This window comes from Bifidobacterium saguinibicoloris, assembly GCF_019331725.1.
GTDB classification, from domain to species: domain Bacteria; phylum Actinomycetota; class Actinomycetes; order Actinomycetales; family Bifidobacteriaceae; genus Bifidobacterium; species Bifidobacterium saguinibicoloris.
Genome location: NZ_JAHBBF010000017.1, coordinates 1 through 55,192, shown reverse-complemented (window position 1 = coordinate 55,192; position 55,192 = coordinate 1). Strand labels below are relative to the sequence as shown.

General features: G+C 66.7%; 36 protein-coding genes, 1 tRNA gene and 1 pseudogene. 10 read left to right on the top strand and 28 right to left on the bottom strand.

Going from position 1 to position 55,192, the window contains the following annotated elements; translation table 11 throughout:
• Both KIH78_RS09390 and valS read left to right on the top strand, forming a co-directional pair.
• The coding region (locus KIH78_RS09390) for an ABC transporter substrate-binding protein (RefSeq protein WP_219132140.1) at positions 1-1,556 on the top strand (1,556 nt) is incomplete at its 5' end.
• 176 nt (positions 1,557-1,732) lie between these two features.
• Positions 1,733-4,513 carry a valine--tRNA ligase gene (gene valS / locus KIH78_RS09385; RefSeq protein WP_219132139.1) on the top strand — a complete coding sequence of 927 codons (2,781 nt, stop codon included), beginning with the start codon at positions 1,733-1,735 and terminating at the stop codon, positions 4,511-4,513.
• Positions 4,514-4,946: 433 nt separating this feature from the next.
• Here valS and KIH78_RS09380 read toward each other — a convergent pair whose 3' ends face one another.
• The 4 genes from KIH78_RS09380 to KIH78_RS09365 form a co-directional block, all read right to left on the bottom strand.
• Positions 4,947-6,404 carry a sugar porter family MFS transporter gene (locus tag KIH78_RS09380; RefSeq protein WP_338024139.1) on the bottom strand — a complete coding sequence of 486 codons (1,458 nt, stop codon included), beginning with the start codon at positions 6,402-6,404 and terminating at the stop codon, positions 4,947-4,949.
• A 253-nt stretch (positions 6,405-6,657) separates the two neighbouring features.
• On the bottom strand, positions 6,658-8,796 hold the full coding sequence (locus KIH78_RS09375) for a hypothetical protein (protein WP_219132138.1): 2,139 nt from the start codon (positions 8,794-8,796) through the stop codon (positions 6,658-6,660).
• Between the two features lie 55 nt (positions 8,797-8,851).
• The gene (locus tag KIH78_RS09370; RefSeq protein ID WP_236034556.1) at positions 8,852-9,298 is read right to left on the bottom strand and encodes a chorismate mutase; all 447 of its coding nucleotides are present in this window, start codon (positions 9,296-9,298) and stop codon (positions 8,852-8,854) included.
• A gap of 67 nt (positions 9,299-9,365) precedes the next feature.
• Positions 9,366-10,313 (bottom strand): aminodeoxychorismate lyase, encoded by a 948-nt coding sequence (locus tag KIH78_RS09365; protein WP_219132137.1) that lies wholly within the window; start codon positions 10,311-10,313, stop codon positions 9,366-9,368.
• Between the two features lie 284 nt (positions 10,314-10,597).
• Between KIH78_RS09365 and KIH78_RS09360 the strand changes: the two genes are divergently transcribed.
• The 5 genes from KIH78_RS09360 to KIH78_RS09340 all read left to right on the top strand — a co-directional run bounded on the left by KIH78_RS09360 (position 10,598) and on the right by KIH78_RS09340 (position 17,695).
• A complete protein-coding gene (locus KIH78_RS09360) occupies positions 10,598-11,494 on the top strand; it encodes a putative hydro-lyase (RefSeq protein ID WP_219132136.1) in 897 nt (298 codons plus the stop codon).
• Positions 11,495-11,563: 69 nt separating this feature from the next.
• Entirely contained in the window at positions 11,564-12,331 is a 768-nt protein-coding gene (locus tag KIH78_RS09355; RefSeq protein ID WP_219132135.1) for a LamB/YcsF family protein, read from the top strand.
• Between the two features lie 121 nt (positions 12,332-12,452).
• A complete protein-coding gene (locus KIH78_RS09350) occupies positions 12,453-14,684 on the top strand; it encodes a 5-oxoprolinase subunit B/C family protein (protein ID WP_236034555.1) in 2,232 nt (743 codons plus the stop codon).
• Positions 14,685-14,758: 74 nt separating this feature from the next.
• The gene (locus KIH78_RS09345; protein WP_236034561.1) at positions 14,759-16,573 is read left to right on the top strand and encodes an acetyl/propionyl/methylcrotonyl-CoA carboxylase subunit alpha; all 1,815 of its coding nucleotides are present in this window, start codon (positions 14,759-14,761) and stop codon (positions 16,571-16,573) included.
• Between the two features lie 195 nt (positions 16,574-16,768).
• The gene (locus tag KIH78_RS09340; RefSeq protein ID WP_214314509.1) at positions 16,769-17,695 is read left to right on the top strand and encodes a DUF4392 domain-containing protein; all 927 of its coding nucleotides are present in this window, start codon (positions 16,769-16,771) and stop codon (positions 17,693-17,695) included.
• A 246-nt stretch (positions 17,696-17,941) separates the two neighbouring features.
• Here the strand turns inward: KIH78_RS09340 and KIH78_RS09335 are convergent, their stop codons facing one another.
• From KIH78_RS09335 to gatC, 10 genes are all read right to left on the bottom strand, one after another.
• On the bottom strand, positions 17,942-19,201 hold the full coding sequence (locus KIH78_RS09335; RefSeq protein ID WP_219132134.1) for an ABC transporter substrate-binding protein: 1,260 nt from the start codon (positions 19,199-19,201) through the stop codon (positions 17,942-17,944).
• Between the two features lie 219 nt (positions 19,202-19,420).
• The gene (locus KIH78_RS09330) at positions 19,421-19,966 is read right to left on the bottom strand and encodes a hypothetical protein (RefSeq protein ID WP_219132133.1); all 546 of its coding nucleotides are present in this window, start codon (positions 19,964-19,966) and stop codon (positions 19,421-19,423) included.
• A gap of 214 nt (positions 19,967-20,180) precedes the next feature.
• Positions 20,181-21,806 (bottom strand): SpaA isopeptide-forming pilin-related protein, encoded by a 1,626-nt coding sequence (locus KIH78_RS09325; protein WP_219132132.1) that lies wholly within the window; start codon positions 21,804-21,806, stop codon positions 20,181-20,183.
• A gap of 314 nt (positions 21,807-22,120) precedes the next feature.
• Positions 22,121-24,286, bottom strand: coding sequence for a transcription termination factor Rho (rho, locus tag KIH78_RS09320; protein WP_219132131.1), 2,166 nt, complete (start codon positions 24,284-24,286; stop codon positions 22,121-22,123).
• A gap of 355 nt (positions 24,287-24,641) precedes the next feature.
• Positions 24,642-26,246 carry an NAD(P)/FAD-dependent oxidoreductase gene (locus KIH78_RS09315; protein WP_219132130.1) on the bottom strand — a complete coding sequence of 535 codons (1,605 nt, stop codon included), beginning with the start codon at positions 26,244-26,246 and terminating at the stop codon, positions 24,642-24,644.
• 294 nt (positions 26,247-26,540) lie between these two features.
• On the bottom strand, positions 26,541-26,855 hold the full coding sequence (locus KIH78_RS09310; RefSeq protein WP_163196996.1) for a DUF2469 domain-containing protein: 315 nt from the start codon (positions 26,853-26,855) through the stop codon (positions 26,541-26,543).
• A 165-nt stretch (positions 26,856-27,020) separates the two neighbouring features.
• A complete protein-coding gene (locus KIH78_RS09305; RefSeq protein ID WP_219132129.1) occupies positions 27,021-28,139 on the bottom strand; it encodes a GNAT family N-acetyltransferase in 1,119 nt (372 codons plus the stop codon).
• 281 nt (positions 28,140-28,420) lie between these two features.
• On the bottom strand, positions 28,421-29,917 hold the full coding sequence (gatB, locus tag KIH78_RS09300) for an Asp-tRNA(Asn)/Glu-tRNA(Gln) amidotransferase subunit GatB (RefSeq protein ID WP_219132128.1): 1,497 nt from the start codon (positions 29,915-29,917) through the stop codon (positions 28,421-28,423).
• Positions 29,918-29,950: 33 nt separating this feature from the next.
• A complete protein-coding gene (gene gatA / locus KIH78_RS09295; RefSeq protein WP_219132127.1) occupies positions 29,951-31,492 on the bottom strand; it encodes an Asp-tRNA(Asn)/Glu-tRNA(Gln) amidotransferase subunit GatA in 1,542 nt (513 codons plus the stop codon).
• Between the two features lie 8 nt (positions 31,493-31,500).
• Entirely contained in the window at positions 31,501-31,800 is a 300-nt protein-coding gene (gene gatC / locus KIH78_RS09290; protein ID WP_214314532.1) for an Asp-tRNA(Asn)/Glu-tRNA(Gln) amidotransferase subunit GatC, read from the bottom strand.
• Positions 31,801-32,237: 437 nt separating this feature from the next.
• On the opposite strand from gatC, the gene KIH78_RS09285 reads away from it, so the two are divergent.
• Positions 32,238-33,203 carry a colicin transporter gene (locus tag KIH78_RS09285; protein ID WP_219132126.1) on the top strand — a complete coding sequence of 322 codons (966 nt, stop codon included), beginning with the start codon at positions 32,238-32,240 and terminating at the stop codon, positions 33,201-33,203.
• Between the two features lie 1,589 nt (positions 33,204-34,792).
• Here the strand turns inward: KIH78_RS09285 and KIH78_RS09280 are convergent.
• The 7 genes from KIH78_RS09280 to KIH78_RS09250 all read right to left on the bottom strand — a co-directional run bounded on the left by KIH78_RS09280 (position 34,793) and on the right by KIH78_RS09250 (position 43,607).
• A complete protein-coding gene (locus KIH78_RS09280; protein ID WP_219132125.1) occupies positions 34,793-35,782 on the bottom strand; it encodes a hypothetical protein in 990 nt (329 codons plus the stop codon).
• A 101-nt stretch (positions 35,783-35,883) separates the two neighbouring features.
• The gene (locus KIH78_RS09275; protein WP_219132124.1) at positions 35,884-36,987 is read right to left on the bottom strand and encodes an ATP-binding cassette domain-containing protein; all 1,104 of its coding nucleotides are present in this window, start codon (positions 36,985-36,987) and stop codon (positions 35,884-35,886) included.
• 484 nt (positions 36,988-37,471) lie between these two features.
• Positions 37,472-39,733 (bottom strand): hypothetical protein, encoded by a 2,262-nt coding sequence (locus tag KIH78_RS09270; protein ID WP_219132123.1) that lies wholly within the window; start codon positions 39,731-39,733, stop codon positions 37,472-37,474.
• A 219-nt stretch (positions 39,734-39,952) separates the two neighbouring features.
• Positions 39,953-40,954: a TrmH family RNA methyltransferase gene (locus KIH78_RS09265; RefSeq protein ID WP_219132122.1), complete on the bottom strand. Its 1,002-nt coding sequence runs from the start codon at positions 40,952-40,954 to the stop codon at positions 39,953-39,955.
• A gap of 4 nt (positions 40,955-40,958) precedes the next feature.
• Positions 40,959-41,660 (bottom strand): type I phosphoribosyltransferase, encoded by a 702-nt coding sequence (locus KIH78_RS09260; RefSeq protein WP_219132121.1) that lies wholly within the window; start codon positions 41,658-41,660, stop codon positions 40,959-40,961.
• A gap of 44 nt (positions 41,661-41,704) precedes the next feature.
• A complete protein-coding gene (locus KIH78_RS09255) occupies positions 41,705-43,201 on the bottom strand; it encodes a DNA recombination protein RmuC (protein ID WP_219132120.1) in 1,497 nt (498 codons plus the stop codon).
• Positions 43,202-43,325: 124 nt separating this feature from the next.
• On the bottom strand, positions 43,326-43,607 hold the full coding sequence (locus KIH78_RS09250; protein WP_214314548.1) for a metal-sensitive transcriptional regulator: 282 nt from the start codon (positions 43,605-43,607) through the stop codon (positions 43,326-43,328).
• A 220-nt stretch (positions 43,608-43,827) separates the two neighbouring features.
• Here KIH78_RS09250 and KIH78_RS09245 point away from each other — a divergent pair, with 220 nt between their 5' ends.
• Complete coding sequence (locus tag KIH78_RS09245) at positions 43,828-46,710, top strand: HAD-IC family P-type ATPase (RefSeq protein WP_219132119.1); 2,883 nt, start codon at positions 43,828-43,830, stop codon at positions 46,708-46,710.
• A 933-nt stretch (positions 46,711-47,643) separates the two neighbouring features.
• On the opposite strand, the gene KIH78_RS09240 is transcribed toward KIH78_RS09245, so the two are convergent.
• The 7 genes from KIH78_RS09240 to rpsF all read right to left on the bottom strand — a co-directional run bounded on the left by KIH78_RS09240 (position 47,644) and on the right by rpsF (position 52,874).
• A complete protein-coding gene (locus tag KIH78_RS09240; protein ID WP_219132118.1) occupies positions 47,644-48,585 on the bottom strand; it encodes a DUF3152 domain-containing protein in 942 nt (313 codons plus the stop codon).
• A 297-nt stretch (positions 48,586-48,882) separates the two neighbouring features.
• Positions 48,883-49,617, bottom strand: a complete 735-nt coding sequence (locus KIH78_RS09235) for an MIP/aquaporin family protein (RefSeq protein ID WP_219132117.1) — start codon at positions 49,615-49,617, stop codon at positions 48,883-48,885.
• A gap of 277 nt (positions 49,618-49,894) precedes the next feature.
• A tRNA-Lys gene (locus KIH78_RS09230) sits at positions 49,895-49,968 on the bottom strand.
• A gap of 987 nt (positions 49,969-50,955) precedes the next feature.
• Positions 50,956-51,402, bottom strand: coding sequence for a 50S ribosomal protein L9 (rplI, locus tag KIH78_RS09225; RefSeq protein WP_214314556.1), 447 nt, complete (start codon positions 51,400-51,402; stop codon positions 50,956-50,958).
• A gap of 19 nt (positions 51,403-51,421) precedes the next feature.
• Positions 51,422-51,670, bottom strand: coding sequence for a 30S ribosomal protein S18 (rpsR, locus tag KIH78_RS09220; protein ID WP_093961239.1), 249 nt, complete (start codon positions 51,668-51,670; stop codon positions 51,422-51,424).
• A 164-nt stretch (positions 51,671-51,834) separates the two neighbouring features.
• A complete protein-coding gene (locus tag KIH78_RS09215; RefSeq protein ID WP_214314558.1) occupies positions 51,835-52,524 on the bottom strand; it encodes a single-stranded DNA-binding protein in 690 nt (229 codons plus the stop codon).
• 53 nt (positions 52,525-52,577) lie between these two features.
• Entirely contained in the window at positions 52,578-52,874 is a 297-nt protein-coding gene (rpsF, locus tag KIH78_RS09210; RefSeq protein ID WP_214314560.1) for a 30S ribosomal protein S6, read from the bottom strand.
• A 426-nt stretch (positions 52,875-53,300) separates the two neighbouring features.
• Between rpsF and KIH78_RS09205 the strand changes: the two are divergent.
• Positions 53,301-55,192, top strand: a pseudogene (locus KIH78_RS09205) (hypothetical protein); the annotation flags it as partial.

The window sequence follows — 55,192 nt, the reverse complement described above, 5'->3', positions numbered from 1 at the left end:
CCTCCCCACCCGCCCTCGGTAGACTGGAGGGCATGCATAGGGATAGCAGGCAGGGCCTGGTCAGTTGGCTGATCTTCATCGTGGTGGCGGCGGCGTTGGGCGCGCTCGTCTGGACCGGATGGTCGCTCATGCAACGGCACGTCATCGCCCTGCCGGGCGAAGGCACGGTGAAATCGGACTCGGCCGTCACCGTCGGGCTCGTCGGGGCACCGGAATCGCTGGACGTCCGCACGTCGACGGACGGCGCCGCCACCCGCGCGCTCGTCGGCAACGTGTACGAGACGCTCATCTCACGCGACGCGAAGAACCAACTCACCGCCGGCGTCGCCTCATCGTGGAAAACGTCACAGGACGGCAAGACCCTCACCCTCACCCTGAACAACGGACGGACGTTCTCCAACGGACACACGCTCGACTCGTCCGACGTGGTCTGGTCGCTCCAGCAGGCCGTCCAAGGCAACTGGCCGGACGCGGACACCAAACTCGCCGCGCTCGAATCGGTGACCAACCCGAACCCCACCACCGTGAAGATCGCCCTGAAGGAGCCGGACGCCACCCTGCCGCGCACCCTCGCCGGACATCTCGGCATCGTGTACGACAGCGAGGCGAAGATCAACTACGCCAAGGAGGCGGTGGGCTCCGGACCGTTCACCGTGGCCGGATTCCAGGACGGCGTCCTCACGTTCCAGGCGCGCAAGGACGGCGACGCGAAGACCAACGTCGTCAAGCTCAAATACTTCGCCGACGACGGCGCGCTCGTCAAGGCCGCCGAATACGGCGGCATCGACGTGGCCATCCCCAGCGACCCGGCCAACGCGGACAAACTCAAGGACGACCCCTCGTTCACGGTCAAGGACGGGACCAGCACCCGCAAGATGGTGCTCCTGTACAACAACGACACCGAATCGATCCTGTCCATCCCGCGCGTGCGCCAGGCCGTCACCATGCTCATCGACAAGCAGGCGCTCACGCAGGGCCGCGCCGACGTGGCGCAACTGCTCGGCGGACCCATCGGACCGCTCGAACCCGGCTACGAGGACCTCACGTCCGTGAACGCGTACGACAAGACGAAGGCGCAGCAGATGCTCACCTACTTCTCCTCCCGCTACCTCGGCACGTTCCAGTTCATCACCACGGCCGAGATGCAGCCGCTCGCGCAGGGCATCGCCGACCAGCTCACGTCCGCCGGACTCAAGGTGAACGTGGAGACGTTGGACGCCGACCAGATCAAGCAGCGCGTGGACGCCCGCACGTTCAACCTCATGCTCGCCACGTTGGACGGCACGGACGGCACCGCGGACTTCGCCGACGCGAACACCACCTCCCACTACACGAACGGCGACGCGCAGCAGCAGTACCAGACGGCCGTCAAGGCCACCAACGCCAAGGACTACGAGGCGGGTCTCAAGACGTTCGCGCGCACGGTGAGCGAGGACGCCGGCAGCGACTGGCTGTACGCGAAGCGCACGGCAGTCGCCGCGTCCACGAAGACGTCCGGCTACCCCACGTCGATGACGGACGACCTGCTGCCGCTCGCCGACGTCGTCAAGCGGTGACGTCGCGCGCTTTCGTCCGATTGCAGCGGCCGTCGCGCTTTCGTCCGATGCACGACCGTCCGATTGCGGCGTCCGATCGCGGACGCCTCGGCTCCGACAGCCCCACGCGCCCGCCGTATCGTGCGTGAGGGGCGGAACGCCGCGCATTGTCACCATTCGTGCATAAACTCGCGTGTATGACTGAAGCCAAATCCATCACCGCGAACCTGACCGCGCTGCCCGACCGCGTGGGCGTCGACGGTCTCGAAGACAAGTGGCGCGCCGTCTGGGACGAACAGGGCACGTACAAGTTCAACGACACCCGCGACCGCAAGGCCGTGTACTCCATCGACACCCCGCCGCCCACCGTCTCCGGCCACCTGCACGTCGGTCACGTGTTCTCCTACACGCACACCGACGTCATCGCCCGCTTCAAGCGCATGCAGGGCTTCGACGTGTTCTACCCGATGGGCTGGGACGACAACGGTCTGCCCACCGAACGCCGCGTGCAGAACTACTACGGCGTGCGCGTCGACACCTCCCTCAAGTACGATCCGGACTTCAAGCCGCCGTTCGAAGGCACCGAAGGCAAGAAGGTCGACGCGAAGGACCAGGTCCCCTGCTCCCGCCAGAACTTCATCGAACTGTGCGAGAAGCTCACCGCCGAGGATGAGAAGCTGTTCGAGGCGCTGTGGCGCGAACTGGGCCTGTCCATCGACTGGTCGCAGACCTACCACACCATCGGCGAGCACCCGCGCCGCGTGGCCCAGAAGGCGTTCCTGCGCAATCTCGCGCGCGGCGAGGCCTACCAGAAGGACGCGCCGGGCCTGTGGGACGTGACGTTCCAGACCGCCGTGGCCCAGGCCGAGCTCGAATCCCGCGAATACCCGGGCTTCTACCACAAGGTCGCGTTCCGCTTCGAGGACGGCACCCCGATCTACATCGAGACCACCCGTCCGGAGCTTCTGGCCGCCTGCGGCGCACTCATCGCGCACCCGGACGACGAACGCTACAGGAAGTACTTCGGCCAGACCGTCTACTCCCCGCTGTTCAAGGTGAAGGTGCCGATCCTGGCCCACCCGGCGGCCGAGATGGACAAGGGCGCCGGCATCGCCATGTGCTGCACCTTCGGCGACGTGACCGACGTCGAATGGTGGCGCGACCTCAACCTGCCGACCCGACCGATCATCCAGCGCAACGGCCGCATCATCATGAACGTGCCGGACTGGATCACCGACGAAGGCGGCAAGGCCATCTTCGAGGAGACCGAAGGCAAGACCACGTTCTCCGCCCGCAAGATCATCGTCGACCACCTGCGCGAATCCGGCGACCTGGACGGCGAGCCCACCCCGACGAAGCGTATGACGAACTTCTACGAGAAGGGCGACAAGCCGCTCGAAATCGTCACCTCCCGCCAGTGGTACCTCAAGAACGGCGGCACCGACCAGAAGCTCAACGCCGAACTCATCGAGCGCGGCCGCGAGCTGAACTTCCACCCCGACTTCATGCGCGTGCGCTACGAGAACTGGGTGCACGGCCTCAACGGCGACTGGCTCATCTCCCGCCAGCGCTTCTTCGGCGTGCCGTTCCCGCTGTGGTACCCGGTGCTCGAAGACGGCTCGGTGGACTACGACCACCCGATCACGCCAAGCGAGGACATCCTGCCGATCGACCCGACCAGCGACGTGCCGGCCGGCTACACCGAGGATCAGCGCGACGTGCCCGGCGGCTTCACCGCCGAGAAGGACATCATGGACACGTGGGCGACCTCCTCGCTCACCCCGCAGATCGTGACCCACTGGGAGGAGCCGGACGAGGCGTCCAAGGCCCTGTTCAAGGCCACGTTCCCGATGGACCTGCGCCCGCAGGGCCAGGACATCATCCGTACCTGGCTGTTCAGCTCCGTGGACCGCGCGCACCTCGAGAACAAGTGCCTGCCGTGGAAGCACACCACGCTCTCCGGCTGGATCCTCGATCCGGACCACAAGAAGATGTCGAAGTCCAAGGGCAACGTCGTCGTGCCGGACAAGCCGATCAAGCAGTTCGGCGCCGACGCGGTGCGCTACTGGGCCGCGGCCGCGCGACTCGGCCTCGACGCCACCTACGACGAAGGCCAGATGAAGATCGGCCGCCGTCTCGCCATCAAGCTGCTCAACGCCACCAAGTTCGCGCTGGCGATCGGCCGCGAGGACGAGAACCACCACGTGAGCGAAGCCGCCGAGGTGACGTGGAACCCGGCCGACGTGACCGAGCCGCTCGACCGCGCCGCCATGGCCAAGATGGCGCTCGTCGTGCGCGAGGCCACCGCCGCGCTCGACCACTACGAGCACTCCAAGGCGCTCGAGGCCATCGAGAACTACTTCTGGCAGTTCTGCGACGACTACATCGAACTGGTGAAGAACCGCGCGTACGGCACTGCCGACGCCACCGGCCACGTGCCGAGCGAGGCCGCGGTTCGTTCCGCGCGCACCGCGCTGGGCCTCGGCCTTGACGCGTTCACCCGCCTGCTCGCGCCGTACCTGCCGTACGCCACCGAAGAGGTGTGGAGCTGGATGCACGCCGGCTCCGGTTCGGTGCATCGCGCCGCTTGGCCAACCCCGGACGTGTACGAGGCCGCCGCGTTCAAGGTCGCCCCGGAGCTGCTCACCCACGCCGGCGAGGCGCTGGCCGCGCTGCGCGGCATCAAGTCCAAGGCGAAGGTCTCGATGAAGACGCCGATTCTGTCCGTCACGCTGGGCGTGGCCGACGACGTGCGCGAATCGCTGGCCGGTGCGCTGGACGACATCGCCGAGGCCGGCCGCGTGGTGGGCAAGATCCACTTCGCCGCCGCGGCTGCCGCCGTCCGCGCCGCCAAGGAGACGGTGGAAGCCGCCCGCGAGGCCGCCAAGGAAGCCAAGGCCGAGACCGAAGCCGCCGCCGAAATCATCGTCCAGGACAGCGAGCTGGGCGAGCCGCCTGTTAAGAAGCCTCGTAAGTAGGCTTCTTAACAGGCGGCCTTCGCGGCCAGCCACTCACTTCGCCTGTGGACGGTCCACCGGACTGTCCGCTTGACGGCTCAGCCGGTGAAGAAGCCTCGCAAGTAGTCCGTAAGTAGCGGACAAGTAGCGGGCGGCTTGGGGGTTTGCCGCCGGCTGCTTAGAAACACGATGGAGGGCTCTGAATCCTTATGCGCTAGGGGTTCAGAGCCCTCCATCGTATATTCGAGGCGATTCGGCGGCCGATAATCGCGGCGAACTACCTTCCACCGCGGCAATCAGCCGCTGACGCAATCCCAGCGGCCGAAACCCGCGATAACACCCCGCCACCGCGACAATCGGCCGCCAACGCAATCCCAGCGGCCGAAACCCGCGACGCACCGTCTCACACCGCGACAATCGGCCGCAACGGCCAACCGGCACCAACCACCGCCACTCAGCGGCGGGTCATCTCCTCCTCGATCTCCTCGAGGGACTTGCCCTTGGTCTCGGGCACGAAGCGCATCACGAACGGGATCGACAGCAGCGCGAACACGCCGAAGATCGCGAACGGACCGCCCACATTGTTGCCGAACGCGTCGAGCAGCATGAGGAAGAACTGGGAGACGATGAAGTTGCCCAGCCAGTTCGCGGCGGAGCCGAACGAGGAGCCGATGCCGCGCACGGACAGCGGGAAGATCTCGCCGATGAGCACCCACGCGATCGGGCCCCAGGAGATGGCGAAGCCGAGAATGTAGAACGCGATGAGGATCATCGTCGGCACGGCGAGCGCGGCGACGTCGCCCACGAAGTTCATCACGGCGAGGATGGCGAGGGAGACGGTCATCACCACGGAGCCGAAGATGAGCAGCTTCTTGCGCGGGAACTTGTCCATGATGAGCGTGGCGATGATCGTGGAGACGAAGTTGACCACACCGATGCCGACGGACACCCAGATCGCGTCGCCTTCGGGGAATCCGAAGCCCTTGATGAACACCTGCGGCAGGAAGTAGATCACCGAGTTGATGCCGACGAGCTGCTGGAAGAGCATGATGCCGACGGCGGCAAGCAGCGCCGGGCGCGCGATGCGGAACAGCTCGCGCACGCCGCCCTTGGTGTCCTGCGCGGCGACTTCCTTGATCTCGTCGAGTTCGAGCTGAACCTGCGCCTGGTCGACGTCCTTGCGAATGAGGGTCAGGACTTTGAACGCGTTGCGGATGTCGCCCTTGTTGACGAGGTAGCGCGGCGATTCCGGCAGCATAATGCCGCCGATGAGCAGCAGCGCGGCGGGCACGAGCGCCGAGCCGAGCATCCAGCGCCAGTCGCGCACGCCCAGCAGGTTGTGGTGCAGGAAGCCGAGGTTGGAGGCGTAGGCGAGCAGGATGCCGAACGTGATCATCAGCTGGAAGAGCGTGGAGAGCGATCCGCGGCGTTCCTTCGGCGCAAGTTCGGCGAGGTAGGCCGGGGTCAGGGCGGACGCGGCGCCGACGGCGAGGCCGAGGATGATGCGCGCGGCGACCATCATCAGGAAGCCGGTCGAGGTGGCGCACAGGCCGGAGCCGAGCAGGAAGAGGATCGCGGAGACGATGAGCAGCTTCTTGCGTCCGAACCGGTCGGACAGCGCGCCGATCGACAGCGCGCCCACGCATGAGCCGATGAGCACGGACGAGGTGATGAAGCCGGTCTGGGAGACGCTCAGGCCGAAGTCGGATTCGATGAGCGGCGAGGCGCCGGAGATGATGCCCGTGTCGAAGCCGAACAGCATGCCGCCGAGCGCGCCGAACGTGAAGATGAACGTGCTGTTCAGCGGCCATCGCGTGGAGAATCCGCGCGAGACCTCCTGCTCCGCCGCCTTGGTGATGTCGCCGATGGTGTCCGTGACCGTCGTGCCGTTATGCGATTGCGATTCCGTCATCGCTGACTGCCTTTCCTGCATGCCGTCCATGCCGTCGGCGGTTCCGTCCGGGAGACGCCGGGCCTGGGGTTGGATGGTTCCGAGAGGTCGGTGCGTCCGTCTTCACTGCCGCGGCCGCACGTTTCGTTGCATTCAACGATACGACGCGATTCCCGTGCGACACACCATGAAACGCGATTTTCAGTAAACGATTACCCCAATATTTACAACGGTTTTACTGTGCTGCGTAAATGTGAACGCTACCAGCGGTCGGCTACAGTCCCGGTTCGACGATGAGGAACCTCGCGTCCACCTGCGCGGCGCCGTCCTTCGGCAGAAGCGCCTGCACGTCCCGTTCACCCAGCGCCTGCGCGACGAGCGCACCGGCGTCGCCGAGCGTCGCGGTGTCGTTGATGAGTCCGGTGGTGTCGATGGAGAGCAGCGGACCGGAGCTCAGGCCGGCCATGCCGAGATACGGCGAGGGACGGTTCGCCGTCGCGGACGACGTCTTGCCTTCCGCGCCGTCCGAGCCGTCCGATTGCGACGTGCCGCCCGACTTGCCCTTCGACGCGTTCTTCGACGAGCCACCCGACGAGCCGACGCCGGGAATGCCGCCGGCGAACTTCATCACGTCGCCGCTCGACGTCGTGCCGGCGTTCTCGTCGATGACGGTGGTGGTCACGTCGCCGTCCGACGCCTTGGCCGCCTTGCGCTCGGCCGCCGCCACGCGCTTCAACCGCGCGCGTTCCGCCCGGGCAGCCAGCGAATCGTCCGCAGCCGCGCTCAATCCTATAGAATCGGACGAGCCAGAAGCCCCACCGGACCCCGCAACGCCCGTTCCTATAGAATCGGACGAACCAGAAGCCCCACCGGACCCCGCAACGCCCGTTCCTATAGAATCGGACGCGGTGCCGGACGCGACGGAAGCCCCACCCACGCCGGACAGCTCCCCCACGCCGGACAGCTCTCCCGCACCGGACAGCTCCCCCGCGAACCGCAGCACAATCTGCCGATACGCGCTCGCGGCGCCCGTATGTTCGCGCGCGGCGGCCAGCGCGTCCATCGCGGCGTTCACCTTCGCGGTGTCGTCCGCCAGATCGGCGCTCGTCGCGAACTCCTTGTCCGTGGCTGCGATCGCCTGATCCCGATAGGCGGAGGCGCCAGCGGACGCACCGCCGGTCAACGCGCTCAAATGCTTCGTGTACACGTCCGTGTACGCCATCGAATACGGGATCATCGCCTGGGAAAGCTGGCTCTGCCCGGCGGAGTACGCCTTCGCGCCCTCGGTCTCCTCTTCGCCGGCGCGGCGGGTGAGCGTGTCCGCGAGCCCGTCCACGCCCTGCGCGCGCACGATGCGGATCACCTGTTCGATGGCGTCGGCGGCGCCCGCGTGCTGGTGGGCGGAGGCGAGCGCGTCGGTGGCGTTCGCCTCGTCGAGCACGGCGGCGGCGAGCGGGGTGTCGCCGCTCAGCTCGCCGGCCGTGCCCATGAGCGCGGTCAGCTGCGTGGACGAGCCGATGGAACCGGACAAGTGGTTCGTGTACGAGCCGACGTACGCGGCCATGTAGGCGTGGAACGCCTTGTCGTAGGCGGCCTGCTGTTCGGCGATGGCGCTTTGGGCGAGCCCTCGCTCCAAGTCACGCAGGGAGGTGAGCTGATCGATGAGCCGCTGGTTGGCGTCGTTCGAGCCGCCGCCGGCGGCGGACCCGTCGAGGTCCTTCACCGCGACCGACCCCTGCCCCAGGGCCTGTGCGGTGGCGGCGAGCGCGGACGCGTCGGCCGCGGAGACGACGGTCATCTGTCCCATCGTGAACTTCTTGGCGGTCATGTAGCAGTCGAGCCGCTCCCCCACACGCAGCACGGCGGCGACCATGATGTTCGAGCCTTGCGTGAGGGCGACGGCGTCGTCGCCGACCTGCACGTCGTCGGTCACGCTGGTGGGGATGGTGAAGACGACGAGCATGCGCTGCGACTGCGCCGCGGGGGTCACGTCGTCGGCGTCCGTATCGTCGACGAGCCGTTCCAGCGTCGCCGCGGCGTCCGCGTCGAGCGTGACGTGCACGCCGACGAGGCCGTTCGCGCCGGTCACTGTCTCACGGCTCACGTTCGGCCCGTCCAACGAATAGTCGACGCGCACGCCGATCGGCAGCGTCCGTTCGCCGGCCGGCACGCGCGTCACGGCGGACGCGACGGAGGAGCCGGACCCATCGGACGAACCGGACGAATCGGATGAATCGACCGATCCGGACGCGGCGAAATACAGGTCACCGGGCGTGCCGGACCCGTCGGTCACGGTGAACACGTCATGCCCGGCGACGGCGGGAGCGTCGACGTGCGTCCGCACCGCCTCCGTGCCGGCCGCGCCGCCCAGGGCGAGCGACGACGCCACGACGAGCGCGCATGCGCACGCCAAGGCGCGCCCATGCGCATGACCGCCGTGACGGCCATGGGAATGGGGGGACCGCATGTCAGGCGAACACGTCCAGCACGCCCGGATCGCCGCCCGCGTCGGCGATGCGCTGGTGGCGCTTCTTCGCTTCGGTGACGACGAATTCGCGGTACATCTCGGCGATGTCCGGGTCGAGGCCCGCGGCCACGGCGATGCGATGCAGGCGTTCGATCTGGTAGTCCTCGCGCTTGTAGTCGGCGGGCGCGAAACCGGCGCGCGCCTTGAGCACGCCCACCTGGGACGTGTATTTGAACCGTTCGGCGAGCAGGGAGACGATGGCCGTGTCCACGTTGTCGATGGACTGGCGCAGCGACTTGATCTTCGCCACGGTGAGGGCGGTCTCGGGGTCCTTGGCCGCCTGTTCGGAGTCGATGACGGTGGCGTTCTCGCCGGGGTTGCGGGTGACGGTGGCGCTCAGCCAGTCGCCGCCGTCTTCGGAGGGGGTCGTGCTCGTCGTTTCTGTCATACGTGCCACCTTACTCCACGTTGCACGGTCCATACGCGGGGCACCAGCACCAGCGCATTCGGTACGTTCAGTAGCGGTAGTCCGGGCCGATGGTGAGGGCGTCGTCGTGGGTGCGGCCGGTGTGGATCGCGTCGTTGACGGCGGCGATCTCGTCGGCGCTGTAGTCGAGGGCGCGGCCGTCGATCTCGTTGACGGGGATGATCCAGCCGCCGTGCGTCATGTACAGACGGTCGGCCTCGCGCAGCTCCGCGATGGGCAGCTTGCGGTATTCGATGCTCTTGCCCTCCTGACGGGCCCAGGCGAACAGTTCGCGCTGGGAGGTGCCGTTGAGGATGCCGATGGACGGGTCGGGCGTGACGAACGTATCGCCGTACCGGGCCACGATGGAGGAGTTCGGACATTCCATCGTGTATCCGTCCTCCGTGTAGAGGACGGCGTCGCCCACGCCGCGGCGCGCGCATTCGCGGTGCACGGCGCAGTTGAACGCGTAGCTGAGCGTCTTCGCGCCGTTGAGCAGCCAGGGCGCACGTTCGGTGATGTCGGAGGGGTAGCCGCGCGTCATCGAGGCCATGCTGATCGGATCGACCTCGTGCAGGGTGCCTTTCGCGTCGAGGAAGATGAAGACGGTGGGCGTGCGGTCGGAGGCCTTGCCCACGCCGGTGTCCGGGTCGAGGCCGCGGGAGACGATGATGCGCAGCAGCGGGCCGGGTTCCGGGTCGTCGTATGCTTCGATGACGCGTTCCACGCCGCGCGTGAGCGCCGCGAAGTTCGGCTTGGGCAGGTCCACCATGGCGGCGGATTGGGCCAGGCGGCGAAGGTGGTTCTCCAGGGAGACCGGGTATCCCTTCCATACGGTGGTGGCCTCGAAGATGCCGTCGCCGCGCAGCACGCTCAGGTCGAAGGCGTTGATGTTGAGTCCGGCCGGATCCACCAGCGTGATGAGATCGGCGTCGCTCACCTTCTCGTCGCCGAACATCGCCTTGCCGTTGCCCATTCCCAACACGATGGAGCTCATCGGAATTCCCCTTCCCGTCCGGCGTTCGCGCCCGACGTCAAACGACCGGTTTCCCGGTCCTGTACTGTCCGCGCCCAACCTATCCGGCGTATGTTTCGCCGGGGCGGCGCACCGTTGCACGGCCGAAATGAAACCGTCACAAACCGTGCCCGTCCCGTAACGGACGCGGCCGTATCGTGCAGGTGATGCGGCGGGGACGTGCCGCTGCTCGGCGCACGTGCCGTACGGCACGGCCGGAACATGCCGTATGCGTCGGAACATGCCGGAACACGAAGGGGGACGATATGACAGGAATCGAAGCATCGCCATCACTGCGGGAGGCGGACTCGGCGGGCACGGCAGACACGGCGGACGACGCCGCGCTGGGCGACGCCGACGTACGGCGGGAGGCCGCGGCGTCCGCGCTCACGGACGCCTCCTCGCCCGAGGAGGCGCGGCTCGCGTTCCGCGAGGGGCTCGTGCGGCCCACCTGCGGCATCGCGAAGGGCTACGCGCAGGCGAACCTCATGATCCTGCCGAAGGATCTCGCGTTCGACTTCCTCCTGTTCGCGCAGCGCAACCCCAAGCCCTGCCCGCTGCTCGAGGTGATGGAGCCCGGCGTGACCGAGCCGGCCACCTGCCCGGGCGCGGACATCCGCACCGACGTGCCGCTCTACCGCGTGTGGGAGCGCGGCGAGCTCGTGGCGGAAACGCCGGACATCACCGGATACTGGCGTGACGATCTGGTCACGTTCGTCATCGGATGCAGCTTCACGTTCGAGTTCCCGCTCATGGAGGCGGGCGTGCCGGTGCGGCACATCACCGCCGGACGCAACGTGCCGATGTACGACACGTCCGTCGCGTGCCGTCCGGCGGGCGCGTTCCATTCGACCATGGTCGTCTCGATGCGCGGCATTCCGGCCACGCAGGTGTCCGACGCGGTGCGCATTTCCGGCTACTACCCGTCCGTGCACGGCGCGCCCGTGTGTGTGGGCGATCCGGCCGCGATCGGCGTGACGGACCTGGCACATCCGGATTACGGCGATGCGCCGATCCTCGAGCCGGGCGACGTCCCCGTGTTCTGGGCGTGCGGCGTGACCCCGCAGGCAGCGGTGATGGCGTCAAAGCCGCCGTTCGCCATCACGCACGCGCCCGGGCACATGCTCATCACCTCGAAGCGCGACCTCGACTACATGGTGTGAACGCACGCGACGGACACCACACAAGCGCACACCGTACAGAGGCACCGCACAAGGGCAAAGGACTGACTCATGACCATCTCCATCGATCTCAACAGCGACATGGGCGAAAGCTTCGGTCGTTGGACGCTCGGCGACGACGCCGCGCTGCTCGACGTGGTTTCCAGCGCGAACATCGCGTGCGGATTCCATGCCGGCGACCCGTCCGTGATGCGCCGCACGCTGACGAACGCGGCGGCGAACGGCGTGGCGGTGGGCGCGCATGTCGCCTACCGCGATCTGGCGGGCTTCGGGCGCCGCTACGTGGACGTCGCGCCCGCTGAGCTCACCGCCGACGTGATGTATCAGCTGGCCGCGCTGGAGGGCATGGCCCGCGCGGCCGGCACGAGGGTGGGCTATGTGAAGCCGCATGGCGCGCTGTACAACCGCATCGTGGCCGACGAGACACAAGCCAAGGCCGTGGTGGACGCCATCGCGGCCATCGACGCCTCGCTCGGCGTGCTGACGCTGCCGGGTTCGGCGGTGGGCCGTCTGGCCGAGGCCGCCGGTCTGCGCGTGTTCCATGAGGCGTTCGCGGACAGGGCGTACACGCCGGAGGGCACGTTGGTCTCGCGCCGCTTGCCCGGCGCGGTGATCGCCGATCCGGATGCAGTGGCCGCGCGTGTGGCCCGCATGGTGCTCGAGGGAACGGTGGAGGCCGTCGACGGCACGACAGTGCCGATCCACGCCGATTCGGTGTGCGTTCACGGCGATTCGCCGGCGGCCGTGGCCCTGGCGAAGGCGGTGCGCGGGCGTCTTACCGCCGAGGGCGTCGCGGTCCGCCCGTTCGTCGGCGTGTGAGCGACGGAGGCGCACGATGACGTCGGCGACGAAAGGGGCGATGGCCGGGACGGCGCGAGCATCCGGAAAAGCGGGAGCATCCGGAAAAGCGGCCACGTCCGTCGGAGGCGGCGGGATGCGTATGCGTTTCCTCCCCTGCGGCGAATCGGCGATGATCGTCGAATGCGCTGGATTGGCGGAGGCGCTGCGCCTGTACACGGCGCTCGATGCCGCGTGCGCCAGGGCGCGCGAACGCGGGCGGCTGCCGGAGGATGCGGGCGGCCCGGGCTCGGCAGTGGACGTCTCGCTAGGCTCCGAGGACACCCGAACGAGTGCGGCGAGCCATGACGGCGCCTGCGGAACCGAGGAATCCGGCGCCGCGGCCGCCGACGCCGCCGTGCTGCGTTGCGTCACGCAGCTGCTGCCGGCGGCACGCACGGTGTATGTGGAGTACGACCGCTTGTACGAGTCCAGGCATCGCTTGTACACATCGGACTCGCGCTCGTACGATTTCCGCACACGCTTGTGCGAAACGATACGCCGCTTGGACACCCGCGGCGTGCGGACCGCACGGTCCCGCACCGTGGAGATTCCGGTGGTCTACGAGGGCGAGGACCTCGACGACGTGGCCTCGCTGCTCGGCGTCTCCGCCGAGCAGGTGGTCGCACGGCATGCGGGGCATCCGTGGACGGTGGCGTTCGGCGGCTTCGCGCCGGGCTTCGACTATCTCACCGGCGGCGACCCGCTGTTCGACGTGCCCCGACGGAAATCGCCCCGTTTGGCCGTTCCCGCCGGGTCGGTGGGGTTGGCCGGCACGTTCTCCGGCGTGTATCCGCGGTCCAGTTCGGGCGGGTGGCAGCTCATCGGCGTCACGTCCACGCCGCTGTGGGATACGGCGGCCGACCCGCCTGCATTGCTTGCGCCGGGCGACACCGTCCGGTTCACACCGGTCCGCGCCACGGCGAGCGCCCACGCCGACGAGGGCGACGTGCGGAGCGCCGACGGCGTGACCCGCGAGCCGGTCACCGGCACCGTCGGCCAGCTCTCATCCGCCGCTCACGTCGCGGCATCCCCGGCGTCCGATGCCGTGTCTTCCGCACCGGCCCCCACATCTCCGGCGCCCGCCGAACCGGGCACTCCGTTCTTGGAGGTCGTGAACCCGGGCGTGCTGAGTGTGTTCGAGGACGACGGCCGTCACGCGCCGCAGATGGGCGTCACCGGCTCCGGTGCGGCCGACCCGCGCGCCTTCCGTCTGGCGAACGAGCTGGTCGGCAATCCCGCGGGCACGCCCGCTCTCGAGCTGACGGCCGGTGGCGTCTCGTTCACCGCGCACGGCGACGTCGTGGTCGCGGTGGCCGGCGCGCCTGCATCCGTCACCATCACCGCGTCCGACGCGCCCGACGCACCGGCCGTCCCCGACGCCGGCACGTCACCCGACGCCGACGCATCGCACGCGTCCACCGCCCGCATCCGCACGGCCGTTCCCGCCCGCACGTTCGCCGTGACCCGGCAGGAAGCGGTGCTGCTGCGCGAAGGCGAGACGCTCGCCGTCGGCGCCCCCGCCGCCGGCTTACGCGACTATCTGGCGGTGCGTGGCGGCTTCGACGTCGCCACGATCCTCGGCTCGGCATCGACGGACACGATGAGCGGCATCGGTCCCGCGCCGCTGAAGCGCAGCGACCTGCTGCCCGTGCGTCCGGCCGCACGACCGGGCGCCGGCGTCGGTCTCCCCCGGCCGTGGCCGGACGACCTGCCGAAGCCGGGCGAGGTCACCGAACTCGCGGTGACGCTCGGTCCGCGCGACGACTGGTTCACCGAAGCCGGCGTCGCCGCGTTCCTCGGCGTCACGTGGACGGTCACCGCGCAGTCGAACCGTGTGGGACTGCGCCTCGCCGCGACGGACGCGCCTGCCGCCTCGCGCACCTTCCCCGCGGCGTCGCACGCAGCGTCAGGGGCGACACACGCGCCGCGCGGGCCGGAGTCGGAGCCGCGCTCGACGTCCCCGCTCATCGCACGCCGCGACCCGCACGCCGAACTCAAAAGCGAGGCGACGGTTCCCGGCAGCATCGAGGTGCCGGGCAACGGACTGCCGCTCATCTTCCTGCGCGACCAGCCGGTCACCGGCGGGTATCCGGTCATCGCGGTGCTCACGCGCGAGGCCCTCGTCACGGCAGGCCAACTGCCGCCCGGCGCGCGCGTCCATTTCACCGTCGCGCGACACGACGCCGACGGCGTCGCCGCCGATGCGGCCGGCGATTCCGCCGCAACCGCGACCGATTCCGCCGCAACCGCCGCCGTCTCCGCAAACGCAACCGCAAACGCAACCCCCGCCGTTTCCAGAGCCTCCGCCACCACGCACGAAAGGACGTCATGATGCCACAGCCGCAGCCCACCACACCATCGGAACAATCGAACACCCCGCAACCCACCCGTCACCCGAACCGTCGCCTGCACCGCATCCTCGTCGCCAACCGCGGCGAGATCGCGGCGCGCATCATCCACGCCTGCCATGACACGGGCCGCACGGCCATCGCCGTGTACGCCGATCCGGATGCGGACGCCCTGTTCGTGCATCTCGCCGACGAGGCGTACGCGCTGGGCGGCGCCGATGCGAAGGACACGTACCTGAACATCGACGCGATCGTCGGGGCGGCGCGCAAGGCGCACGCGGACGCCGTGCATCCCGGCTACGGGTTCCTTTCGGAGAACGCGGAGTTCGCCCAGGCGGTCATCGACGCGGGGCTCGCGTGGATCGGCCCGAGCCCGGAGACCATCCGGCTGCTCGGCAGCAAGGTGGAGGCGCGGCGCATCGCCGCCGAGGTGGGCGCGCCGATGGCGCCCGGCACCACCGCTCCCGTGCGCGATCCACAGGAGGTGGTCGACTTCGCCCGCGAGCACGGCCTGCCATTGGCCATCAAGGCGGTGTACGGCGGCGGCGGGCGCGGCCTGAAAGTGGTGCACGAGCTCAAGGACGTGCGCGAGGCGTTCCTTTCGGCCACGCATGAGGCCGAGGTGGCGTTCGGCAACGGCGACTGCTTCATCGAACGGTTCCTAGCGCGACCGCGCCACGTGGAGGTGCAGGTGCTGGGCGACCTGTCCGGGCATGTGGTGGCGGTGGGCACGCGCGACTGCTCGCTGCAGCGCCGCAACCAGAAGCTCATCGAGGAGGCGCCGGCGCCGTTCCTCGCGCCGGAGACGCGTGAGCGGCTCGAACGGGCGGCGGTCGCGATCTGCGAGCGCGCCCGCTACGCCGGCGCGGGCACGGTGGAGTTCCTGGTGGATCCGGACGGCACGATGTCGTTCATGGAGGTGAACACGCGCATCCAGGTGGAGCATCCGGTCACGGAGATGACGACGGGCGTGGATCTGGTGGAGGCTCAGTTCGCGGTGGCGGAGGGCGCGTCCGCCGCCGATGTGGTGGCGCGGGCGGTGCCGCCGCGCGGCCACGCCGTCGAATTCCGCATCAACGCGGAGGATCCGTCGCGCGGGTTCGTGCCGTTCCCGGGCGTGGTGGAGTCGCTGCGCGCGCCGTCCGGTCCGGGCGTCCGCTTCGATACGGGCGTCGAGGCGGGGTCGATTGTGTCCGACCGGTTCGATTCGATGCTGGCGAAGCTGGTGGTGTGGGCGCCGACGCGTGAGGCGTGCCTGCGCCGCGCCGCCCGCGCTCTAGCCGAGTTGGAGGTGCGCGGCGTGCCCACGGTGAAGGCGTTCGACGAGACGGTGCTGTCCGACCCGGATTTCGCCGCGCCGGACGGCCCGGATTCGTTCCGCGTGTACACGCGGTGGATCGAGGAGGTGCTGCTGCCGCGCACCGATGCGGCATCGCTCGCTTCGGGCGCGCCCGGCGCGCGCGCCGGGGTGCCCGAGCCGGTGCAGGCATGGATCGAATTGGACGGCCGAAGGATGCGCCTGGGACTGCCGGGCACGTTGGGCGCCGTGTTAGCGTCCGCCGCAAACGGCACGTTGGGTGCATCGACGGGCCTGCCGGGGGCGGCGGGTGATTCCGCCGGCGGTGCAGGCGCGGGCGCGGCCGACGAAGCGGCACGTCCGGCCGGCGCGATCGCCTCGACGATCACCGGCACCGTGGTGCGTTGGCTGGTGGACGACGGCGCGGCCGTCGCGGCCGGCGATCCGGTGGTGGTGGTCGAGGCGATGAAGATGGAGACGGAGGTGACGGCACCGATCGCCGGTACGGTCCGGCGGTCGGCGGCTCCGGGCGATGCGGTGCGGTTCGACGACGTGTTGGGCGTGGTCGAGCCCTAGTCGCTCCACCCCTGTTTCACGCGGTGTTCCACACCACCGCCGGCCGTTTCACGCGGTGTTCCACGGAACGCCCCACACCCCACGCCCCGCCCGCTGTTTCACGGAATGTTCCACACCATACGAAGTTGTTTCACATGACGTTTCACATATGCCTCACGCATGTTCCACGTCATGTTTCACAGAAGGGAGCCACTCATGGACGCCAATACCTCATCGCTCGCCAATCTGGCAAGCTGGCGCTTCTACCCACGCATCGCGCGCATCGCGCGTCTGGCCTCACGGGATGTGGGCCGCGGTTCGGAGACGCTGATGACCTACTCGCGCGGCGACCTGTTCCGGGCCGCACGGCAACTCGTCACCGGCCGACCCGGCCGCGCGCTTGTCGTCACCGGGTTCTTCATCCCGAAGGCCGAACATCCGGCCGCCGAGACCGACGGCCCGCTCGGCGCGCTGGAGGTGTGCATGGCTCTGCGCGCCATCGGCGGCGACGCCTGGCTCGTCACGGACGAATGCTGCGCGCCGGTCATCCAGCCCAGCGCCAAGGGGCTGCTGCCGGACGACCACGTGCTCGTCGCCCCGGTGCATGAACGCTTCGACGGCTGGATGAACGGCGTCATCGATCTGGCCCGCGCGAACGACATCGACACGCTCATCTACATCGAACGCGTGGGCCCCGGTGCGGACGGCAACCCACACAACATGCGCGGCATCGACATCAGCGAATGGACGGCACCGCTGAGCCGGCTCAAGCAGCTGGACCTGCACACCATCGGCGTGGGCGACGGCGGCAACGAGATCGGCATGGGCCGCGTGGCCGAATACGCCATCGCGGGCGTCGTGGATCACGGCGAGGACATCGCCTGCCGTGTGGCCACGGACGAGCTCATCGTCTCCGGCACGTCGAACTGGGGCGCGCACGCGCTGGCCTGCGCCATGCGCGCCATGGGCCAGCCGCGCATCGAACCGTACCTCGATTCCGCATGGCATCGTCGCACATTGGACGTCATCGTGGCGCACGGCGGGCTCGACGGCGTGCATATGACCAATGTGGCCACGGTGGACGGGCTCGAACCGGACCGCTACTTCGCCGAGATCGACGCCCTCACCGCGCTGGCGCGGTGAGGGCACGGCACCGGACCGGCCGGCCCATTCAGTTGGTCATCACATGCTTCAGTTGGCAACCATCGCGGGCAACGTCGGAGCAGGCCGAATGAGGATTCCCGGAATCAAGCCGATTCCGCATTCGGCCGCCGTCTCGTCGACCGGCATGGTTACCAATTGAAGCCCAAAAGAACCTATTAAAGGAGCCTCCGCCACCGGCGAAGGCTCCTTCGTATGCAGATCGCGGATTCCGCGGGTTCCGATGCATCACGCCTTGGGCACGGAGCCCTCCTGGGAGTGATCGAACACCGGCTTGTTGTCCGCATCGAACTTGTAGATGCCGATGGCGGCGGTGGAGGGGTCGTTCGCGTCGTTGAACGCGCCGATGCCCGCCAGACCCTGGTACTGGATGTCCTTGCCGGCCTTGAGCGCCGTCAGGCATTCCTTGTACGACTTGCACTTGGTGCCGCCGTTCTTGCCGGACACGGCGGGCAGGTTCTTGGCGACGGTCTCACCGTCGGCGCTGCCGCCCTTCTGGGCCGCGAGCGCGGCGAGCACCACCGCGTCATAGGTCTCGTTGGCGTAGGTGAAGTCGGTGACCTTGGGGTCGATCTTCTTGAGCTTCGCCTGGTAGTCGTCGGTGGGGTGAGCGCCCGGGATGGTGCCGATGGTGCCTTCGAGCAGGCCGGCGTCGAAGTCGGCGGAGTGGTCCACGGTGTTGCCGTCGGACATGAACAGCTTGTGGGTGTCGACGCCGGCGGTCTTCAGCGCCTTGACGAGCGCGGTGGTCTGGTCGAACGCGATGACGAGCGTGGCGTCCGGGTTGGAGGCCTTGACGGCGGTGGCGATGGATGAGAAGTTCGTTTCGGTCGGATCGAAGGTGTCCTTCTCGCCGTAGACGACGTTCACGCCGGCCGCTTCGACGGTCTTGACGACGACGTCGCGCAGGTGGGTGCCGTACTCGTCGTTGAACACGGCGATGGCGAGGTTCTTCACGCCCTCCTGGGCGATGACCTGGCCGAGCACGGCGCCTTGGACGGTGTCCGGGGCGATGGTGCGGAAGAACTTGTCGCTGATGCCGCTGAGCGAGGTGGATGTGGCGCCTTCGGAGATCATCGGCACGCCGGATTCGGTGACCTGCTTGTACGTGTTCTTCACCACGGAGCTGGACGGCGGACCCACCACCACGGACGGCTTCTTGGAGAGCACGCTCTGCGCGGCCGCGGTGTTCTGGTCGGCGTGGTCCGCGTCGGAGGTGTCGGCCGTGGTGGTGGTGATGTCCTTGCCGAGCACGCCGCCGGCCGCGTTGATGTCGTCGGCGGCCTGCTTCAGGGCGGCCACGTTGGATGGTCCGATGTACGCCATGGAGCCGGTCTCTGGGAACATGCCGGCGGCCACGAACGTGTCCTGCTTGCCGGAGCCGGAGTTCGAGCCGTCGCCCGCCGATCCGCATCCGGCGAGCGCCATGGATGCGGCCGCCACGATCGCGGTGATGGCCATCGCCTTGCTTGCGTTTGTCTTCCTCATCGTCATCACTTTCCTCTCTTATGTTCCGGATGCCATGCCGTATGCCGGCGTCCGGCAGTGATGTTGCGATCCGCGCTGTTGTTCCGCCCGAATCTTGAGGTCGACGGTACGCGGCGGGTGATTCCGCCGCGTTGTGTTCGTGTAACCGCCCCATGAATGGCGAAAAGCCGGGGAAATGTTCTTGGACATTTCCCCGGCTTGCCGTCGCTCATGGAAGGATCACAGGCCCAGCTGTTTCTTCAGATTGCGCAGGTCTTCGAGCTCCTCCTGCATGCGGTCCACGGAATTCTGCAGGTCGCTGATGTGCATCGCCTGCTGGTAGATGATGAGGTCGCGCAGGTCGATGCGTTTGTCGGAGGAGAGGATCAGCCGCTCCGGGTCGATGCCGATATCGGAGGTCTTGTCGAAGATGTCGAACAGCGACACCGTATGTCGTTCCTCGTCGTGCGGGACGTCGCTTTTCTGCTTGGCATGGTGGGGCGGGGTGCTTCCGGGATGCCTGGCTTCCTGGACGAGCCGTTCGTTCGCCTTCCAGCGTGCGAAGCAGCGTTCGACGCGCTTGTTACCGATGAGCGCGGAGTCAAGTCCGGCTTTGCGGAAGATCTGGACGGGCGATTCACCGTTGAAGTAGCTTCTGAGGCTTTCGATTTTGAACTCGTCGGTGTAGCGGATGCGTTCCTCGTCGGCGAAGTGCACGGCGGCGAGGGTGTTGAGATAGGCTACTTCCTCCGGTGAGAAGCGGTCTCCCCTGTGATGCGTCGTCATTGGACGTCTCCTTGGTGGGTTGACATGCGATGCGGCCGCGCCCGTGGCGCGGCCGTGGAGGATGCTGCGACGGCCGGCGTCGCCCTTCGATGAGGGGACGCCGGCCGAGGTGCGCGGGCGGCGGGACGGTCCCGTCACCCGCGCGGTCACACGCCCGGCGGTCCGGATACCGCTCCGCGCCGGGTTGGTGGTGTGTGCAGGTGCGACGTACCGGTCAGATCTCCAGCGCGCGCTTGGTGCTGCGGCTCTTGGCGAACACGGTGGCCGCCGCGCCGGCGAGCAGGCCGGCGAGCACGACGAACAGGGCGATGCCCGCGGCGCCGGTCTTCGGCAGCTCGGTCACGTTCTTCACGTTCTTGACCTTGATGGCGGACACGTCGCCGGACACCAGACCGAACATCCCATTCTCCTGATAGGAGACGTTGCCGTCCTTGTCGATGGTGACGGTGAACTTCGCCTTGACCGCGGTCATGAAGCCTTCAGGGGTCTTGGTCTCCTCGACGGTGTACGTACCGGCCTTCAGGCCCGTGACCGTGAACACGCCGTTGGTCGAGTCGGCGTTCCAATACTCCGCGTCATCGGACAGGCCGCCACGCTCCTGCTGCGAGACGTACTTCCCGGCTTCGTTCGTGATGGTGAACTCGGCGCCCTTGAGGTTGTTGCCGTCCGCATCGGTCTTGGTGAACGTGAACCCGTACGTCTTCAACGTCTTCTCGCCGGGCTTCGACTCGCCCTGACCGTTCGGGCTCACGGTCGCCTTGTTGGACACCGTGTCCACCGCGTCCTGGTTGACCGTGGCCGTGTACACCATCTTGATCTTGCGGTTGGAGTACGCGGACACGTCACTGACGGTCACGGTGAAGTACCTGGACCCGTCGTCGGAGCCCACGACGCGGTCCACGTCGTTCCAGGAACCGGTCTCCACCTCGTCGGCGGACAGCGGGTCGGCCGGGTACGTGCCGTCCTTGCCAGCCACGTACACCTTCACGTTGGTGGAGATGTCCTCGACGGTCAGGCCCTTGCCCGGGTAGTCCTTGAACTGGTAGCTGAATTTGTCATGGCCCACGGTGCTCGGGATCTCACCCTTCACCGTGTACGTGAGCTGATCGCCCACATTCACTGTGCCCTTGGTGTCACCCGTGACGGTCTTCGTCGGCGCCTGGTTCGGCTGGTTCTTCACATCCACCTCGCCCAGCTTCTGGCCCTTCAAACCGAGCAAGCTCCGGCCGGCGACCGCGGTCGCCACGACCATCGGAATCGACGGGCCGTAGTTCGCGTCACCGGACTGACCCTCGGTGGCATCCACCACCACGTACAGACCCTCAGGCAGACCGGTGAACTCCGCCGTGCCGTCCTTGCCCGTCGCCGTCAGCGTGGACTGTTCCACGAGCGTCTTGAACGCACCATCCGCGGCGAGCCTGGTCACGAACTTGCGCAGCGTGCCATCCCACGGCTCGGCATTCGAGTCATTCATGTTCGCGGCCACGTAGCCGGCCGGGTTGCCGGCCTTGCCATACACGCTCGCCGCGTACGCGTCCTTGTCGACCTCGTTCAACGCGATCTCCAGCACGTCCTTCGCGGACGCATCGGTCCCGACCTCGACCGAATCGACCAGATTCGCCTGCTTGTCGGAAAGCGAAGCGGACACGTACGAACCGACACGCACCGCCTTGAACGAACGCGCGTTGACGCCCTCGCCGGACAACGTGATCACGCCATCGGACGCAGCCAACGCATCGGCCGACGCCTCCGCCGCATTCGCGGTGGCCGCGCCCAACGCGAGACCACCCAGCAGGGTCGCCGCCGCGGCGACGCCTGCGAACAACTGCTTTATCGTCATGAAAACCCTCTACTCCTTATGATGAGAATCCTGCACTCCCCCCGACATCGAAGGGGGCACATCCACAATGGAACATTACTCGCCATATGGGATTGTGTGGGTACAACACCCCTACGTAGTGGGCATTCCCTTATATTCAAGGGGTGTGGCACCCGATATTCCCGCAACCCGTCCCGCAATACGACAAAGGCCTCCTTCCGGAGACATCGCATCACATCGATGTCTCCGGAAGGAGGCCCTATTCACTCACGACTGCGGACGCCCCGCGGTCGCGGACGCCGCAATCGGCCCGCAAACCGCAAACCGCAAACCGATCAGTTGCCGTTGACGGCGCCGCCGCCGGACTGCTGCACGATGGCGGCGAGGAAGTCGCGGTTCGTGGCGGTCTTCTTGAGGCGCGGCACGAGCGTCTGGTACGCCTGCTCGGGCTCCATGCCGCCGAGCAGCCTGCGCAGACGGTAGACGATCGTCAGCTCCTGCGGCGCGGTGATGAGCTCCTCGCGGCGGGTGCCGGACGCGTTGATGTCGATGGCGGGGAACAGGCGCTTGTCGGCGAGTTCGCGGGAGAGGCGCAGCTCCATGTTGCCGGTGCCCTTGAACTCCTCGAAGATCACCTCATCCATCTTGGAGCCGGTCTCCACCAGCGCGGACGAGATGATGGTGAGCGAGCCGCCGTTCTCGATGTTGCGGGCCGCGCCGAAGAACTTCTTCGGCGGGTACAGGGCCTGCGCGTCCACGCCGCCGGACAGGATGCGGCCGGAGGCGGGCGCGGCGATGTTGTAGGCGCGGGCCAGTCGGGTCATCGAGTCGAGCAGCACCACCACGTCCTGGCCGAGCTCGACGAGACGCTTCGCGCGTTCGATGGCGAGCTCCGCCACGGTGGTGTGGTCGGAGGCGGGACGGTCGAAGGTGGAGGAGATGACCTCGCCCTGCACCGTGCGCTCCATGTCCGTGACCTCTTCCGGACGCTCGTCCACGAGCACGACCATCAGATGGACTTCCGGGTTGTTCGTGGTGATGGAGTTGGCGATGTTCTGCAGCGTGATGGTCTTGCCGGCCTTCGGCGGGGAGACGATGAGGCCGCGCTGGCCCTTGCCGATCGGGGAGACGATGTCCATGATGCGGCCGGTGAGCTTGTTGGGCGTGGTCTCCTGCTTGAGGCGCTCCTGCGGGTAGAGCGGCGTGAGCTTGCTGAACTGCGGGCGGTTCGCCGCCTGTTCGACGGTCATGCCGTTGATGGAGTCGATGGACTGCAACGGCACGAACTTCTGACGCTGGTTGCGGCGGTCGCCTTCGCGCGGGGCGCGGATGGCGCCGTGCACGGCGTCGCCCTTCCGCAGGCCGTACTTCTTGACCTGGCCCATGGAGACGTACACGTCGTTCGGTCCGGGCAAGTAGCCGGAAGTGCGCACGAACGCGTAGGAGTCGAGCACGTCGACGATGCCGGCGACGGGCACGAGGTCGTTCTGTTCGTCGCGGCCCGCGTTGCGCTCGGCGCGCTCGCCGCGTTCCGTGCGGTCGAGACGGTCGTTGACGAGGCGCTCGGCGCGCTCGTCGCGGTTGCCGCGACGGTCGTCGAAGTCGTTGCGGTTGCGGCCGCGCAGGCGGCGTCCGCGACGGTCCATGCGCTCGTCGCGGTCGTTGCCGCGTTCGGCGTCGCGACCGACGTTGCGGTCGTTGCGCTCGGCGCGGTCGGCGTTGAAGCGGTCGTTGCCGCGTTCCGTGCGGTCGACGCGGCCGCGACGCGGCTCGGCGTTCTCGCCGTGGGCGTCGTTGCGCTGGGTGGGCAGGGTGGCGAGGATGTCGTCGAGGTCGCGCACGACCTCGGTCTCGTGGTTCTGCTCCTGCTCGTCGGAGGAGCGGCGACGGCGACGCACGTTGGCGACGATGATCTCGTCGCCGTTCTCGTCGATGACGTGGCGGCGGCCGGTCTTCGGCGCACTGGCCTCGTCGGACGGCTTGCGGTCGAGGTCGAGCGCGTCCAGCAGGTTGGCGGTGTCGATGGGCGCCGGTTCGACGACGCGACGCTCGGCACGGCGGCCCTTGCGGGCGCCTTCCTCGCGGTGGTCCTCCAGGCCTGCGACGGCGGCGTCGGCGTCCGTGGCGCCTTCGGCCGTACGACGGGTGCGACGATGCTTGCCGCGCGGCTCGTCCTGCTCGGCGGGCTGTTCGGTCTGCTCAACGGGCTTCGCGGCCTCGGCGGCCGGGGCTTCCGGAGCGGTCTCGCCCTGGGTCTGTTCCTGGGCCGCGGCCTGCTCGAGGGTGGGGGTCGTCTCCTTCGGCTCCTCGGCGGCCTTCGCGGTCTTCTTCGGCACGCGCACGGTGACGCCGGCCGGCGGCTCCCCGCCGTTGCGGGCGGCCTGCAAGGTGGCGAGCAACTCGGGCTTGCGCATGGTGGACGTGCCACGCAGGCCCATCTGCTTGGCAAGCTCCTTGAGCTGAGGCAGCTTCATTTCCTCAAGATTCTGGCTAGTTGCCACGTTTCATACCTTTCCACAGCATGTGCCCACGCATGCCCGCGGGCTTCCGCCTGAAATGTGATTACGACCTCAAGTCGTCTGTGAATGTCCGCCGCAATGCCATGCCCGCGAACTGGATTCACTCTACAACGCCAATCGGACCAACGCAAACCAACGTCGCACGCGTCGAACGCATGCGGAACGCGTACGAAAAAGGCTCCTTCCCCGTCCGGGGAAGGAGCCTGTCCGTAGCGAAAACGCTCCGTCATCTACTGCTGCAGAAAGGAAATAACGTGTGCGGCCTCTAGGCGCACCGAGGGAAGACGTACAAAGAGGTACGTCGACCGAGGAGCAACGACGAGGACGCTCCGTTATTTCATTTCTGCTCGTGGTAGGACTTATCGGTGTTGACAGACCACACGTTCTTCTTCGAGGTCTTGCCGGACTTGATGTTGCCGACGGCCTCGATGGCGGTGGCCATGGAGTGGTCCATGTTGTTGTAGCGGTGCTGGCCGTTGCGGCCCACGCAGTAGAGGTTGCCGAAGCCGTCGAGGTATTCGACGAGCTCGTCCATGTGGTCGTAGGTGTCGAAGTAGGCGGGGTACGCCTTCTTGACGCGTTCGCGATGGGAGTCGAGCACGTCCGCCGGGCCGTTGATGACGCGCATGCGGGTGAGCTCGGAGATCGCGAACTTGGTGGCCTCCTCGTCGGTCATGTTCCAGAACGAGTCGCCTTCCTCGCAGAAGTATTCGAGGCCGATCCACACGGTGTCGTCGACGTCCTTGACGAGGTACGGGCTCCAGTTGTTGAAGATCTGGAGGCGGCCCACCTTGTAGCCCGGGTCCTGCACGTAGATCCAGCAGTCGGGGACAATCGGCGGGTTGCCGAGCGTGGGGATGTCGGTGGTGTTCTTGAGGCGCAGGTGCTTGACGAGCAGGCCCACGGTGACGAAGTCGCGGTAGGGCAGGCCGTTGGCCACGTCCACCATATCCTTGGGCTCGTGCTTGCCCTGGGTCTCCTCGGTGCCGGCGTCGAGGGCGTTGACGAGGTCCTTGACGGGCATGGAGGAGATGAACTGGTCGGCGGTGATCTCGTTGCGGTTGCCTTCGGAGTCGACGGTCACGACGGAGGCGATGCGGCCGTCCTTCTGACGCACCTCCACGACCTTCGCGTCGGTGACGACGTTGACGCCGGCCTCGACGCAGTTCTGCTCGACGGTCTCCCACAGCTGGCCCGGACCGTACTTCGGGTACCAGAACTCCTCGATGAGGGAGGTCTCGACCTCGGCGTTGGAGCGCTTCTTCGGCAGGAGCTTCTGGAACGCGTTCTTGAGCACGCCCATGATGGACAGGCCCTTGACGCGCTGGGAGCCCCAGTCGGCGGAGATCTGGGAGGGGTGACGGCCCCACAGCTTCTCCGTGTAGCCTTCGAAGAACATGGAGTAGAGCTTGCGGCCGAAGCGGTTGATGTAGAAGTTCTCGAGGTTGTCCTCGGGCAGCTTGTGGATCATCGACTTCAGGTAGGAGAAGCCGGCCACCATGGTGAGCTTGAAGCCCATGGCCTTGAGCGTGTTGGCGCTCAGGGAGATCGGGTAGTCGAAGAAGTGGCGGTTCCAGTAGATGCGGGAGACGCGGTGGCGCTTGAGCATCACCTTGTCCTCGGTCTCCGGGTCGGGGCCGCCCGGCTCCATGTCGTGCTCGCGGCCGAGCTTCTTGTCATCATAGGAGGGTGCGCCCTGCAACGGCAGGGTCTCCTTCCACCAGTCCATGATGCGCTCGTCCTTCGAGAAGAACCGGTGGCCACCGATGTCCATGCGGTTGCCGTTATGCTTCACGGTGCGGGAAATGCCGCCGAATTCGCGGGTCTCCTCGAGCACGGTGACGTCGTACTTCTCGGCGCCGCCGTCCTTGATGAGCTCCCATGCCGCGGTCAGGCCCGCGGGGCCGCCGCCGATGATCACCACGGATTGCTTGTCGGTCACATTCATCTCCTTATAACAAATCACGCATATCCTACCGGAGCGCCCGGAACCGCACGCCGCACGTGTGCGGATGCACACAGAATCATCCCCATCGCAGGGCCGCCGCACGCCATCGAACACCGGACGCACGACGTCGCGCGTCATCGCGGGGCCGCCGCACGCCGATCGAACGTCGTCGACGAACAAACGGCCGCCCGCCGTCGCGGATCCCGGAATCGGACCCACAGCGACGGACGGCCGCATATCAACGCCGGAGCGTCGGCCGCGCGTCAACGACGCGCGCCGCAGCCGACGTCAGTGGATGTCGTCGGGGATGTCGATGTCGCTCTTCTGCACTTCCTCCACGTTGACGTCCTTGAACGTCACGATGCGCACGTTCTTGACGAAACGGCTGGGACGGTACACGTCCCACACCCACGCGTCGGTGAGCTGCACGTCGAAGTACACGTCCTGGCCGGCGGACCGCACGTTGAAGTCGACCTTGTTGGCCAGGTAGAAGCGGCGTTCGGTCTCCACCACGTAGGTGAACAGCTTGATGACGTCGCGGTACTCCTTGTACAGCGCGAGTTCCGCGTCGGTTTCGTAGTTGTCGAGGTCTTCGGCGCTCATATCCGTCCTTCGTTCATGCCCTTCGGCCCGCCGCGGCGCGCCCATGCCGACGCCCTGCCATCGCGCGGGTCTCTTCGTTCCGGAAACCACCTTACCGATGGCCCCTACATTTCGCCGGCGCGCCGGCGCATCGGACGTCGTCCGGCGGTCCGACGACGCGACGGTCTACTCGCGTTTGCGGCCGCGGCCGAGCGTACGCCACCACGCGTCCTTCGAGGTCTTGCGCTCGCTCTGCCCGTACGGCCAGTTGCTCTCCTCGTCGGCCGATTCGCGCGTGGCGTGCGTGCCACCCGACGTGCCGGACACGTTCTTGGGCGGCAGGCCCAGCCGTTCACGCGCCTCGTCCGGGGTCATGCGGTGCGCGTTCTCGCGCGTCGGCTCCGGATGACGTTCGACGCGGTCGCGCGTGGCCGTCGCGCCGTCGCGCGCGTCGGCGTCCGACGCCGTGGCGTCGGTCGCACCCTCGCCAGCGGCATCCTCCTGCTCGCGTTGCCGCTGTTGGATGGCGATGGAGTGCTCGCGTGCGCTCAACGCCTCCTGAATGCCCGGATTGTCCTCGAACACGTGCATGCCGAACGCGTCGAGCGAACGGATCGGATCGTACTCGTCGAACAGCGTGTCCATCACGATGAGGTCCTGATACTTGCCGGTCGTCGGATCCCACAGGGCGTCGCGCGACGTGCCGGACGGCACGAAGCCGAGCGACTGGTACACGGACACGGAACGCGAGTTCTGCTCGGGCACGGCCACCCAGATGCGGTGCATGCCGAGACCGGCCGGCTCGGGCGCGAAACCGTAGGTCATGACGCGGGGCATCGCGTCACGCGAATAGCCGCGGCCGCGGTAGTCCTTGCCGAGGATGACCTGGATGCGCGCGGAACGCGACCATCCGTCGATGTCGATGAGGAAGATCATGCCGATGACGTTGCCGGTGGACGCGGCGTCCGTCACATGGTCGGCGTCGTGGTCGGCGTCGGTGAGCACCGCCCACGCCATGGTGCGGCGGGATTCCGGATCGCCCACACCCGACTCGCTGGGCGCCTGACCCTGCGTCCACGCCACGGAGCGACGCACCCACGCGTGCACCACCGCACGTTCCGCGTTCTCGTCCTTGCCGGTGATGCGGTTGGCGCCATGATAGGCCTCGAGTTCGTCGAGCTTGGGCAGATCCTCCATGGTGGCGGGACGCAGATGCACCATTTCGCCGCGAATCGGCGGAATCACGATGCGCGACGGCAGATCACGCCGCTGCTCCGACACCGATGCTTCCGTGTGCTCACTCATAATCCTTGTCCATCCCTCGCATTCGTAACCGAATCGCCTGACCGGCATCGCCTCGTCGGAAACCGATCATTGCCGAAAATATCCTACTCGACTGTATGAACGCTGAAAAGAGACTGCGCTTGCCTGTGACCATCGTCACGGTGCGGGCGCATCGCCGGACGGGCGCACGCGAAAGGGCGGGTCCCAGCACACCCCGCAAGGGGATGCGGCGGAACCCGCCCTTATCGAACGCATCGGCCGGACCGGTCGAATCGGACGAACCGGACACGACCGGACGGACGCTACTGGAGCTTCGCGCGCACGATCTTCGTGACGGCCTTCGCGTCGGCCTGGCCGCGCGTCGCCTTCATCACGGCGCCGATGATCACGCCCATCGGCTTCATGTTGCCGCTCTTGAGCTTCTCGACGACATCCGGGTTCGCCTCGAACGCCGCGTCGACGGCCGCCTCGATGGCGCCCGAATCCTCGACGATCTTGTAGCCGTGCTTCTTGACGACCTCGGCCGGAGTGCCCTCACCGGCGAGCACGCCGGCGATGGTCTGCTTCGCGAGCTTGTCGTTGAGCTTGCCGTCGGCGATGAGCTTCTCCACGGCGGCCACATCGGCCGGGGTGACGGGCAGCTCCTCGAGCGAGACGCCCTTCGCGTTCGCCTCGCGGGACAGCTCGCCCAGCCACCACTTGCGCGCGCCCGCGGCGGAAGCGCCGGCCTTCACCGTGTCCTCGATGAGGTCGAGGGCGTCGGCGTTGAGGATGTCGCGCAGCTGCAGGTCGGTCAGACCCCACTCGGACTTGAGACGGTTGCGGCGCTCGCGCGGCATCTCCGGCATCTGGGACTCGATCTCCGCGATGTGCTCCTTGGTGATGTGCAGCATCACGAGATCCGGATCCGGGAAGTAGCGGTAGTCGTCCGCATCGGACTTGAGACGGCCGCCGGCCGTGGTCTGCGAGGCCTCATCCCAGTGGCGGGTCTCCTGCAGGATTTCCTTGCCCTCGTCGAGGCGCGCGGCCTGACGGCGGATCTCGTACTGGATGGTCTTCTCGATGCCGCGGAACGAGTTCACGTTCTTGGTCTCGGAACGCGTGCCGTACGGGGCGTCCGCGGACGGGCGCAGCGAGACGTTCACGTCGGCGCGCATGTTGCCCTGCTCCATGCGGGCGTGGGAGATGCCCAGCGCGCGCACGATGTCGCGGATGGCGCGCATGTACGCGCCCGCGATCTCCGGAGCGCGGTCGCCCGCGCCCTCGATCGGCTTGGTCACGATCTCGATGAGCGGCACGCCCGCGCGGTTGTAGTCCACGAGGGAGTGGTCGGCACCCTCGATGCGGCCGTCGGCGCCGCCCACGTGGGTGTTCTTGCCGGCGTCGTCCTCGATGTGCGCACGCTCGATCGGCACGCGGAACACGGTGCCGTCCTCCAGCTCCACGTCCAGGTAGCCGTTGCCGTTGGTCGGCTTGTCGTACTGGGAGATCTGGTAGTCGCGCGGCATGTCCGGGTAGAAGTAGTTCTTGCGGGCGAACTGGCTCCACTCGGCGATCTCGCAGTGCAGGGCCAGGCCCAGCTTGATCGCATAGTCGACGGCCGTCTTGTTCACCACCGGGAGGCTGCCCGGCAGGCCGAGGCTCACCGGGGTCAGCTGGGTGTTCGGCTCGCCGCCGAAGCTCACCTCGGCCGGGCAGAACAGCTTGGTCTTCGTGCACAGCTCGACGTGCGTCTCCAGGCCGAACACCACATCGTACTTCTTCGTGGCATCGGCGTACTTCATCAGTTTTTCAGCCATGATGTTGCTATCTTTCCTTCCGATGTCACTTCGTCACTTGGCGAGACCGTCAAGCCACGGGGCCTTGAGGTCCTTCCAGACCGGGCCGTTCCAATCCTCCTCGAGGGCGGCCTCGAGCGCGGCGGCGGGCTTGTACATGACCTCGTCGCGCTGCTGCGGGGCGATGAACTGGAAGCCCACGGGCAGGCCGTCGTCGGACAGGCCGGCCGGGATCGACATGGCCGGGACGCCGGCGAGGTTCGCCGGGATCGTCGCGATGTCGTTCATGTACATGGCCAGCGGATCGTCCATCTTCTCGCCGAACTTGAACGCGGTGGACGGGGAGGTCGGGGAGACCAGGACATCGGCCTTCTCGAAGGCGTTGTGGAAGTCCTGGATGATGAGCGTGCGGACCTTCTGCGCGGAGCCGTACCAGGCGTCGTAGTAGCCGGCGGACAGGGCGTAGGTGCCGAGGATGATGCGGCGCTTGACCTCGTCGCCGAAGCCGGCCTCACGGGTGTAGGCCATCATGTTGGCGGCGGTCTGCGGCACGCCGGCCGGCGGCATCACGCGCAGGCCGTAGCGCATGCCGTCGTAGCGGGCCAAGTTGGAGCTGACCTCGGACGGCATGATGATGTAGTACGCGCCCAAGGCGTACTCGAAGTGCGGGCAGGAGACCTCCACGACCTCGGCGCCCATGTCCTCGAGCTTCTTCACGGCCTCGTTGAAACGGGCCTCGACGCCGGGCTGGAAGCCCTCGCCGCCGAGCTCCTTCACCAGGCCGACCTTCAGGCCCTTCAGGTCGCGCTTCGCGCCTTCGCGCGCGGCGGCGACCATCGGACGCGGGCCCTCCGGGATGGAGGTGGAGTCGCGACGGTCATGGCCGCCGATGACCTCCTGCAGCAGGGCGGAATCGAGCACGGTGCGGGAGACCGGGCCGATCTGGTCGAGCGAGGACGCCATCGCGATCGCGCCGAAACGGGAGACGCCGCCGTAGGTCGGCTTCACGCCGACGGTGCCGGTCAGGGCGCCCGGCTGGCGGATGGAGCCGCCGGTATCGGTGCCGAGGGCCAGCGGGGCCTCGAACGCGGCCACCGCGGAGGCGGAACCGCCGCCGGAGCCGCCGGGGACGCGCTCGGTGTCCCACGGGTTGTGGGTGGTCTGGTAGGCGGAGTGCTCGGTGGAGGAGCCCTGTGCGAACTCGTCCAGGTTGGTCTTGCCGAGGATCGGCATGCCGGCGGCCTTGAGCTTCTCGATGACGGTAGCGTCGTACGGCGGCACCCAGCCCTCGAGGATCTTGGAGGCGGCGGTGGTCTCGATGCCCTTGGTAACGATCATGTCCTTGATGGCGATCGGGACGCCGGCCAGCTCCGGGAGGGATTCCTTCTCTTCCGCGGACTTGGCGTCGAAGGCGTCGGCCTGCTCGCGGGCCACGTCGCCGGAGACCTTCAGGAAGGCCTTGATGCTCGGCTCGGCGGCCTCGATGACCTCGAGGTGGGCGTCGACCAGCTCGCGGCTGGAGACCTCGCCGGCCTTGACGGCGGCGGCCATCTCGGCGGCGGACAGCTTGACCAGTTCGTTGGTTGCTTGCGTCATGATGTGCTTCACTCCTCGCTTCCCAGGATTCGCGGGGCCACGAACATGCCCGCCTCGGTCTTCGGACCGCCGGCGAGCGCTTCAGCCTGCGTGAGCGGGGTCTCGGGGACGTCCGGGCGCAGGTAGGCCTCGAGCGGGACCGGGTTCGCGGTCGGCGGGACGTCGTCGGAGGCGACCTCCTGGACCTTGTTGATGGAGTCGGCGATGACGTTCAGCTCGCCCTGCAGACGGGTGATCTCCTCATCGGTGAGCGCGATTCGGGCCAGATCGCCCAAATGCACGATTTCTTCGCGTGTGAATGTAGGCATGCGCCTAACTATACGAGCGGTTTGTGACACGCGGGCTACCGGTTCCGCGGCCGGACGGGATGGGCGGACGGTGCAGCCAACCACCTCCGCACACCAGCCATAGCGAAGCAACCCGTCAGGCAACCACCAACCTGCTTCGCCAACCAGCCGCCCCGCGAAACAATCAGTCACTCATCGGACAACCTACTTCACGAACCGGCCTCTCCGCGAAGCAACTCGTCAGACGTCAGCCAGCCTACTTCACGAACACCGGTCTCCGCGAAACAACCAGTCAGCCAACCGCCAACCTGCTTCACAAACCGGCCTCCCAGCGAAATAACCCGGCAGCGCCCAACCGACACGCATCGCATTGCCTAGGAACGTCACCCCCCCCGCAGATAATGACCTCGTCCCAACAGCAATCAGCATTGATATATGGCAGCACTCTGGAGCACGTCATGACCGAAACCAGCCACAAGCCGAAATGGCTCACGCCCACGATCGCAGCCGGCGCCGCGATCCTCCTCATCGCCGGCGGCGCCACCGGATGGCACGCGTACACCACCAACCAGTACGAGACCGCCAAGACCGCATGCTTCCAAGCCGCCGACACCGTGCGCGAGACCGCGAACCAGTACAACACGATCCTCAACGGCGAAGCCGCCAAGGCCGCCGCGATCACCAAGACCCAAGTGCAGGACGCGAAGACCGTAAGCGGACTCGCCAAGGAGCTGAAAGCCCAAGCACCCACGTATGAGGGCTGCACCATGGACGACACCAAGGGCCTCCAAACCGCGGCGGACACGCTCAATGGTCAGGCCGACTGGTACCGCGCCCACGCCAAGACCCTCAAGACCCTCAGCGGCAAGGTGACCGCGTCCAAGCTCGCCAAGGACATCGAGGACGCGAAGACCCTGCTGAAGACCGGTATCGACGACGCGACCAAGACCTGGAAGGACACCGAAGGCAAGGTCGCCGACGACGATACGCGCGCCCAGCTCAAGACCGTGATTGACGAGGCCACCAAGACCATGGGCACGAAGAACCCGAAGAGCGCGCAACCCTACACGGATGCGAAAACCAAGCTCGATCAGGCCATGAAAGCGGTGAACGACTCCAAGAACGCGAAGGACGAAGCCGACCGACAGGCCGCCGAAGCCGCCGCCCAGGCACAAGCGTCCACTGGTAGCACGGGTTCGAGCGGCACCTACCGCAAGAACAACAGTAGCAACGGTGGCACATACCGCAAGAGCGGCGGAAGCTCCAGCAGTGGCACCTCCGGCTCCAACGGCGGTGCTTACACAACCGACAATCCAGCCGGCAAACACCAATTCTGGAAGGATGCAACGAGCGGCAAATCATGCAGCTTCGACACCTATCTTGGCGATGGTGATTTCAACGACAACCCGATGACCTGCAAATAATGTCCTATGGCGCTCTTCAGAGCCGTCAGCAACGAGTATATAACGTCTACAGATTGGTATTTTCCGACACGTCGCCTAGTGTTGGTCATGTCCGAATGCCCCCAACCAACACAAAGGGGATATGGGGGCATCAGGGCACTGTCTATGGGGGATGCACTCTACTTGCAAAATCACAGCAGCCGCCTGCGTAGACTATTCCACATCTGCTTTTACGAGGGCATGAAACATTATCTATGGGGGTTCGGGGGCATATCGCTTCGAACACGTCTTCGACGCCGGACGGCCTGCATCATCGCCGAATACCTGCGATACGGAACTCAATCGAACACACGAACCGAGTTATCCACATAGGCGGATCAACGTCGAACTGTATCGGAAAACCACATCGTTCCAACGAACAACGGACCGGAGCCCTCCACGACACGCCCATCGCGGAGGGCTCCGACCACATACCCCCATCGGGGTTGTCACCCAAGCGCAACAACCATTAGCGTCGAACCATGAGACCACACAACGAAGTAACCGCGCTCATGGAAGCCGCACGAAACGAACACCGCTGCGCGTACGGAACGACCTCCGCCCAACGACAGGCCCTCGCACGTCGGGTGCACGCACTCGAACTGGAGCGTGTGCACCCCAACATGTACGCCGACGCGACCTACTGGCAGGCGCTCAACCCGCCGGAACAGACCCTGCACATCGCACGGACGCTGCACATCCGACATCGCGATTGGCGGTTCGGCGGACTCACCGCGGCCACCGCACACGGCTTCGAACACCGATGGCGGCTCCACGACGGCACCGTCACCATCATCACATCATCCAAAACCACCGACATGACCGACGAACGACACGTGAAACGGCTGCGAACGGCGCCACGGGAATCGGCGACCGTCAACGGCATACCGCCGGACAACGCACGCCGAATTGACCGCAAACACCCCCCTATACCTCCTATAGAAGGGCTCGGCAGAGAATCAGACCGGTCATCACCGGCGTCACCGGCAATCCGAAGAAACCTGGACGCACGGAGACAGGACGTAACACCGTCACGACCCATGACAACCCGGTGTCCGATAAGACACCCGGCCCATCACAAAGCCACCCGTCATGCTGCAGACCACGCCACCTCACCAGCCATACGCACATCCAACCATGCCCGATGCACACTGCACATGCCGCACCACCAGTACCATCACATCGCCCCGTCATCCGTCAGACGAAGCAGTGACAGACGAAGCGGTGACAGACGAAGCGGTGACAGGCAAGACGGTGGCATACAAGACGGTGGCATACAAGACGGTGGCTCATCGGACACCAGCCTGCCACGACCACGCGGGCACAACCACACATCCCTCCGAAGAACCCGACACATCACAGCACGGCCTCGGCCACGACGTACCCACGGCCGCACAGGTCAACCGCATACCCGTCCGCATCACCGCGCACCCACGCAAACGAAGCGGTGTCCCATCGGACACCAGACTGCCACGACCACGGCAACACAACCACCGTCTCGCCAGACAACCCGCCTTGTCCGATGCCGGACAACCCGCCTTGTCCGACGCCGCACAACTGGCATCGCGTCGTTACTTCACGTCGGCACGACGCACCACAACAACACCGATCGCATACAGGACCACCGCCCAGGCGAGCAGGATGAGACCGGCCTGCCACCACGTCGGGTCGAAACCTCCCGAAGCCGCCGCCGAGGCAACGGCATCGGCCGCAGCCGAACCCGAACCGGAGCCGGCACCCGAACCGGAGCCGGCCGCCGCAACGCCCGCATCCCCGGCAGCCGCACCCGCACCAGCCGCACCAGCACCACCACCCGCGCCACCACCCATCAACGTAAGCGTCGCCTCGGTGACATCGACCCCGCCGGTCAGGAACGTCGTCGCGGCCTGACTGGGCAGACACGCCGCGACGGATCCGATCCACGCGAATCGGTCGCCGGCGAGCGAAACCAGCGACAGCACCGAAGGCGCAATCATGACGATGCCGATGAGCGCGAACACGCCACCCACCGTGGAGCGGCACAACCCGCCCAGCCCCAGCGCCATGACGGCCGTGACCGCCAACACGCACGCACCGCCGACCACGGTGACCCACGGCAGCAGCCGCTCGGAATCACCCAACGCACCCATCCCGCCGGCAGACGTGGCGAACAGCGCGTACGCCGCACCCCACGACAGCAGCAATCCCGCCATCGCAGACAGGAACGACAGCGCCGCGACCACAACGGCCTTCGCGTTCATGAACAGCACGCGATGCGGATCGGCCACGAACGACATCTGCACGGTGCGCGTCGTGTATTCGCCGGTGACGGTCATGACGCCGAGGATGCCGGTGACGATCATGCACGTGACGGTGAACCCGCCCACCGACGACCACATGAGGCTCGCAGGCAGCTCCGCCGGATGCGCGAGCGCCTTGCCGCTGCTCGGGTCCATGCCGGCGATGATCGTCATCGACCATGCGGACAGTGCGGCTCCGGCCGGCAGCAGCACGAGGTTGAGGACCAGCAACACGATGGTGGATCGGATGCTCAGCGCCTTGACCAGCTCGCTTCGGAACACGCCCCACGCGTTGAGTCGTGGGACGCGGCTGGATCGTGGGCCACCGAGCCGTTTGCGGCCGCCCGACCGACCGCGTCCCTTTGATGCGTGCGCTCCCCTACTCATCGCGTCACCTCCTGCGACCGGTTTTGCGGGAAACCTTGCGACCCGCCTGACCCGGCGACGTTCCGCCCGGCCGGTACCGTCGTCACCGTCGCGGCAGTCGCTCCACCCGACGTCGACACCGCCGTCGCCCCGCCCGACGCAACTGCACCACCCGGCACCGTCGACGCGTATTCGACTGCGGCGTGCGTCAACGCCATGTACGCCTCCTCGAGCGAGGCATGCTCCTCGAGGAACTGGTAGGTGACGAGGCCGGCGCGAGCGAACACGTCGGCCGTGGCCTTGAGGTCGGCGCCGACGATGCGGAACGCCTGTCCTTCCGCCGGGTCGCCGGCGGCGCGCGCCGCGGGCGTCACGGAAACGCCCGCCGCGTGCGCGAAGATGGCGTGCAGCCGGGCCGGATCCGGCGTGACGACGCGAATCGAATGCCGCGAATGTTCGGCGACGAACGCGTTCACGGTGGTGGTTTCGAGTATGCGCCCCTGGCCGATGATGACGAGGTTGTCGGCGGTGAGCGCCACTTCGCTCATGAGATGGGAGCTGAGCAGCACGGCCCGTCCCTGCGAGGCGTAGTACCGGCACAGTTCGCGCACCCATTTGACGCCTTCTGGGTCGAGACCGTTGATGGGTTCGTCGAGGACGAGGTTGTGCGGGTCGCCGAGGAGGGCAGCCGCGATGGACAGGCGTTGGCTCATGCCGAGCGAGAATTGGCCGGCGGGTCGTTGCTTCACTGCGGCGAGTCCGGTCATGTCGATGATTTCGTCGACGCGCCTGCGTCCGATGCCGTTGGTGAGGGCGAGCGCCCGCAGGTGCGCGTAGGCGGATCGCCCGGGATGGGCGGATTTCGCGTCGAGTACGGCTCCGACGGCCCGCAGCGGCGCCGCGATGCGCCCGATGGGTCGTCCGTCGATGAGCGCGCGTCCTTCGTCGGGCCGGATGAGGCCGAGCGCGGCGCGCATGGTGGTGGATTTGCCGGCTCCGTTGGGCCCAAGGAATCCGGTGACCTTGCCGTCTTCGGCGGTGAAGGTGACATGGTCGATGGCTTTGCGCGGGCCGCCGCGCGACTTGCCGAATGCTTTGGTGAGCCCCTGTATCTCGATCATCGCGCCCCTTCCTTGGATGCCGAGCGAGTTGTCTCCAGACTACCGTGGATTGACGCGCCTCGCCGAACCGTCAATCCACGTGTCGCCCGACCGGCCGGCTGATTCGCTTCGCGGACACCTGCCTAGCGAAGCAACCTGTCATCGCGCGACCGAACTGCTTCACGAACCACCTTCTCAGCGAAACAACACAGCTGAACCCCACCGAACCGCGTCGCAACCACCCCTCTCAGCGAAACAACCTGACAGCGCCCGACCCAACCGCGTCGCGTAGTCCCCCACCACGCTCGCATACGGCAAAAACGCTCCGAAATATACGAGTGCGGGCCGCATCCCGTGGCTACGTTGGGATGCGGCCCGCACAGTCATGGCCGGTCGTTCGGATAATCCAAGCCAGTCGAACGGCCCGAGTCAACCGAACCGCCAGGGTCAACCCGAACCGCCCGAGCCAGCCGAGCCGCCCAAGCGACCCGAGCCAGCCGAACCGTCAGCGACGCTTGCGGTCGATGAGGACGATGCCGCCGCCGATGACAAGCAGCACCACAACGACCGAGGCGATCGTCATGACGTTGGAACCGGTCTTGGACAGCGCGCCTGGCTTGGCGGCCGGCTTGGTGGAGGGCTTCGTCTCCGGCTTGGTCGAGGGCTTTCCGGGCTCGGACGGCTCGGAGCCTTCCTTCTGCACGCCGTAGGTGCCGTCCGCGTTGTTCTTGATCTCGTAACCCTCGGCGAGGTAGTCCTCGGCGGGCTTGACGGTGTAGGTGCCGCCGGAGATCTGGACGTTGACGAGGTCGTCGGCGAGCGCGCCCTTGAAGGTGCCGCCGGAGATCAGGACCTCGACGTTGTTCTTCTCGCCTTCGGTCAGGCGGCCCGCGTACTGGCCGACCGTCGTCTGGCCATCGGCCGCGGTGAAGGTGCCGCCGGTGATGGTGAGCTTGCCGAGGTTCGCACCGTCGGTGTCGGCATCGACGCTGCCGCCGCCGTTCCAGATGACCTGCTTGCCGGTGGTCGCCGAGAACTCGCCGCCGTTGATGGTGGTCACGTTCCAATTGAACACGGCCGCGGAGGTGCCCTTGAAGGTGCCGCCGTTGATGGTGAGTTCGCCGTACGAGTCGTTCTTGATGTAGTTGCCGCCTTCGAAAGTGCCGCCGTTGATGGTGAGCGTGGCGTTCTTGCCATTCGCCGGCTTGCCGGAGAACCAGCCGTTGTCGATGAGGGAGGAGTAGCTGGCGTTGGTGCCGTCGGCCTTGAGCAGCTGGACCTTGGCACCCTCGTTGATGGTCATCTCGCCGTGGTTCACGAGCGTGTAGTAGGTGTTGTCCTTGGTGCCGGTCTCTGCGGAACGCTTGAACGTGCCTCCGTCGATCGTGGCCGTGGCGCCTTCCTCGTTCCAGAGGGGCGTCTTCTGATGCGTCACGTTGTCGACGACGCCGGTCTTCTTGGCACTGGAGTCGGTGACGGTGAGCGTGCCGTTGTTGGTGATGGTGTGGCCGGCCTTGTTGGCGAGCGTGCGGCCGTTGAGGTCGATGGTGACGTTCGCACCCGCCGGGATCACCACGTCCTCGGACACGTTCTGCAGCAGGGTGACCTTGGTGGCGCCTGCGGCGATCGCGGCGGCGATGGTCGCGTAGTTCTTGCCGTTCTGGTCGACGACATAGACGTTGGCGCCGTTGTAGGGAATCTTCGTGTCCGTGCCGAACGTGTTGTCCTCGATGGTCGCGCCGCCTTCGGTGACGTAGCCGCCGAGCAGGACGCCCACGTAGGAGTCGAGCGTGTTGCCGGTGATGGTCAGGCCGTCGTTCGGACCCTGGCTCGGCCACGTGCTGTAGGAGACGGCCGCGTAGCCTTCGATGGTGTTGTCGCTGATGACGGTGTTCTGGGTCGCGGTGACGGCGATGCCATACGTCCTGGATTTGTCGGCGGAAAGTCCCGTGCCGTTCTTGACGGTGTTGCCGGTGAAGGTCGTGTCGGTGATGCCGTACGAGCCTGCCTGCGTGTTGCCGTTGCCGACGACGAACATCATCGATCCGGACGTGCCGTTGCCGGAGATCGGGCCGCTGGTGACGTTGTTGTTCTCGATCTTCGTGCCGCTGATCGGAAGCTTGCCGTTGCCGATGATGTTCACGCCGACGGCGGAGTTGTTGACGACCTGGCCGAGCTGGAACGTGTTGCCGCTGATGACGGTGCCGTTGGCGCCGTTCTCCAGCCACACCGAGCTCGGCTGCCAGTCCGCGTTCTGGGAGGCGCCGGTGGCCGGGTTGCCGGCAGCAATCTCGAACGTGTTGCCGGTGATGGTCACGCCTGCGGCCTTGTTGCTGACGATCAGGTTCTGCGCGTTCGTGTTGGTGGCCGGGTCGAGCTTGAAGTGCACGCCCTGGACGGTGACACCGGAGGCGTTGATGCGCAGGCTGCCGGTGAAGGTGGCGCCTTCCGCGGCGGTGATAGTGATCTTCTTGCTGACGACGAGGCTGCCGGTCACGTCGCCGGTGAGGGTGACGGTGCCGCCTTCAGACGTGTCGTTGATGGTGGTCTGCCAGTCGGTCGCGTCGGCCTGGGCGGCGGCGCTCGTCGCGGCGAGACGCTGGCGGACGCGGGGTGCGGCCTGCAGTGCGGTCGCGGCGGGCGTGTCGCCGTAGGTGGTGATGGTGTCGGCGCCGGCCGCGTATGCGGCGGGCGCTCCGATGCCGAGCGTGGCGACGGCCGCGATGACGGCGATGCCGCGACGCAGGGTGCGTGTGGTGATGCTCATGGAACTCCTTCGTCTTTCCGAGCGCGGGGGTTCCTCCCGTCCCCGCGTTTCGCGGGCGTGGTCGCCCGCACTGCCTTTCAGCCTACCCCCCGATATTGACCCTCGGCATGCCCACGATGGCATGCGGCGATTCCGTCGTCGTGCGTATCGTGCACGCCGCACGTACCGTACACGCCGCACGCACCGACGCATCGTGCGCACGCCGTCGTCGTGCGTCGGCTACCGGATGACGGCGTGCTGGGCGATCCAGCTGTGCATGGCCACTGCGGCGGCGGCGCCGGCGTTGATGGAGCGGACGGAGCCGAATTGGGAGATGTAGACCACGTCGTCGGCGAGGTCGAGCGCGGTGCGGGTGAGCCCGGGGCCTTCGGCGCCGAAGAGGAGCAGACAGCGTTTGGGGAACGCGTAGGTCTCCATGGGGACCGCGCCGGGGATGATATCCATGGCGATGACGCGTGCGTTTTCGAGTTCGCGGATGCGGGCGTCGGCCGCGTCGAGTTCGGCGAGGTATGCGGCTTGGCTGCGGGCCGGTTCGCCGGCCGAGCCGGCCGAGCCGTCGTCGGCATGGCCGGATTCGACGTATGTCGGGGCGGATGGATCGCATTCGGGATGTCCGGCGTTCGTCGGCGTGGAAACGTTCCGGAATGCGGTGGAACCGGCGTCGTGGGACGTCGGGGCGTACGCCCCTCGTGCGACTTCGTGCGCGTGGAACGCCGCGGCCGCCGCCCGCGCGCGTTCGGCGGCGATTTCGCCGGCGATGCGGTTGCGCCAGCATTCGACCAGTTCGGCGATCGACGGATGGTGCTCCATGTGCTGGTACAGTTCGGTCATCAGCGCGCCGTTGCGGTTCCATTTGTGCGGTCCGACGATGTGGACGCGCTTCGCCTGGAATGCGTTGGCGGTGCGCACCATGGATCCGATGTTGAAGTCGTGCGTCCAGTTTTCGATGGCGACTTCGAAGTCGTGGCGTCCGTGGGCGTCGAGGTCGGCTTTGATGGCGTTGACGGTCCAGTAGCGGTAGCGGTCGAGCACGTTGCGCCGGTCGCCTTCGTCGAGGAGGGTGGGGTCGTAGCGGAACCGATTGGGGTACAGCGGCGACGTGGGGTCGTCGGGCCGCGGTTCGCCCGCGTGTGCTTCATTCCATGGTCCGACGCCGACTTCACGGAAGACGGGTTCGCCGGAGCGTTCCGCTTCGATGTCGATGGGGTTGCGTGGGTGCACTCGGTTACGCCTTGAGTTCGTCTTCGTGGAAGACCTGGATGAACGGGATTTCGTGGCGCGCGCCGTCGACGGGGCTGATGACGGTGATCTCGTGTTCGTCCGCGCCTTGGCCGACGCCGCCCACCAGGGAGGCCACGGCCACCACGGACGCGCCTTCGTGTTCGACGATGGAGAAGTCGAGGCTGAGCTCGTTGCCGTTGCGCAGCGTGACCAGGGAGCTGGTCTGCACGTAGGATTTCTCGGACAGCCAGGCGTCGAGCAGGATCACGCGCTTGCCTTTGATGGAGGGACCCTTGACGGAGGGGAACACGAAGTCCATGACGAAGCCGTCGAGGTTTTCGCCGCGGGATGCGGCCGCCTGGATGGCGGCGCTGACGAGCGGCACGGAGGCGGCGGTGAGCGCGCCGACGGCGTCGAAGTCGTCCACGGAATAGCCGGCGTCCTCGAGGGTGTCGAGCAGCACGTGCCCCATCACCGAGGCGCTGCGATGGTCGAGGGTGACGCCGTAGAGTTCGGAGAACGGGCGTCCCACCACCGTGGTGGCCAGCAGGGTGCGCAGCTGTTCGCGCGGCTCGAGCGAGGCGAAGTCGAGGGAGCCGTCCTCGAGCGTGCGGGCTCCCGTGCCGGGCGTCTTGCCTTGGGCGCCGTCATGTGCGTTCCCGCGCAGTTCGGCGGGGCCTGTGGGGCGGAATCCGGATTCACTCATGTGCTCCAGAGTACGGCCCGCCCTCGTCACCTGAGCCAACGGCATCACCTCCTGCCGTCCGGGTCCTGGCTCCCGGACGCACCTGGTCCTTCGGGCGCGTCCTGTCCGGCGACTTCGGGCGCGGTGAGCTCGTTGATGTTGGTCTTGTCCGGGTCGAGCAGCGGCACTTCGCCGATGATCTTCGTGGGGTCCACTTTCTGCAGCTTGCGCGCGGTGGGCAGCACGCGGCGTTCCAGACTGGAGGCGAACGCGTTGTATGCGGCCACGGTACGCGTAATTTGCGTGCCGAGCTTGGTGGCGTGCTCGCCCAAGGTGGCGAACCGCGTGTAGAGGTCGCGAGAGAGGTCGAACAACGTCTTGGCGTCGTCGGTAAGGCTCTGCTGCTGCCACGCGTACGCCACGGATTTCAATACCGCCCACAGGGTGACCGGCGAGGTGAGCGCCACCTTCCGGGCGAACGCGTCGTCCATGAGCGTGGGGTCGGTCTCCAATGCGGCCTGCAGCAGCGCCTCGTTGGGGATGAACGCCACCACGAAGTCCGGAGCGGTGCCGAACGCCTCCCAGTACGCCTTGTCGCCGAGCACGCGCACATGCTCGCGCAATGCCTTGGCGTGCGCCTTGAGCAGTTCACCGCGACGGGCGAGCGCCTCCGGACCGGCGGAATCGGGGATGGCGCATGCGCGCTGGTAGTCGGAGTACGGCACCTTCGCATCGATGGGAATGGTCTTACCGCCGGGCAGGTGCACCACCATGTCCGGACGCTGGTCCCGGCCGTCCGCACCCGTGACCACCACCTGCGTGTCGAAGTCGACATGCTCCAGCAGACCGGCGGACTCCACGATGTTCCTGAGCTGCGCCTCGCCCCACGCGCCACGCACCTTGTTGTTGCTCAGCGCGGCGGACAGCGCGCTCGTCTCCCTGTCGAGGCGAGACTGCTGTTCGTTCAGTCCCTTGAGCTGCTCGCCCAACGCACCCATCTCGCGCTTGCGCCCCTCCTCGATCTGCGTGACCTTGGCCTGCAGCGCGTCGAGGTTCTTCTGCACGGGCGCGAGCGCGGCGATGACCCGGCTCTGCTCCTTGAGACGCTGCTCCTGTTCGACGCGCCTGCGTTCGGCCGCCTCCGCCTCCACCTGACGGCGTTCCTCCGCGACCTTGGCCTCCGCCTGACGACGCTGTTCGGCCGCCTCCAGCTCGGCGCGCCGACGCTCCTCGGCCTCGGCTGCGGCACGCTCCCGCTCACGCTGGATGCGCACCTGCTCGGCCTGCTGGGCCTGCGCGAGCTGGGATTTGACGTAGGCGAGCTGCTGGCCCACGCCCTCATGCTGCGCACGGACCTCGGCGTACGCGGCGTTGAGCCGCGCGATCTCCTGACGGGCATCCGCTTCGCGCGACCGCATGTCCTCCAACTCGGCGAGGCGGGCATCGCGCGCGCCCTCCCGTCCTTTCGCCTTGCCCAAGGCGAATCCGAATGCGGCGCCGACCACGGCGCCTGCGAGCAGCACGATCGCCGCCGCCATCCATACCAATGCGTTTCCAGTCATGGCCCCAAGTAAAACACGGACACGCCGGACCGGTAAATATGTACCGGTTTTTCCCGACACGCCGCACTATGGGCCCATGGACACCACACGACCGGCGCCCACACCGCGGCGCACACCACCGTCTTCAGGAGCGCACCAGCCGCGCGATGGCCGCGGACGCCTCGGCGAGCTTGTCGTCGGCGACGTCGCCGCCCTGCATGGACGCCTCCCGCACGCAGTGCCCCAGATGATCGTCCAGCAGCAACAGCGCCACGGATTTCAGCGCCGAGTTCGCGGCGGAGATCTGCGTGAGCACGTCGATGCAGTATTTGTCGTCCTGGACCATCTGCTCGACGGCGCGCACCTGTCCCTCGATGCGGCGCAGCCTCGCCAGCACCTTCGCCTTGTCGTCACCGTATCCATGCATGGGGCGCTCCTTCCTCGGCTCCCGACGGGTCGCCGGATTCATCCCTTGGAAAACACCGCCCATTATACCCCATAGGGGTATAGGGTATACACTGTCATCGGGGCTAAGATGGGCTTGGATGACGGATCTGGACGATTAACCGGAGGGACCGACGCGACCGGAACAGCCATCGGCCGCCCGGAAACGGCCCCAAGGAACGGGAAGCAGGCAAGGAGCACGCATGGAACTCAACATATTCGCCATCGTCGCGGCGCTGGTGTGCGCGGCCGCAGCCACATGGCTCATCCTGCGGTTCTTCTTCGGCGAGCGCAAAGGCGTTGCCGGCGAGATGCAGGGAAGCGAACAGCGTGCCGTCATCACGGTGAAGGGCGGCTATTCACCGGACATGGTGACGATGCGCGCCGGCGTGCCGATCGTGCTCGAGTTCGACCGTAAGGAGACCGGCGAGTGCACCTCGCACGTCGTGTTCGGCGATCTGGGCATCGACGCCATGCTGCCCGGCAATGCCGCCACCGAGGTGCGCCTGCCCGCCCTTGCGGCGGGCGATTACCCGTTCGCCTGCGGCATGAACATGGTCCACGGCCTGCTGCGCGTGGAGGGCGACGGCAACGCGGACGGCAACGCATCGGCCGCCACCGGCCCGTCCGGCCGCGCCTTCGATTCCGGAGCGACGGGCGTCGCCGGCATCCCCGACGGCGCTTCCTCGCCCGGTATGACCGCAGGCACCGACTTCGCCGACGCGCAGGCGCGCGAGGCCGCGGAACGTCGCGCCGAAATCACGCATCTCACCAAACTCGTCGTTCTCGGCACCGTGCTCACGCTGCCGGTGTTCGCCGGGATGATGCTGCACATGATCGACCACATGCTCGTGCCGGACCGGCTCATCAACCCATGGCTGCAGGCCGTGCTCATCACGCCGGTCATGTTCTACTGCGGCGCCCCCATCCATCAGGTGGGCTTCCCCGCGCTGAAGCATCGCGCACCGGACATGAACTCGCTGGTCTCCCTCGGTACGAGCGCCGCATACCTGTACAGTCTGCTGGTGTGCGTGGCGCCGTGGCTGCTGCCGGAAGGCTCGCGGGAGCCGTACTTCGAATCGGTGGGCGTGGTCATCACGCTCGTGCTGGTCGGACGCCTGCTGGAGACGAAGGCGCGCGAAGGCACCGGCAAAGCGGTGCAGAGCCTCATCAGACTGCGTCCGCGCACCGCGCACGTCCTCACCTCCCCTGACGCTCCGGGAGGGACCGATTGGCTCGACCCCGCCCTGTGGAAGGACGTCGACATCGACGACGTGCACGTCGGCGACCTTGTCGTCGTCAAGGCCGGCGAACGCATCCCCACGGACGGCGTCGCCATCGCGGGCGAGGCCGAAGTCGACGAGTCGATGATCACCGGCGAATCGCAGCCAGTGGCCAAGGCGGCGTCGGACACCGCGTCTTCGGAGACGATGCCGTCCAAGAGCGACGCGATCTCACCGGACGCGACGCTGACGGGCGCCACCATCGTGCGCCGCAGCAACCTGCTCATGCGCGTCACGCAGGTGGGCGGCGACACCGTCCTCTCGCAGATCGTGGCGATGGTCGCACGTGCGCAGGCCACGAAGGCCCCCGTGCAGCGGCTCGCGGACCGCATCGCCCGCGTGTTCGTACCTGCTGTGTTCATCATCGCCGTGTGGACGTTCGCCGTCTGGATCGCCGTCGGCCCGCAACCGGCGCTGGCGCACGCGTTGGTCACGGCCGTCAGCGTGCTCATCATCGCCTGCCCGTGCGCGTTGGGCCTCGCCACGCCGCTTTCGGTGACGGCCGCCACCGGCGTGGGCGCGACGAACGGCATCCTCGTCACCAGCGCGAAAGCGCTGGAACGCGCGCGCGAGATCGGCACCGTCGTCTTCGACAAAACCGGCACGATCACGCGCGGCGTGGCCGACGACGATTCCGTCGACTGGTCCAAGCCCAGCTACGAGCGCGACCCCGTCAAGCCCGGCTCCAAGGAGGCGGTCGCCGCGCTGCGCGCCGCCGGCATCCGTACGGTGATGCTGTCCGGAGACAAGGCGGACGTCGCCGCGCACATCGCCCGCGAGGTCGGCATCGACACAGTCATCGCGCAGGTACGGCCGGACGGTAAAGCCTACTGGATCGAACGGCTTCAGGCGGAACGCGACCGCGCCATACAGTCCGGCGATGCGGCAGCGGACGATGCGCAGGCCACCGCCGGTGGCGTCGACGCCACCGCTCCCGCAACGGGTCGGACCGACGGCCACAAGGACCACACCGATGCGGAGACGTCGCGTCGCACCCGCCATCCGCGGAACCTCATCGCCATGGTGGGCGACGGCATCAACGACGCCCCCGCCCTCGTCCAGGCCGACCTCGGCTTCGCCATCGGCACCGGCACCGACGTGGCCATGCAGTCCGCCGACGTGACCCTCATGAGCGGCGACCTGCGCGGCGTCGTCAGGACCATCGAACTCTCGCAGGCCACGATGCGCAACATCCGGCAGAACCTCGGCTGGGCGTTCGGCTATAACATCATCGGCATCCCGGTGGCGGCCGGCGTGCTCTACCCGTTCACCGGATGGCTGCTCAGCCCCATGATCGCGGGCCTCGCCATGGCGTTGAGCTCCGTCTGCCTCGTCCTCAACGCGAACCGGCTCAACCATGTCGCGCTGCGCGGCGGAGCGGGCGACGGAACCGCACGCGCATCCTCCGCGGCGGACACCATCCGGCACGACGCAGCCGGCCGCGCGGACGGGCCCGACGGTTCTTCGACCGGCGCAGCCGACGCGTTCCCCGAACCCCACGTCATCATCGACGAACGCACCACGCTTCGCACCGGAGCCGAAGCCGACCCAAGCACTTCCCACGAACCACAGTCAGCAATGAACCCAACCAAGAAGGAGAACACCATGGAAATGCACCACATGCACATGCACCACGCCGCCCCCACGGACGGCGAGACCGCCACCGATCCGGTGTGCGGCATGACCGTCGCCGTGAACGCGGACGCCATCACGCGCGAATACGAAGGCAAGACCTACTACTTCTGCGGCGAGCACTGCGCCAACAACTTCGCCAAGGCCCCGCAGATCTTCCTCGAGCAGTAGCCGCTCCATCAATGGCAGGTTCCGCACACGCACCATGCACCCTGCCGCCTGTTTGCTGAGAACAATTTGCTGAGAACAATTTGCCGAGAACAGGCCTCTGGATAGGCCGTTGGTTGTTCCGTCCTCAAGTGTCGGACGGAACAACCAACGGCCTATTCTCGTAATCCCCTCATCCATCTCTTCTCTCATCCCGCAGGCGCTTCCTCATCACATCCTCAGCGCATCCTGCAAACGCTTCCCATCGCATCCTGCAAGCGCATCCCCCATCGCATCCCGCAAGCGCATCCCGCAAACGCTTCCCCATCGCATCCTCATCGCATCCCGCAAACGCTTCCTCATCGCATCCTCATCGAATCACCCGGCCAGCAATCAGCCGGCGAGCAGTCCCCATCCTCGCAATCTCTTCGGGGCGAATCCTCGCCCCGCCCTTGCCCATGTCCCCGGAACGACAGAACACGCCTCTCCACCATTCCGGACCAACCCCCAGTGGTCCGGAACACCTGAATCACCTCACGAAAACCTTCCGACGCCACAAACCATGCCACCGGAGCGCCAAACAACACCATCCACACATTCCGGACCAACCGCCCGCGGGCCGGAACACGAAAACACGCCCATCGTCCCTTCCCGGTCCACCAATGACGCCACCGGAACAACAATCATGCAGGCATTCCCATTCCGGACCAACCCCCAGTGGTCCGGAACACCTGAATCACCTCACGAAAACCTTCCGACGCCACAAACCATGCCCCCGGAGCACCAGACAGCACCATCCACACGCTCCGGACCAACCGCCCGCGGGCCGGAACACGAAAACACGCCCCTCGCACCTTCCGGGCCCACAACCAGCGCCACCGGAACAACAATCAGGCAGGCGTTCCCATTCCGGACCACAACCCCACGGGCCGGAATGCACAATCAAGCCCGATCCACCTACCGGGTCCACAACTCCGAATCCAACGGCCACTCGTTCGGCGTGCAGCCGTTCATCCCCTTCGACTGCTGCTGCATGAGCGGCGCCGGCTGGCCGCTGCCGCCGCACGGCGTCTCATTGTCGAAATGCCCCAGCCGATGCCCCACCTCATGGTTGACCGCCATGGCGCGATACCGGCGCAGCGTGCCGCCCGCCCCGGTCCATGACGGCGTGGCCCCACGCCACCGATCCCAGTTGATGATGACATCGTCGCCCACACGGCAGCTGTACTCCGTGGAACAACCCGAACTGTACGACGGCAGATACTGCGCTTCGGACAGGATCAGCGTGAACGAGCAGGAGCCCGCCTGCCCCTCGCCCGCCTGCACGAACGTGACGCCCGCGCGCGCCCAGCCGTGTTCGCTGTTCAGCGCCTCGAACGCCTGCGTGGCGAACGCCGTCACTTCGCCCACGTTCCCCTTCGACGCGACGCAGTATGTGATCTCACGGCGCGTCTTCCCGCTCGCCGCGGCCACCTGACGCGCCTTGTCGAGCAGGGCGGCGCGTTGCGCGTCGGTCACCGCCAACGCCTGTTTGTCGAGTGCGGCGGCGTCATTGTCCGTGTCGACGGCATTCTTTTCGCTCTTCGTGTCCTTCCCATCACCCTCGGAGTCCGTTTTCCCGTTCTTCGACGACGTCCCCTTACCGCCGGAGTTCTTCGCCCCCTTGCCGTCCGACACGCCCGCGCCGTTCGCCGTTGTCGTCGACCGTCCGTCTCCGACGTCGCCCGAACCGCTCCCCCGGCCGAACACGCCGAACGCGGCGCACGCCGCCAACGTCACCGCAATCGCAATCACGGCCGCGATGGCGATGACGACGACACGACGGATCGCGTAATCGCGCTTCGACGGCGACGTCTGCGGCGACATCGCCCGTCGGACCGTCGCGACGACTCCCGACATGGCATTCCACAGCGCGCGCACGACGTTACGTACGGCACCCCACGTACCACGATCATGCCGATCATGCCGTCCCGTCATACGCACCTCCCGGCATCCCCGTTCATGCCGGACGCACGCCGGCACCGCGCGGAGGACTCGCCAATCGGATTCCAGTATAGAAACGTGGACGGCCCGCGCGGTTCGAGGAACCACGCGGGCCGTCCACGGCAAACGGTTGCGACGCCGGTTGCGACGCACGATCACGGCCGGACCGTCGAAACCCTCGGGGCGGCGACGGTCGGGCCGTGTCGACCGACGTCAGCTGGCGAAGAAGAAGACGAACATCCACGCACCGATGATGGCGCCCACGATCGGGGCGACGACCGGAATCCAGGCCTCGTTCCAGCGGGAGGAGCCCTTGGACGGAATCGGCAGGATGGCGTGCAGCAGACGCGGCATCAGGTCGCGGGCCGGGTTCAGGCCAGGGCCGGTCGGGCCGCCCATGGAGGTCACGAGGCCCCACACGATGAAGCCCACCACGATGGATGCGGCGGCGTAATCCTGCTTGCCCCAATCCAGGGACAGGCAGCACAGGGCGCCGAACACGAGCACGAGCGTGCCGAACATCTCGTTGAGGAAGTAGTTGACCTTGTCGTTGTGCGCGTCGGTGGTGCAGAACGTGCCCAGGATGGCCTCCGCGTCCTCGGTCTCCTTGTAATGCGGCCAGTAGGTCAGATAGACGATGAACTGGCCGAGGGCGGCGCCGAGCAGCTGGGCCACGATGTACGGCAGCACCTCGTTCCACGGGAACATGCCGTTGATGGCCTGAGCGAGGGTCATGGCCGGGTTGATGTGGGCGCCGGAGACGCTGCCGAACATGAGCACCGGGAACATGACGCCGAAGCCGTAGCCCATGGCGATGTTCAGCCAGCCGGCGTGATGGCCCTTCGTGTTCTTGAGTTCGACGTTGGCCACGGAGCCGTTGCCGAAGATCATCAGAATGGCGGTGCCGAAGAACTCGGCCGCCAGCTTGGTAAAGAGGGAGTATTCCACTGCTTCTTCTTTTCTTCTCGTCCGGATTGATGATGCGACTGCCGGGAAGGCAGGAGTCAAACAAACCAGACAAGCATACGCCGAGGGCTGAACTGACACGGACCCTACGCGGCGCGGGTGCGAAGCGTGGGTGCTGGGTACTGGGTGCTGGTGCTAGGCGAGGCACCGGCACCAGGTGAGGGGCGTGGGCATGGGGCGTGGGACAGGGGCCAGGCGAGGAGCAGGACGCCGGGGCGAAAACAAAAAAAACCGGAATCTTTCGATTCCGGTTTATCTGTGCCCCCGCAGGGATTCGAACCCTGGACACGCTGATTAAGAGTCAGCTGCTCTAACCAACTGAGCTACAGGGGCTTGGTTAGGCGTTGAAGTGTTCCTTGCAACGAGTGATAAATATACTCACATCCATTTTGAATGCAACCCTCGGCGTGTCGCCCGGAATTCCAACGTTTCCGAAAGCGTGGATTCATCGCCTGCCGGACGCCTGGCTATTTCTCCGACCGCGCCAAATACAGCTCTTTACATAATCATTACAACCACGACGGGCTTCCGCGTCGGTTCCTTGCCAACCACGCCGCACTCCCGACGTCCGTGGCACGGCAGCGACGCACAGAGGCCACCCAGCGTCGCATCCCCGCCAACCCTGGCACACCACCGACGCCCATGGCACGGTCCCGACGCACAGAGGCCGTCCAGCGTCGCATCCCCGCCAACCGTGGCATGCCTCCGACGCCCGTGGCATGGTCCCGACGCACACGAGCCACCCGGCGTTGTTTCCCCGCCAACCCCGGCACACCAGCGACGCCCGTGGCATGGTCCCGACGCACACGGGCAACTCAGCGTCGCATCCCCGCCAACTCTGGCACGCCGCCGACGCCCGTGGCACACCGCCGACGCACACGGGCAACTCAGCGTCGCATCCCCGCCAACTCTGACACACCGCCGACGTCCATGGCACGGTCCCGACGCACACGGGCAACCCAGCGTTGTTTCCTTGCCAACCTTGGCACACCGCCGACGCCCGTGGCACGGTCCCGACGCACACGGGCCACCCAGCGTCGCATCCCCGCCAACCATGGCATGCCTCCGACGCCCGTGGTACACCAGCGACGCCCGTGGCACGCAGACACCACCCGCACGCGCTATACGCAAACCCCGCGCTATACGAAATACGAAATACGAAAACCCCGCGCCTCCACGTGACGATGTCACGCAGGGCGCGGGGTCTCCGATGCTTAAGCTCAGACTCCAATGGCTTCAATCAGAAAGCCCATGTCTGATGGGGTTCCGACGGCGGAAGCCACCGGAATCATGCAGTTGGTGCAGCCTAGATGGCCAACGTCACTCGGCGACGACCTTCACGAAGAAGTTCGCGACGATCTCCGGGTGGAGCTGGACCGTGGCCGGGAACTCGCCGGTGGTCTTGATGGACTCGACGGTGATGGCCTTCGGGTCGACCGGGGCCTTGTCGAGCAGGGCCATGGCGATGGCTTCCTTGGAGATGCCACCGAACAGCTTGCCGGACTCGGAAACCTTGGCGGCGATCTCGACGGCGGAGCCCTCGATAGCGGCCTTGGCGGCGACGGCGTCCTCACGGGTGGCGACGGCCTTGGCCAGACGGGCGCGCTTCATGGCGACGATCTGGGCTTCGGCACCCTTGTTCCACGCGAAGGCGAGGCCCTGCGGGATCAGGTAGTTGCGGGCGTAGCCGGCCTTGACGCTGACGACGTCGCCGGAGTGACCCAGGTTCGGGACGGTCTTGGTGAGAATAACCTTGGATTCAGCCATTTCTTCAGCCTCCTAAAACTCAGCGACCGGACGTGGCGTACGGCAGCAGAGCCATCTCGCGGGCGTTCTTGATCGCCTTCGCGAGCTCGCGCTGCTCCTGCACGGTGACGCCGGTGATACGACGGGAGCGGATCTTGCCGCGATCGGAGATGAACTTGCGCAGCAGCGCGACGTCCTTGTAATCGATCTCGGTGACCTTCGCCGCCTTCAGCGGGTTCGGCTTCTTCTTGAACGGCTTGACCGGCGGTTGCGGCCTCTTGCGGGACATGATGTTCTCCTTGTTTACGATGTGATGCTTGATTGCTTGCGTTGCGCTGGATCGACGCTCATCGTCCGTCCGACGGTCCGGACCGCGTTCACGCGGTCGCCGCGACGGTCATGACGTACGGCATGCCGTACGTCGCGAGGGACGGGGACGAGCGGTTGGACGGATCAGAATTCCGGCTCGCCGTCGGCGTTGCCGCCGAAATCGGAGGAGCCGCCGAAGGTCGAGAAGCTGCCGGAACCGGCGTCGCTTCCCCACGGATCGGCCGCGGGCGCCTGCGGGGCGGCCGGCGCGGACGGGGCGCTCTGGGCGGGCTGGGCGTTGAAGCCGGAGCCGCCACCCTGGTAGCCGTTGCCACCGGAGTAGTTGTTGCCGCCGGCGTAGCTGGCGCCGCCGGAGTAGCCGCCGTTGCCGCCGTTGCCGAATCCGCCGCCGTTGTTGCCGTAGCCGCCGTTGCCGCCTTGGTTGCGACCGGCGAAGCCGCCCTGTCCGGAGGACTGGCGGGTCACCTGTGCGGTGGCGTAGCGCAGCGACGGGCCGATTTCGTCGACCTGCATTTCGACGACGGTGCGGTTGGAGCCGTCCGAAGCCTGATAGGAACGCTGCTGCAGGCGACCCGTCGCGATCACGCGCATGCCCTTGGAGAGGCTCTGCGCGCAGTGATCGGCGAGATCGCGCCATGCGCTGCAGCGCATGAACAGCGCCTGACCGTCCTGCCACTGACCGGACTGGCGGTCGTAGTTGCGCGGCGTGGACGCGATGGTGAAGCTCGCCACGGTGGCGCCGGAACCGATGGTTCGCAGCTCGGGATCCGCGGTGAGGTTGCCGATGATGGTGATCGTGGTTTCGCCTGCCATGACGTTACCTTCTTATCGATGTATCGATTTCCAGCGTGACGCTGGGCTAACGCTTACTTGGCGTCCTTACGAAGGATCTTCGTACGGATCACGGATTCGTTGAGGTTGAGCACACGGTCGAGCTCGGCGCTGGTAGCGGGCTCGGCGGTGTAGGTCACCACGACGTAGTTGCCTTCGGTCTTGCCGGCGATCTCGTAGGCAAGCTTGCGACGGCCCCAGAAATCGGGCTCATCGACGGAGCCGCCTTCCTTGGTGACGAGTTCCAGATACTGCTCGGTCAGCTTCTTCAGACCGCGCTCATCCAGCTCAGGATCGGCGATGAACATCAGTTCGTACTTGTGCGCAGACATCACCCACCTCCTTCGGACTATTCGGCCGTGGACTTTCCACGGCAGGAGTGTGTATACGCGTTCGTTCCCCGGTTCCTCACGCCCGACTTGCGGACGGAATCGCCGGAAAACACAACCTCACCAAGATAACGCCGCGGCTCGACAGCGAACCGGGCATGTGCCGGACGGCCGTCACGCATTCCACCGTGCACACCCAACCGTGCACAACCAACCATGCGCCCACCGTGCGCCCACCATGCGCCCACCATGCGCCCACCATGCGTCTTTCAGCTTTCCTCGGACGCTCCCCGGACGCCCCTCGAACCACCCACAGAGCGGGCATCTTCCCCATTCCCGACGCACATCACTAGAATTAAGGTGATATTGACCAGAGAAGCCGAGCAGAAAGAAGGGACTCTCATGTTCTGTCCTCATTGTGGAGCGGGCATGCGCGAAGGGGCGAAGTTCTGCCCCGCGTGCGGCCAGGCGGTCGCCGCCGCGAGCGCGGCGCCCCAGCCGGCCGCCGCCCAGTCAGCGCAGCCCTTCTACGACACGACCGCCATCGGCCAGCACGGCGCCGCTCCGATGCCCAGCGTCCCGATGCCGCAGGCCACGCCGTCAGCCCGCCAGTTCTCGCCGTCCGCAGGCGCCGCCCCGTCGCAGCCGATGCCAGCCCCCGGCATGAACGGCACGCCGTCCGGCGCCGCTCCGGTCGGCGTCCAGCCGATCACCGCCGATCCGTTGGTCAAGGAGATGGTCAGCCCGCGCAACATCCAGGCGATTCTCGCGTCCGCCGGTTTCGGTCTGCTCGCCGCGATCGTGATCTCCATCTTCCCGGCGATCGCCTTCATGCAGTCCTCCGACCTGAAGGAGTACCTGTGGCCCACTGATTTCAAGGAGCCCAATTTCCTTCACTGGCTGATTCTGGCGACCACCTGGGGATTGTCGGGCGGTATCGTTCCCCGGCACGGCTCCGTCGATTCCCCCATCAGCCAATCACAACTTGAGGGGCTGCACGGGTTCGGTTCCCTGGGTCTGACAGGTGTCGTCCTGATCGCCGCCGCCGCCTTCGGTGCATACATGCTGGCGCGCAAGGGCGCGATCCGGTTCAAGTGGGCCGGTGTCATCAGCCCCTTCATCGCCGCGCTGCTCGCGGCCACCGTGTTGACAATCATCGCAGCGATCGGCGCCGCCCCGCTTCGTGAAGGCAGAACCGTCTACCTCTATCTTTCCGGCGCGACGTTCCGCACGTTCGCGATGACGTTCCTGCTCACGCTCATCGGCTCGGGCCTCGGCTACATGCTCGCGCAGTACGCCCCCGATTCCACGAACGTGTTCACCGCGGCATGGCGCTGGCAGCACCGTACACGTGGATTCGTCCGCTCCTTCCTGGAATTCGTCGAGCTGCAGTTGATTCTTATCCTCATCATCGGCATCGTGCTGACGCTGTTCATCACGTTCAAATCCAATCAGGGCCAGTTCGCCCTGCTGTTCCCGTTGACCATCCCCACGCTCGGCGAGCTGTTGTTCGTCATCGCGACATTCGGCGGCGTCACCGAGAGCGGAAGCACCGACACTCTGGGACTGTTCAGCTGGGACACCCCCACCGACACGCTGCTCAGTTCCGTTTCCGCATCAATCAAACTGTGGATTCCATGGGTGATGTTCATCGCCATGCTGATTCTCTTCTTCTACGTGGCGCTGCGCGCCTCCGCCCGCAACCTGTACGATCCGGCGTTCAAGGGATGGGGCCACAGCTGGAAGATGCCCGTCGCCATCATGACGTTCTGGCTCATCGGCGGCGTCCTGTTCTGCACCTATACGGTCGACACCACCATCGACTCCATCAGCTCGTCCTACGGCCCCGCCCTCTGGTACTTCCTCGTGATGGGCGTGTGGGCGTACCTGATCGAGGCCGTGGCGAACTCGTTCGGCCCGTCCATGATCATGTCGATGCAGGGCGCGTGGAAGCTGTTCGCCGGCGGCACCGTCCAGACCACGCCGCAGGAGGTCGTCGACTACGTGGCCAGCTGCAACGGCCGCTGGTTCAAGAAGTACCCGTCTTCCGGCGTGCCGTCCGCATCCGCGCTGGCCGTCGCGCAGGCCGCGAAGGCACAGGCCGCCAAGGCGCGCGCCGCCGCGCAGACGCCGGTCGCCGCGGCCCAGGCGCCGTTCGCCGCGAACGGCCAGCAGTCTGCCGCCATCCCACCGATTCCGGGTGCCGCTCCGGCTCCCGCCGCGCAGCCCGGCTACGGCCAGCAGCGGCAATACGGTACCGCCCCGTCGGTACCCACCCCCGCGGCACCGTCGGTCCCCAACCCCGCCACTCCGTCGGTACC

Bases quoted from the DNA above. Each gene is read 5' to 3' on its own strand.
- KIH78_RS09355 (WP_219132135.1), top strand. From the start codon at position 11,564: ATGACCATCTCCATCGATCTCAACAGCGACATGGGCGAAAGCTTCGGT.
- KIH78_RS09325 (WP_219132132.1), bottom strand. From the start codon at position 21,806: ATGACGATAAAGCAGTTGTTCGCAGGCGTCGCCGCGGCGGCGACCCTG.
- KIH78_RS09240 (WP_219132118.1), bottom strand. From the start codon at position 48,585: ATGTCGGGAGTCGTCGCGACGGTCCGACGGGCGATGTCGCCGCAGACG.
- KIH78_RS09215 (WP_214314558.1), bottom strand. From the start codon at position 52,524: ATGGCAGGCGAAACCACGATCACCATCATCGGCAACCTCACCGCGGAT.
- KIH78_RS09335 (WP_219132134.1), bottom strand. From the start codon at position 19,201: ATGAGGAAGACAAACGCAAGCAAGGCGATGGCCATCACCGCGATCGTG.
- gatA (WP_219132127.1), bottom strand. From the start codon at position 31,492: ATGACGCAAGCAACCAACGAACTGGTCAAGCTGTCCGCCGCCGAGATG.
- KIH78_RS09340 (WP_214314509.1), top strand. From the start codon at position 16,769: ATGGACGCCAATACCTCATCGCTCGCCAATCTGGCAAGCTGGCGCTTC.
- KIH78_RS09310 (WP_163196996.1), bottom strand. From the start codon at position 26,855: ATGAGCGCCGAAGACCTCGACAACTACGAAACCGACGCGGAACTCGCG.
- KIH78_RS09270 (WP_219132123.1), bottom strand. From the start codon at position 39,733: ATGAGCATCACCACACGCACCCTGCGTCGCGGCATCGCCGTCATCGCG.
- KIH78_RS09370 (WP_236034556.1), bottom strand. From the start codon at position 9,298: ATGACAGAAACGACGAGCACGACCCCCTCCGAAGACGGCGGCGACTGG.
- rplI (WP_214314556.1), bottom strand. From the start codon at position 51,402: ATGGCTGAATCCAAGGTTATTCTCACCAAGACCGTCCCGAACCTGGGT.
- KIH78_RS09250 (WP_214314548.1), bottom strand. From the start codon at position 43,607: ATGCATGGATACGGTGACGACAAGGCGAAGGTGCTGGCGAGGCTGCGC.
- valS (WP_219132139.1), top strand. From the start codon at position 1,733: ATGACTGAAGCCAAATCCATCACCGCGAACCTGACCGCGCTGCCCGAC.
- KIH78_RS09365 (WP_219132137.1), bottom strand. From the start codon at position 10,313: ATGAGCTCCATCGTGTTGGGAATGGGCAACGGCAAGGCGATGTTCGGC.
- KIH78_RS09350 (WP_236034555.1), top strand. From the start codon at position 12,453: ATGCGTTTCCTCCCCTGCGGCGAATCGGCGATGATCGTCGAATGCGCT.
- rpsF (WP_214314560.1), bottom strand. From the start codon at position 52,874: ATGTCTGCGCACAAGTACGAACTGATGTTCATCGCCGATCCTGAGCTG.
- gatC (WP_214314532.1), bottom strand. From the start codon at position 31,800: ATGCCTACATTCACACGCGAAGAAATCGTGCATTTGGGCGATCTGGCC.
- KIH78_RS09260 (WP_219132121.1), bottom strand. From the start codon at position 41,660: ATGAGTGAATCCGGATTCCGCCCCACAGGCCCCGCCGAACTGCGCGGG.
- KIH78_RS09285 (WP_219132126.1), top strand. From the start codon at position 32,238: ATGACCGAAACCAGCCACAAGCCGAAATGGCTCACGCCCACGATCGCA.
- KIH78_RS09245 (WP_219132119.1), top strand. From the start codon at position 43,828: ATGGAACTCAACATATTCGCCATCGTCGCGGCGCTGGTGTGCGCGGCC.
- KIH78_RS09380 (WP_338024139.1), bottom strand. From the start codon at position 6,404: ATGACGGAATCGCAATCGCATAACGGCACGACGGTCACGGACACCATC.
- KIH78_RS09330 (WP_219132133.1), bottom strand. From the start codon at position 19,966: ATGACGACGCATCACAGGGGAGACCGCTTCTCACCGGAGGAAGTAGCC.
- gatB (WP_219132128.1), bottom strand. From the start codon at position 29,917: ATGGCTGAAAAACTGATGAAGTACGCCGATGCCACGAAGAAGTACGAT.
- KIH78_RS09305 (WP_219132129.1), bottom strand. From the start codon at position 28,139: ATGAGTGAGCACACGGAAGCATCGGTGTCGGAGCAGCGGCGTGATCTG.
- rpsR (WP_093961239.1), bottom strand. From the start codon at position 51,670: ATGTCCCGCAAGAGGCCGCAACCGCCGGTCAAGCCGTTCAAGAAGAAG.
- KIH78_RS09360 (WP_219132136.1), top strand. From the start codon at position 10,598: ATGACAGGAATCGAAGCATCGCCATCACTGCGGGAGGCGGACTCGGCG.
- KIH78_RS09255 (WP_219132120.1), bottom strand. From the start codon at position 43,201: ATGACTGGAAACGCATTGGTATGGATGGCGGCGGCGATCGTGCTGCTC.
- KIH78_RS09275 (WP_219132124.1), bottom strand. From the start codon at position 36,987: ATGATCGAGATACAGGGGCTCACCAAAGCATTCGGCAAGTCGCGCGGC.